The sequence below is a fragment of the Corynebacterium sp. genome, assembly GCF_030538285.1.
GTDB lineage: Bacteria > Actinomycetota > Actinomycetes > Mycobacteriales > Mycobacteriaceae > Corynebacterium.
Genome location: NZ_JAUNUG010000024.1, coordinates 1 through 41071, shown reverse-complemented (window position 1 = coordinate 41071; position 41071 = coordinate 1). Strand labels below are relative to the sequence as shown.

General features: G+C 63.3%; 36 protein-coding genes and 1 pseudogene. 17 read left to right on the top strand and 20 right to left on the bottom strand.

Annotation, left to right across the window (positions count from 1 at the left end):
• Positions 1–314: pseudogene (locus tag Q4G50_RS09190) on the top strand (hypothetical protein); the annotation flags it as partial.
• A gap of 54 nt (positions 315–368) precedes the next feature.
• On the opposite strand, the gene Q4G50_RS09185 reads toward Q4G50_RS09190, so the two are convergent.
• From Q4G50_RS09185 to Q4G50_RS09170, 4 genes are read right to left on the bottom strand one after another with little or no spacing between them, the layout of a single operon-like run.
• Positions 369–2573, bottom strand: coding sequence for a 3-hydroxyacyl-CoA dehydrogenase/enoyl-CoA hydratase family protein (locus tag Q4G50_RS09185; RefSeq protein ID WP_303377361.1), 2205 nt, complete (start codon positions 2571–2573; stop codon positions 369–371).
• A 9-nt stretch (positions 2574–2582) separates the two neighbouring features.
• Positions 2583–3785 carry an acyl-CoA dehydrogenase family protein gene (locus tag Q4G50_RS09180; RefSeq protein WP_303377360.1) on the bottom strand — a complete coding sequence of 401 codons (1203 nt, stop codon included), beginning with the start codon at positions 3783–3785 and terminating at the stop codon, positions 2583–2585.
• A gap of 37 nt (positions 3786–3822) precedes the next feature.
• Positions 3823–4245, bottom strand: coding sequence for a thioesterase family protein (locus Q4G50_RS09175; protein WP_303377359.1), 423 nt, complete (start codon positions 4243–4245; stop codon positions 3823–3825).
• 6 nt (positions 4246–4251) lie between these two features.
• Entirely contained in the window at positions 4252–5466 is a 1215-nt protein-coding gene (locus tag Q4G50_RS09170; RefSeq protein WP_303377358.1) for a CaiB/BaiF CoA-transferase family protein, read from the bottom strand.
• A gap of 143 nt (positions 5467–5609) precedes the next feature.
• On the opposite strand from Q4G50_RS09170, the gene Q4G50_RS09165 reads away from it, so the two are divergent.
• Complete coding sequence (locus tag Q4G50_RS09165; RefSeq protein ID WP_303377357.1) at positions 5610–6500, top strand: LysR substrate-binding domain-containing protein; 891 nt, start codon at positions 5610–5612, stop codon at positions 6498–6500.
• A 2-nt stretch (positions 6501–6502) separates the two neighbouring features.
• Here Q4G50_RS09165 and Q4G50_RS09160 read toward each other — a convergent pair whose 3' ends face one another.
• Genes Q4G50_RS09160 through Q4G50_RS09130 form a run of 7 tightly spaced genes read right to left on the bottom strand, consistent with a single transcriptional unit; the run spans position 6503 to position 15421 of the window.
• Positions 6503–7969 (bottom strand): 3-oxoacid CoA-transferase subunit B, encoded by a 1467-nt coding sequence (locus tag Q4G50_RS09160; protein ID WP_303377356.1) that lies wholly within the window; start codon positions 7967–7969, stop codon positions 6503–6505.
• A 15-nt stretch (positions 7970–7984) separates the two neighbouring features.
• Positions 7985–9178 (bottom strand): acetyl-CoA C-acyltransferase, encoded by a 1194-nt coding sequence (locus tag Q4G50_RS09155; protein WP_303377355.1) that lies wholly within the window; start codon positions 9176–9178, stop codon positions 7985–7987.
• 31 nt (positions 9179–9209) lie between these two features.
• Entirely contained in the window at positions 9210–10430 is a 1221-nt protein-coding gene (locus Q4G50_RS09150) for an acyl-CoA dehydrogenase family protein (RefSeq protein ID WP_303377354.1), read from the bottom strand.
• A 57-nt stretch (positions 10431–10487) separates the two neighbouring features.
• Positions 10488–11360 carry a 3-hydroxyacyl-CoA dehydrogenase family protein gene (locus Q4G50_RS09145; RefSeq protein ID WP_303377353.1) on the bottom strand — a complete coding sequence of 291 codons (873 nt, stop codon included), beginning with the start codon at positions 11358–11360 and terminating at the stop codon, positions 10488–10490.
• Positions 11361–11396: 36 nt separating this feature from the next.
• On the bottom strand, positions 11397–12185 hold the full coding sequence (locus Q4G50_RS09140) for an enoyl-CoA hydratase/isomerase family protein (protein ID WP_303377352.1): 789 nt from the start codon (positions 12183–12185) through the stop codon (positions 11397–11399).
• A 24-nt stretch (positions 12186–12209) separates the two neighbouring features.
• Positions 12210–14243 (bottom strand): TRAP transporter permease, encoded by a 2034-nt coding sequence (locus Q4G50_RS09135; protein ID WP_303377351.1) that lies wholly within the window; start codon positions 14241–14243, stop codon positions 12210–12212.
• Positions 14244–14257: 14 nt separating this feature from the next.
• Positions 14258–15421 (bottom strand): TAXI family TRAP transporter solute-binding subunit, encoded by a 1164-nt coding sequence (locus tag Q4G50_RS09130; RefSeq protein ID WP_303377350.1) that lies wholly within the window; start codon positions 15419–15421, stop codon positions 14258–14260.
• Positions 15422–15851: 430 nt separating this feature from the next.
• Between Q4G50_RS09130 and Q4G50_RS09125 the strand changes: the two genes are divergently transcribed.
• The 3 genes from Q4G50_RS09125 to Q4G50_RS09115 all read left to right on the top strand — a co-directional run bounded on the left by Q4G50_RS09125 (position 15852) and on the right by Q4G50_RS09115 (position 18901).
• On the top strand, positions 15852–17066 hold the full coding sequence (locus tag Q4G50_RS09125) for an acyl-CoA dehydrogenase family protein (RefSeq protein ID WP_303377349.1): 1215 nt from the start codon (positions 15852–15854) through the stop codon (positions 17064–17066).
• A gap of 126 nt (positions 17067–17192) precedes the next feature.
• The gene (locus tag Q4G50_RS09120; protein ID WP_303377348.1) at positions 17193–18314 is read left to right on the top strand and encodes an MFS transporter; all 1122 of its coding nucleotides are present in this window, start codon (positions 17193–17195) and stop codon (positions 18312–18314) included.
• Positions 18315–18451: 137 nt separating this feature from the next.
• Positions 18452–18901, top strand: a complete 450-nt coding sequence (locus tag Q4G50_RS09115) for a DUF4282 domain-containing protein (protein ID WP_303377347.1) — start codon at positions 18452–18454, stop codon at positions 18899–18901.
• On the opposite strand, the gene Q4G50_RS09110 is transcribed toward Q4G50_RS09115, so the two are convergent.
• A complete protein-coding gene (locus Q4G50_RS09110) occupies positions 18902–19321 on the bottom strand; it encodes a DUF3151 domain-containing protein (RefSeq protein WP_303377346.1) in 420 nt (139 codons plus the stop codon).
• A gap of 83 nt (positions 19322–19404) precedes the next feature.
• Between Q4G50_RS09110 and Q4G50_RS09105 the strand changes: the two genes are divergently transcribed.
• Entirely contained in the window at positions 19405–21480 is a 2076-nt protein-coding gene (locus tag Q4G50_RS09105; protein ID WP_303377345.1) for an acyltransferase family protein, read from the top strand.
• A gap of 14 nt (positions 21481–21494) precedes the next feature.
• Here the strand turns inward: Q4G50_RS09105 and Q4G50_RS09100 are convergent, their stop codons facing one another.
• The 4 genes from Q4G50_RS09100 to Q4G50_RS09085 form a co-directional block, all read right to left on the bottom strand.
• Entirely contained in the window at positions 21495–22079 is a 585-nt protein-coding gene (locus Q4G50_RS09100; protein WP_303377344.1) for a nucleoside triphosphate pyrophosphatase, read from the bottom strand.
• Positions 22079–22297 (bottom strand): acyl-CoA carboxylase subunit epsilon, encoded by a 219-nt coding sequence (locus tag Q4G50_RS09095; RefSeq protein ID WP_303377343.1) that lies wholly within the window; start codon positions 22295–22297, stop codon positions 22079–22081. Before Q4G50_RS09095 ends, Q4G50_RS09100 begins: the two co-directional genes overlap by 1 nt.
• A gap of 13 nt (positions 22298–22310) precedes the next feature.
• Entirely contained in the window at positions 22311–23849 is a 1539-nt protein-coding gene (locus Q4G50_RS09090) for an acyl-CoA carboxylase subunit beta (protein ID WP_303377342.1), read from the bottom strand.
• A 70-nt stretch (positions 23850–23919) separates the two neighbouring features.
• Positions 23920–25551, bottom strand: coding sequence for an acyl-CoA carboxylase subunit beta (locus Q4G50_RS09085; protein WP_303377341.1), 1632 nt, complete (start codon positions 25549–25551; stop codon positions 23920–23922).
• 155 nt (positions 25552–25706) lie between these two features.
• On the opposite strand from Q4G50_RS09085, the gene Q4G50_RS09080 reads away from it, so the two are divergent.
• The 7 genes from Q4G50_RS09080 to Q4G50_RS09050 all read left to right on the top strand — a co-directional run bounded on the left by Q4G50_RS09080 (position 25707) and on the right by Q4G50_RS09050 (position 32364).
• Positions 25707–26477, top strand: a complete 771-nt coding sequence (locus Q4G50_RS09080; protein WP_303377340.1) for a biotin--[acetyl-CoA-carboxylase] ligase — start codon at positions 25707–25709, stop codon at positions 26475–26477.
• Positions 26478–26502: 25 nt separating this feature from the next.
• Positions 26503–26970 (top strand): PH domain-containing protein, encoded by a 468-nt coding sequence (locus Q4G50_RS09075; RefSeq protein WP_303377339.1) that lies wholly within the window; start codon positions 26503–26505, stop codon positions 26968–26970.
• 43 nt (positions 26971–27013) lie between these two features.
• On the top strand, positions 27014–28231 hold the full coding sequence (locus Q4G50_RS09070) for a 5-(carboxyamino)imidazole ribonucleotide synthase (RefSeq protein WP_303377338.1): 1218 nt from the start codon (positions 27014–27016) through the stop codon (positions 28229–28231).
• A 9-nt stretch (positions 28232–28240) separates the two neighbouring features.
• Complete coding sequence (gene purE, locus Q4G50_RS09065) at positions 28241–28741, top strand: 5-(carboxyamino)imidazole ribonucleotide mutase (protein WP_303377337.1); 501 nt, start codon at positions 28241–28243, stop codon at positions 28739–28741.
• Between the two features lie 41 nt (positions 28742–28782).
• Complete coding sequence (locus tag Q4G50_RS09060; RefSeq protein WP_303377336.1) at positions 28783–30165, top strand: NAD-dependent succinate-semialdehyde dehydrogenase; 1383 nt, start codon at positions 28783–28785, stop codon at positions 30163–30165.
• The gene (locus tag Q4G50_RS09055; RefSeq protein ID WP_303377362.1) at positions 30165–30626 is read left to right on the top strand and encodes a YdcF family protein; all 462 of its coding nucleotides are present in this window, start codon (positions 30165–30167) and stop codon (positions 30624–30626) included. The genes Q4G50_RS09060 and Q4G50_RS09055 overlap by 1 nt, the downstream gene beginning before the upstream one ends.
• 94 nt (positions 30627–30720) lie before the next feature.
• Positions 30721–32364, top strand: coding sequence for a Rib/alpha-like domain-containing protein (locus Q4G50_RS09050; RefSeq protein WP_303377335.1), 1644 nt, complete (start codon positions 30721–30723; stop codon positions 32362–32364).
• Between the two features lie 4 nt (positions 32365–32368).
• Here the strand turns inward: Q4G50_RS09050 and Q4G50_RS09045 are convergent, their stop codons facing one another.
• Together Q4G50_RS09045 and Q4G50_RS09040 are read right to left on the bottom strand one after the other, a co-directional pair.
• Positions 32369–32794, bottom strand: coding sequence for a hypothetical protein (locus tag Q4G50_RS09045; protein ID WP_303377334.1), 426 nt, complete (start codon positions 32792–32794; stop codon positions 32369–32371).
• A gap of 367 nt (positions 32795–33161) precedes the next feature.
• A complete protein-coding gene (locus Q4G50_RS09040) occupies positions 33162–36143 on the bottom strand; it encodes a hypothetical protein (RefSeq protein WP_303377333.1) in 2982 nt (993 codons plus the stop codon).
• Between the two features lie 240 nt (positions 36144–36383).
• On the opposite strand from Q4G50_RS09040, the gene Q4G50_RS09035 reads away from it, so the two are divergent.
• Genes Q4G50_RS09035 through Q4G50_RS09020 form a run of 4 tightly spaced genes read left to right on the top strand, consistent with a single transcriptional unit; the run spans position 36384 to position 40541 of the window.
• Positions 36384–37313: a PIG-L deacetylase family protein gene (locus Q4G50_RS09035; protein WP_303377332.1), complete on the top strand. Its 930-nt coding sequence runs from the start codon at positions 36384–36386 to the stop codon at positions 37311–37313.
• Complete coding sequence (locus Q4G50_RS09030) at positions 37310–38170, top strand: ATP-grasp domain-containing protein (protein ID WP_303377331.1); 861 nt, start codon at positions 37310–37312, stop codon at positions 38168–38170. Before Q4G50_RS09035 ends, Q4G50_RS09030 begins: the two co-directional genes overlap by 4 nt.
• Positions 38167–39387 (top strand): glycosyltransferase family 2 protein, encoded by a 1221-nt coding sequence (locus tag Q4G50_RS09025; RefSeq protein WP_303377330.1) that lies wholly within the window; start codon positions 38167–38169, stop codon positions 39385–39387. Before Q4G50_RS09030 ends, Q4G50_RS09025 begins: the two co-directional genes overlap by 4 nt.
• On the top strand, positions 39384–40541 hold the full coding sequence (locus tag Q4G50_RS09020; protein ID WP_303377329.1) for a hypothetical protein: 1158 nt from the start codon (positions 39384–39386) through the stop codon (positions 40539–40541). The genes Q4G50_RS09025 and Q4G50_RS09020 overlap by 4 nt, the downstream gene beginning before the upstream one ends.
• Here the strand turns inward: Q4G50_RS09020 and Q4G50_RS09015 are convergent.
• Together Q4G50_RS09015 and Q4G50_RS09010 are read right to left on the bottom strand one after the other, a co-directional pair.
• A complete protein-coding gene (locus tag Q4G50_RS09015; protein ID WP_303377328.1) occupies positions 40495–40740 on the bottom strand; it encodes a hypothetical protein in 246 nt (81 codons plus the stop codon). The two genes, Q4G50_RS09020 and Q4G50_RS09015, sit on opposite strands and share 47 nt — an antisense overlap.
• Position 40741: 1 nt before the next feature.
• On the bottom strand, positions 40742–41071 hold a 330-nt coding region (locus tag Q4G50_RS09010; RefSeq protein ID WP_303377327.1), incomplete at its 5' end, for a carbohydrate ABC transporter permease.

Genomic DNA, 41071 nt, shown 5'->3' with positions numbered 1-41071 from the left:
GCGGCGACAACTTCTCCGCCACCCTGTTCTCCGGCGCGAAGTACACCTACGACTCTCCGGAAAAGTGGCAGGACCTCGTCGACATGTTCGCCGCGGCCCGCCCCGTCATCGCCGAGAACCTCGGCGGCGACAACATTCCGCTGATCTGGACCGCAGACTTCATGCTGGATAACGACGAGGACGGCAACGACACCTACGTCCTCGGCGAGATCAATTGCTCCTGCGTCGGCTTCACCTCCGAGCTGGACATGGGCATCCAGGAGCTGGTGGCCAAGGAGGCCATCGGCCGCGTCGAGGCCAAGCACAACGCCTAAACGCTCATCCGCTTCCGACGGCGCCGACCCCTGTTGTAGGGGTCGGCGCTGTTGCTAGTTGTGCAGTGGGCGGCGCGTGCGAGCCATGTGCTCAGCCCGCGCGGCCATCTCCGGCTGGACGATGAGCCCGGCGGCGGCCCGGCTTTCCTTCTCGCCGGTTTCGCTTATCGACGTCGCGTTCGACAACACCCCAGCCAAGGCCCGGGCGATCCGTGCGTCGACCGCGGTGCCCGCGGACTCATCCCACAGTGCGAGTAACTCCTCCGGGGCGGTGGCCTGGGGGCGGGGATCCGGCGCCGGAGTGTAGGAGTCCTGCAACTGGCGGGCCAGTTCCACGGCCTGGGCGAGGACGTGGTCAGGGCTGAGGATGATCTGGTCGGTGTCCCGCAGGAGCCCACAGGCCTGGGCCTCGAGCACCGGGATGGGGGAGGCGTCCATGATGAGGCGGAAGGCGGCGCCCGGGTCCGGCAGGCGAGACAGGGCACGCACGCAACCGCCCCAGGCGGGGATGAGACCGACGTGGCGTTCCGGGAAACCGACCTTCGCTTCCGCATGGGCGAGCGCCGCGTCACAATGCAGCAGCAATTCCGCCCCACCACCCAGCGCCACACCCCGCAGGGCTGCGACCACCGGGAACGGGGCCTGCGCCAGTGCCTCCAATGTGGTGCGCCCCTCGGAGAACTCCATATAGGCACGCTGCTCATCCCCGCTGGCGGCCAGTTGCGCCATGGTGGGTAGGTCCGCGCCAGCGGAGAATGCGCGGTGTTCGTCGTTGCCGATGACTAACGAGCCGATCCCTAACTCCGGGCCCTGCTCCGCGACCGCCTGGAGAAGCTCGAGGGCATCGGCGGTGATCGAGTTCATCGGGGTGGACAGGGAAAGAAGAGCCACGCGGTCGTCGAGAAGCGAGACCACACCAGCATCATTGCCGAGGATGCCCGTGCCCGCCCCGTGCAGCTGGGCGGCCGTGACCACGCCCGCGCGGGCCGGGGTATCGATGACCTCCCCGGTGGTGGTCAGAGTGCGACCCGGCGCCGGATAAAACCCGCCGGCTTGCAGGGCGGCGTGAAGGAGCGGTGGGGTGGCGTCGATAAGCGAAACCAGCAGCTCCAATCCGATGGAGTCCGCCAGGGCGAAGGGGCCGCGTTTCCAGCCGTAACCCAGCTCCATGGCGGTATCGATATCCGCCACGGTATCAGCGATTTCCGGGGCGATATCCAGGCAATATCGCAGGGTCTCCAGGAACGTGTCACGGGCGAAACGCCCCGCCGGGCTGTCAGTGGTGATCACCTCACGGGCCGTTTCGGCAGCGAGTGCCGCATCGTCCGGCAACCGCTTCGGGTGGTAGCTGAACTCTTCGGCGAGTACCTCCTCCCGGCCCCGGTAGAAACCGGATTCCGCGGTACGACCCGTCCATCCACGCTCAAGCAGGCCGGTGAAGACGGGATGATCGTCGATACGAAAGCGGTGGTAGGCATCGGATGTGGGCAGCTCGGCCGTCAACGAGCCCCAGATCCCGGGGACCAGCTGCAGGCCGATGTAGTCGAAGAGCCCGAAGATCCCGGTGCGCGGCACCCCGAAAGGTCGACCAAACACCGCGTCCGCCAACTCCGGGACAATGCCCCGATCCAGGGCCAGGCGTGCGCCGGCAGCCATCCACAGATTGCCCACCCGGTTGGCAATGAAACCCGGCGTATCCCGGCACCGCAGTGCCACCTTGCCCAGCTGCTGCTCCACGGCCTGGGTGAGGGCATCGATAGTGGTGGCCGACGTGTGCGGGCCTGCCACCACCTCCACCAGACGCATCACGCGCGGCGGATTGAAGAAATGGATGATCGCGAAATGCCGCTGGAAATCGGTATCAAAGGGCGCGACCAGATCCGCGAGCGGAATGGTGGAGGTGTTGGAGGAGACGAGGGTGGTGGGGGAGCGGTGGGCGTTGATCAGCGCGAATGTGTCGTGCTTGACCTGCAGATCCTCAAACACTGCCTCAACAATCCAGTCGACCTCACCCAGCCGGGCAGCATCATCGTCGATGTTTCCGGGGGTGACCCGCGCGGAGAACTCCGGCCGCAGGAACCCCTTGCGTTCCACCTGTAGATCGATACCACGACGCGCCAGGGCGCTGTTATCCTCACCCTCCGGGGACGGGCGGTCCAGCAGAAGGACCTCAATGCCCGCGTTGGCCAGGAGCGCGGCAATTCCAGAACCCATCGAGCCGGCCCCGATGACCGCAGCCCGGGAGATGTGGGTAATCATGCGTCCTGCCTACTTCCTCTTCCGGGTGAATGCGGAAATGCCGGTGATCTCGCGGCCGATGATAAGCGCCTGCATCGAGTCGGTGCCCTCGTACGTTGACACAACCTCCATGTCCGTCATGTGGCGGGCAACGTGATACTCCAGCAGCAGACCATTGCCACCCATCATGTCGCGGGCCTCCCGGCACGCCGCCAGCGCCTTGCGGGAGGTGACCATTTTCACCATGCCCGCCATCGGGCCGGTGAACTCATCACGTTCCTGCAGCTGCGCCATCCGCGTGCACAGCAGCTGCATCTGGGTGACATCGGAGAGCATCGTCGCCAACTTCTCCTGCACCAGCTGGTAACTGGCGATCGGGGCGCCGAACTGCTCGCGCTCCAGGGCGTACTGCGCAGCCAGCTCGAACGCGGCCATACCGTGGCCCACCGCCTCCCAGGAAGCACCGCCACGCGTCGCCTTGAGAACGCGGTTAACCCCCTCGAAAGACTCGCAATTCTCCAGACGATTTTCCGCCGGTACCTGCAAGTTCTCGATGACAATGTCACCCTGCAGGATCGCGCGCTTACCCGTCTTACCGGTGATCACCTCCGGACGGTAACCCTCCGGGTACTCACCGTCTTCCTGCTTCTCGACGACAAACGCCTTCACCTGGCCGTCTTCCTCATCGCGGGCGTAGACCACGATGACATCACCGGCGTGCCCATTACCGATCCAGCGCTTATGGCCATTAAGAACCCAATGATCACCATCGCGGCGGGCCGAGGTCTCCAACGACACAGAATCCGACCCGTGATTCGGCTCAGTGAGAGCGAAAGCTCCCGTCTTCTTCAGCTGTGCCATATCCGGCAACCACCGCTGCCGCTGCTCCTCCGAACCGAGCATGTAGATCGAGCCCATGCACAGGTTTGAGTGGACACCCAGGAAAGTATTGATCGAACCATCGATACGACTCATCTCACGAGCCACCAGGCCCGCCTGATGACGCGAAAGCCCCGGGCAGCCATACCCCTCGATGAAGGTGCCGATAATACCCAGCTCCGCCAGCGGCTGAAGGATCTCAGCAGGGAACTCGGCGCGCTCCCAGTATTCGTTGATGATCGGCAGGACATGCTTCTTGCCGAACTCGCGCACCTTGTCACGCAGCGCGCGGTCCTCATCGGTGAGGTCGGAGTCCAGGAGCAGGAAGTCGGGGAGGTCAATGAGAGTGGACATGATGGGGGATTCCTTATCTATGGGGTGGGGTTGGAGATCAGACGGAGGCTGGCGCGTAGTAGTCGGAAAGCTGGGTGCGCAGCAGGTCTGGAATGGCCGCGGGTTTTCGAGTGTCGCGGTCCAGGACGACGATCACTGCTTCTGCAGTGACACACACCGTGTCGTTCTGGATGAGCTCGTGCTGAATAGTGAAGGACGTGCCGCCGATCCGGGAGACCCAGATATTTGCGGACAATGGTTGAGCGTGAGCTAGCTCGGCATCGAAAACGACGTTGATAGCGCGCACCACACGCGGATTGTTCTTGCCTGGAGCGCTACCAGACCAGTGCATGCTGGCCCGGACACGCGCTTCCTCCAGCAAAGTGACGGCGTTGGCGTTATTGACGTGCCCGTTGACGTCCTGATCGGACCACCGGACATCCAGATTCGTGGTGAAGCAGTTGAGGGGAGCTGTAGACACGCGGATCTATCCTTTCGAGTGGGCTAGAGGGCGGGCGAGGTCATGCAGGGCAGGCGTGGACTGCAGCCATGCGATGATCGAGTTACGGTCAGCGCCGAGTGCGGGTGGTGCTTTTGGGTACTCAATTTCGCTGCGGCTGAACGCCATGGGGTTCTTAATTAAAGGCACCGCTGACTCGCCTTCCCCGGCCTCAACGACCGGGGTGAGCCCAAGCCTTTCTGCATAGCGGATGCCTTCCCCCACACTGAGGATGGGAGCGCAGGGGACAGCAGCTTCCTGCAGGCGCTGAAACCAACCATCAGCGGTGTCCGCCTGTAGAGCCTTTTCTAGAATTGGTCGGAGAACGCCGCGGTGTGCATTCCGTACCTCCATCGTCGTGAAACGAGGGTCATTGGCCGCGGCTGGCACTCCGAGGCACTCAACCAGACGTGAAAACTGTGCGTCGTTGCCGCAGCAGATGACGATGTCACCGTCTGCAGCGGCGAAAGGGCCGTAGGGGTAGAGGCTGGGGTGGTCATTACCCAACCTCATAGGTTCGTTCCCGCAGGCGGCGTAGCCAGTCGTTTGGTTGACTAGGCCAGAGAGCGCCGACGAGAAAAGATCGAGAGCAACATGCTGGCCGAGTCCAGAACAGTTTCGTTCTTGGAGGGCTGCCAGGATCGCGATTGTGGTGTGGAGACCAGTCACAACGTCGAAAATGGCGACACCGGAACGCTGCGGAGGCCCATCAGGGTGTCCGGTCGTATGCATCATGCCGGACATGGCCTGAACTAGCAGATCATAACCGGGCATGCTCGCGCCGGGACCGGTGCCGAAGCCTGTGATAGAGGCGTGGATCAGCTGCGGCCAGCGTAGTGCTACTGATTCCGCGTCCAGGCCAAAACGGGCGAGTCCACCCGGTTTGAAGTTTTCAACGAAAACGTCGGCGCGATCGATGATGGCGTAAGCGAGCTCGAGATCTGAGGGGTCTGTCAGATCGAGTGTGATCGAATCCTTATTGCGATTGACTGAGAGGAAGTAGGTCCCCACCCCATTCCGCGCCGGAGGAACCCACGAGCGGGTGTCATCGCCTTGTGGTGACTCCACCTTGATCACTGTCGCACCCAGATCGGCGAGGAGCATCGTGCAGTACGGGCCGGCCAGAACCCGAGAAAAATCTGCGACCACGAGCCCATCGAGTGGTCCGCAGGCGCGGTCCGAGCGGGGGTGCTCAAGCGTCATGGAAGCAACCTCTCTTCTGGTGAAAATAGTGACTTCCCTCATAGAAGCATGTAGATTTCTAACCGTCCAATACTTAATGAGGGGTCGATTAATGACTCTGGAGTAATAGTGTTTCCGCAGCTCAGGACAGGAAAGGAGAGCACATGGAGGTTGGTCAGGCACGCGCTTTTCTCATTCTTGCGGAAGAGCTGCATTTCGGTAGGGCGGCGGAGAGGCTCCGCATCGCACAGCCGCCGTTGAGCCGCATGATTAAACAGCTTGAAAGGCAAATGGGCGCTGAGCTTTTCGAACGCAGTACGCGACACGTCGACCTGACCGCGGCAGGCAGGGCGTTACTGGAACCTGCGCGCCAATTGGTGAGCGCCTCAGAGGAAGCTCAACGCATCGTGGAGGAAACTGTCAGTGGGGAAAGGGGACAGATCCGCCTTGGATTCGCTGGTGCGTCGGTACACCGCTCAGTAGGCGAAATTGCACGGCAAATTCGGCGGAGAAGCCCGGGGATCCGCCTGGAACTGTTGTCATCGCAGTTCTCTCACGTCGGTTTGGAAAAGGTCCTCGACGGGTCTTTGGATTTGGCGATCGGGAGATGGGACTTTCTCCCGGCAGAGGTCAATTCGCTAGTCGTCGGGCACGAGAAGGCCATGATCGCCGTGTCACAGTCTCATCCATTGGCCAACCGAACTTCGGTGTCGATGAAGGAGTTGGCTGAAGAGCGGTGGGTGACCCTCCCCGGTGGTTTTGGCGCGGCTCTGCAGAATCGCCTTAATTCGCTGGCCATGTTCGCTGGCTTTGTGCCCCGTGTCGCACAGCAGGCACCCGATTCGTGGACCTTGGTTGTGTTGGTTGGTGCGGAGATGGGTGTTGCTCTGACTCTTGATTCCATCCGGGATAATGTGCGGCCCGATAACGTGGTCTTCCTTGAGCTGGCGGATTCAGAGGACCACCTCGATGTTCAAATGATCTGGCACCGAACAAACACAAATCCGGCACTGCAGCTAGCAATAGATGCAGCCCGGAATGTGTTCTCGGAGTAGTTTCACTTCAGCGCAGTGCGGAACTGAGCCTCGGTCCCTTCCCTGATCTCGTCCTCGGTGACACCGGGGGCGATCTCGATAAGCACCAGCCCGTCATCAGTGACGTCAAAAACGCCAAGGTTGGTGATAATCCGGCTGACCACCTGCCGGCCCGTCAGAGGGTACGTGCAGGAACTGAGAATACGGGGCTTGCCCTCCGGGTCGAGGTGTTCCATGAGAACGATGACCTTTTTGGCTCCCTCCACGAGATCCATGGCGCCGCCCATTCCGCGCATTTTACGACCGGGAATACCCCAGTTGGCGATGTCGCCGTCAGCGCTGACTTGCAGGGACCCCAGGATGGCTTTGTCGATATGGCCACCCCGGATCATGGCGAAGCTATCGGAAGATCCAAACGTGGACCCGCCCCGGAGAATAGTGACTGACTCTTTTCCTGCGTTAATGACATCAGGATCGAGTTCGTAATAAGTGGGTGCCGGGCCCATCTTCAGGATGCCGTTTTCACTCTGCAATGTCACGGTTGTCCCCTCCGGCACGAGGTCAGCCACTCGGGTCGGCAGCCCGATTCCGAGGTTGACATATTCACCGTCGTTAAGCTCCAGGGCCGCTCTTGCGGCCATTTCATCACGGCTCCAACCAGCAATGTTGTGCGAGTGAACGGGCTCGGGTTCTTCCTTCTTCTCCTCTGGGGACGGAGGAAGGGTACCGAAGGGTTTGAAGATCCGCTGCTCATGGGTTAGCGGGAAAACTTTGTCGACGTAGATCCCGGGTACATGAATCTCATCGGGGTCCAGGGTTCCAACTGGGACGATGTGCTCAGCTTCCACAACTGTGATCGCCCCGCACATCGCGGCGTCAGGATTGAAGTTTCGTGCTGACGTCCGGAACACCAGGTTGCCTTCCGCATCAGCCTTGTAGGCGTGGATGAGAGAGAAATCCGTGACGATTGACTCTTCTAGGACGTATTCCCTGCTCTCGCCATTGCGGGTGAAGGTGCGGGTTTCTTTGGGCTCCGATACCGAGATGACGTTCTTGTTTTCGTCGTACTTGATCGGCATGCCACCGTGTGCCACCAAAGAACCTGCGCCGGTGGGGGTATAAAAGGCGGGAATTCCTGCTCCTCCCGCACGCATTCTCTCAGAGAGGCTGCCCTGGGGGATGAGTTCCAATTCGATCTCACCGGACAGATATTGTGCCTCGAAGCTCTTGTTATAGCCGATGTGGGAACCGGCGAAACGTCGAATGCGATGGCTGTCGACCAGTTTGGCCAGGCCAAAGTGTTGCCCGTCATTGGTGGTTCCACCCGGGTTGTTCGAGTACACACTGAGATCAGTGACTCCGATGTCCACGACGGCGTCGATCAATGCATAGGGGACACCCGCAGGTCCGAAACCACCGACGGCGATGACCATTCCATCTTTGAGACCAGCGATCGCTTCCATAGCTGAGCCGACAATTTTGTTGACCATCTTCTCCGGGCCTTTCTAGACGGTTTCGATTGCCAGGGCCATTCCCTGACCGTATCCGACGCACATGGTCGCAATGCCACGCTTTCCACCCGACTTCTCAAGACGGTTGAGCAGAGTGATGGTGATTCGTGCGCCACTGGAACCTAGGGGGTGTCCGAGGGCGATCGCACCGCCCCAAGCGTTGACCTTCTCTGGATCGAGGTCGAGTTCGCGCATGCAAGCCAGGGATTGCGTAGCGAAAGCCTCGTTCAACTCGATCGCATCGACCTCATCGAGGGTCCAACCGGTTCGCTCGAGGAGCTTGCGGGTCGCAGGGACAGGGCCCATGCCCATGATTTCGGGGGCGAGTCCGACCACAGCTGCGCCGGCGACACGGGCCCGCGCTTGCAGACCGTACTTTTCGACGGCCTTTTCACTGGCGACGACAACGGCCGAAGCGCCGTCATTGAGTGAGGAAGAATTTCCTGCAGTGACCACCGATCCGCCCTGGACTACTGGGCGCAGCTTGGCCAGTTGCTCGGTCGTGACGCCGGCACGCGGCCCTTCGTCCGAATCGACAACCGTCACCGCCCCCTTCCTTCCCTTCACCTCGACTGGGGTGATTTCAGAGGTGAAATGACCGGCCTCGATGGCAGCGTGGGCGCGTGCCTGGGATTCCACTGCGAAGGCATCCGCGTCCTCCCTGGACACGTCTTTGACCTCGGCTACTTCCTCAGCTGTTTCCAACATCGAGTAGTTGACTGTCTCGGGGAAAGCAGGATTGACGAATCGAGGACCAATGGCGGTGTCGTGAATGGCCGCCGGCTTGGCGAAAGCAGTTTCGGGCTTGGGGATGACCCACGGGGCACGGGACATAGATTCAACTCCACCGGCGACGATGATGTCGGCCTGGCCGGAAGTGACGAGCGCGGTAGCCATTGCGATAGAGGTCATTCCGGAGGCGCACAGGCGGTTGACGGTCACACCAGGGATCGTGTCCGGGTAGCCCGCGCGCAGCCAAGCTAGACGAGCGACGTTGCGGCTGTCCTCTCCTGCCCCAATAGCGTTGCCGATAATGACATCGTCGACGACTGACGGGTCAATACCGGAATCTTCGACAACAGCCTGAATTGTGTGGGCGATAAGATCATCGGCACGAACCGAGGAGAGTGATCCGCCGTAGCGTCCGACCGGGGTGCGGAGTGCGGAGACGATGAATGCTTCAGACATCGATAAGCCTTTCTGCGATTGTAGGTTGTGTCTATTTGCGGGAACGAGTGAAAGCGGAAATGCCGGTGATGTCCCGGCCGACGATCAAGGCCTGCATGGAGTCGGTGCCTTCGTAGGTGTAGGACACCTCCATGTCGGTCATGTGGCGAGCAACGTGATTATCGAGGAGTAGTCCGTTCCCACCCATCATGTCGCGGGCCTCCCTGCACACGGACAAACCGTTGCGTGCCGTGACCATCTTCGTGAGTGAGGCCATGGGAGTGCTGAATTCGCCTCTTTCCTGGAGCTCAGCCATTCGCACACACAGCAACTGATTCTCAACGACATCTGCGAGCATGTTCGCCAGCTTTGACTGGACAAGCTGGTAGCTAGCGATGGAAGCACCGAACTGTTCGCGTCCGAGCGCGTATCGGGCGGCCAGTTCGAACCCCGCCATGGCGTGACCGGTGGACTCCCACGACACGCCGCCACGGGTAGCTGCCAGCACCCGATTCACATCCTTGAAGGAGTCACAGTTGGCAAGACGGTTCTCCTCCGGAATGCGCAGGTTCTCGATGACGATGTCTGCCTGGAGGATCGCGCGCTTACCGACCTTTCCGGTAATGGGCTGGGGACGGTACCCATCCGGGTAGTCTCCGTCTTCCTGCTTTTCGACGACGAAAGCCTTGACGTGGCCGTCAGCTTCGTCACGCGCGTACACGACAATGACGTCACCGGCATGACCATTTCCGATCCACCGCTTATGCCCGTTGAGGATCCAGGATTCTCCTTCGCGTCGGGCGGAGGTCTCCAGTGATACTGAGTCGGACCCATGCGTGGGTTCGCTGAGCGCGAAAGCGCCCGTCTTTTTCATTTTGGCCATATCCGGTAGCCAGCGCTGTTTCTGCTCCTCCGATCCTAGGATATTGATGGAGCCCATCCCGAGCCCGGAATGGACACCGAAGAAGGTAGCCACAGAACCGTCAATTCGACCCAGTTCACGGGTCAGGAGCCCGTTTTCCAGACGCCCGAGACCAGGACAGCCATAACCCTGGATCATTCCGCCGGCCAAGCCGAGATCAGCCAGTGCATCGAGGATTTCGTAGGGGAACTCGGCGCGCTCCCAATAGTTGTTGATGATCGGCAGGACATGCTCTTGGCCGAATGCACGCACTTTGTCCCGGAGGGCGCGCTGCTCGTCGCTGAAATCAGCGTCGAGAAGCAGGTAGTCGGGATGCTCGGTGACGTCGGAAAGCTGCGGGGAAGTGCTCATGGTTGTCTCCGTGGAATCGGGAATGAAAGTTGTGTGACGGTGGGGTGTGGGGAGGGCTTAATCGCTGTAGTCGTACCAACCACGACCGGTCTTGCGTCCGTACCGGCCCTCGTCGTAGAGCTTCTTCAGCTCAGGGTTTGGCAGAGATTCCGGATCTCCGGTCTGTTCGTATTCGGCCATGCGGATGAGGTAGGCAACATCGATACCGACCAGGTCCATGAGTTCGAAGGGGCCCATGGGGTGGCCGAGAGCGGTCTTGGCGGCGACATCGATGTCCTCGAAGGATGCGACACCGTCGCTGTAGAGCTGGAGTGCTTCCTTTCGAATGGCAGCCAGCAGGCGGTTGGCGACGAATCCCGGGATTTCCTTGTGCAGTCGAACCACGTTTTTACCCATTGCCTCGGCGAGTGCAGCTGTGGTCTCGATCGTTTCTTCCGAGGTTCCGGGGTGGCTGACCACCTCGACGGCCTTCATGACCAACACCGGGTTGAAGAAATGCATATTGCAAACTTTCTCCGGACGGGAGGTAGCGTCGGCGATCTTGGAGGAGACGATGTTGGAGGAATTGGTGGCCAGGATGGCATGGGCGGGGGCCTTTTCATCAAGGGCTGCGAAGAGTTCCCGCTTGATAGTCAGATCCTCGATTGCGGCTTCGATGATAAAATCCGTGCCGGCCACCACTGCATCACGGTCGGTAGAGAAGCTAAGACGCTCGAATGCGGCTTCAACATCGGCTTGGGAACGCCGGCCCTTCTGCACATCCCGATCCATGCGAGATTTCAGCTGGCCTTCCGCCCGGTCGAGGGCGTCGTCGGCGATGTCAACGATCGTGGTGGAAAAACCGGCCAGAGCTGCGACCATCCCGATCTGGGATCCCATGGTGCCGGAACCGATGACGGTGATGTGGTTGATGGAGGAGAGGGAGGACATGAGTACCTTTCGAAACTAAAGGGGATGGGTGCTTAATTAGCGGTCGTGTCGGGCGGAGTGAAAATCCGGATGACGTTTTTCAATGAACGCAGCAGTGCCTTCCCGTTTTTCCTCGGAGGCAAACAACACGGACTGGGCCAGACGTTCCAACAGGATTCCGGTTTCGTGATCGACTCGGCTGCCACGCACCAGAAGCTGACGGATCAGGGAAACTGCCAAAGGACCTTTGCGACGGATTCGTTGAGCTACTTTGTGGGCTTCCGTCAAAAGCTCTTCAGGGTCAACCAGGTAAGTGATCAGACCGCAGTTGCGAGCTTCTGCAGCGTCAATTCTTCGCCCAGTGATAATCATGTCTGCGGCCAATCCGCGGCCGACGATTCCGGGAAGGCGCTGAGTGGCACCGGCGGACGGAAGGATGCCCAGGCCCGACTCGGGAAGTGCGAACTGAGCGTTGGTCGAACCGACGCGAATGTCGCAAGCCAACGCCAGTTCGTTGCCCCCGCCGAAAGCGTATCCGTTGACGGCCGCGATGAGTGGCCGGGAAAAAGACTGGAGACGGTCGTAAGTCCGCTGCATGTAGGCTTCGAGCCCATCCAGGGGGCCACGCTGAGACAGTTCCTTGATATCAGCCCCGGCCACGAAGGCTTTGTCGCCTGCACCGGTGATGATGACAACGTCAACGGAAGAGTCAGCGTCAATATCGTCCAGGTGCTCATTGAGACGGTCGATGACGGGCCGGCTCATGGCATTCATGGCTTCGGGGCGGTTGATGGTCAGTTCAGCGACGCCATCGGTGTCATTTCGGAGGATCAGATCGTTCGACATGGGTGTGTCCTTTCTTTGAAGTGCTTAGACGTGCTGTGCGGCTGTGTCAGGAGCATCAGTGGTGGACTCTTCCCGAGAGGGGTGATGAGTTTTACGCGAGTTGCGGAGCCTCTCAAAGGCCATGACCGCGACGACGATGCCGATACCGGTGAATGTGATGGAGTACTGCGGCAGGAAAACCATGAACCCGCCCACGGCCAGGAGCACTCGTGAGATAATTCCTGCCTTCACCTCGACAAACTGAATCCAGCCGGAGAAGGAGGCCGCTAGTGCAAAGACTGCGATGACCGAGAGGCCACCAGCCAGCAGAACCTCAGGGAGTGATGATTGAGCAACTAGTGCCGGGTTGAGGGCGAAACCGAAGGGAACGATGTATTTGACCGCTCCCAATCGCATGGCTTCGACCGAGGTGCCCATGGGTGAGTCTTTGGAAATTCCAGCCGCAGCGAAAGCAGCTAGCCCGACGGGAGGAGTGATATAGGAAACGGAGGCCCAGTAGATGATGAACAGGTGCGCCGCGAAAACATTGACGTCCAGGGCAATGAGCGCGGGGACCATGACGATGGCCAGGAAGACGTAGGCTGCGGAGATTGTCAGGCCCATACCCAGGACGAAACAGGCAATCGCACCGGTGATGAGGATGAGAATGACATTCTCGCCGACTGCAGCGATGAGGTCTCGGGAGATTGAAAGGGCGACACCAGTGGCGGTCAGGCCGCCCAGGATCAGGCCAACTCCAGCAATGGTGGCGAAGAGTTTGCCGAGGGAGATTCCCAGGTCGACCAGAACGTCGTAAATCTCGCGGATACCGAACTTGTGCTTCGGGGTGATGATTCCGATGATCAGTAGGGCAAGGACAACCCAGAAAGGAACCTGGGCTTCCGATGGCGTCGTGAGGAGAAGAACCGTGAGGAGTGCGAAGGCGAAAATGTATGGCCAACCGCTGATCAGGGTTCTGAGAAAACGGGGCAGTTCGGAGCGCGGGGTTCCGGCAAGTCCCTTCAGAGCGGCATAACCATCGATCTGCATGAAAATGCCGAAGAAGTAGAGGAATGCAGGGATGGTCGCCGCGATGATGATCTGCGTGTACGGAACGCCGGCGAAGGACACCATCAGGAAAGCTGCGGCGCCCATGATCGGAGGGGTAATGGAACCACCGGAGGAAGCAGTTGCTTCGACGGCACCGGCGGTTCGCGCCGAGAATCCATTCTTGATCATGGCCGGAATGGTCATGGGGCCCGTAGTCAGTACATTGGAGACAGCGGAACCGGACATCATGCCCATGGATGCGGAGCTGGCGACCGAGACCTTGGCTGTGCCACCGCGGTAGCGGCCGAAAATCGACATGGCGAGATCGTTGAAGAAGGCGGCGCCACCGGTGTGCTGGAGCACGACACCGAATGCCAGGAATCCAACGAGAATGGTGCCGGCTGTCTGCAGGGGCAAGCCGAGAATCGACTCAGAACCCATCGCGTGCTGCTGGGCCAGAGTGTTCATGTCGTAGCTGATTCCCTGCAGGACCCCGATGGGGATCTCACCGGCAAACAGGGGATAGATAGAAACGAGGAATGCGAGACCGGCGACGATAATGCCGGCGGCGCGGCGCAGCGCCTCCAGGACAAGCGCCCAGTAGACGTAGCTCATCACCGTGGCGTAGGTCGGAGCAACCATTGACCAACCGAACAGTGTGATGTCCTCGGCGCGGGAGGCAAACCAGACGGAGACACCGATAAAGAGCAGCGCGAGTGCCACGTCGTAGAGAGGGACACCGCCACGATTGGAGATCGCCTTTTTAGAAATTGGTGTGGTGATGAAAACGATCGGCACGAAACACGCCGCCATCAAGTACAGGAATGCGTTCGTCTGGATCGCCAGTCCAAAGGCGTTGAGGTAGAAGACCTGGTTGATGGTGCCGCCGATGCCGACGGCAGCCAGGATGGCGATGAAAGCTTTCCAGAACGGGCTGAGCCGCGGGTTGTGTTCAAGGATGGTGGGAGGTGCTGCGGCTGGCATTTCCGGGGCCGTGTGATTGCCATTGGCGGTGATGGTGGTGGACATGTTCAGCTCCTTTCTCAGACGGTGTCGTTAATTGGGGGAAGTGCGGGAAGGTTCTCTTGTTTCCAGGTACGCCACTCGGTGGAAGGATCCTCCGAACTCTTATGGCGGTCCCAGAAGTTGGGCCATTCCTCCTGCATGAGGATTTCGCGCTCAAGAAGTGCTTTTTGACGGCGATCAAGATCGGGAGTCCAGAGGTTGCTCTCCTCGAGGAGTCGAACAACTCCTGGGTGGAAAGGGACAACCAAGGGATCGAGAATGATCTGGTCGATAGCGAAAAACTTGGCATCCGGGGTGGAGTTCTTGAAGTCGCCGTGGTGATCGTGCATGAGTTTGACGACCGAGTAGACTTCCTCTTCCGGGACATCCGCGCGGGTGAGCATGGCGAGAGAGAATTGCATGAGCTCGGCGGAATCATCTGGCCCCATTCCGACGGCCTCAGAGGTCGAGCCGACTCTGCCGAGCGGGATGAGATCTGCCCAGACTTCTTTCTGTGCCTCAGTCTGACCTCCGAAATCAAGCCAGTGGATCGGATAGCGGGTGTTGAGCTCCTCGACACCGGCGCCGACAGAGTTGGTGTAGATACCATCAAGGTGGCCAGTCTTCAGAGCTTCTGTCTGCTCAGAGAAGGCGATGGGCACGAGGGTCACATCATCTAGGGTCATGTCACCGAGCTGGACGATGGCGTCGATCTTGCGGTTGGTCGGCTCCATACCCAACAGATACGGAAGGCGTTTGCCGCGCAGATCGTGAACGGTGTCGATCCCGGAGTTCTTGAGTACCGCCATTCCGTAGCTTCCCGGCGGAGTCCACAGCTGGCGTACGGGCTGAGGGCCCCAGACCTCAGATGTGTATTCGTAGTCTCCCTCGAACGAGTACAGGGATTCGTCGCCGACGCGTGCGTAATCAGCGACGCCGGAGATCAGTGGAGCGATGCGGCCAATGCCGGTGTCTCCTGTCATCAGGCGAACCTGTGCGCCGGAGCGAGTTGTGATCATCGAGGCGACTGCCGCGATGTCGTTGTAGGTGCCTGTACCAACCGGGTACGTGGTCCACACCATGCGACCAGGCATGCCCGCGACCGTGGTTTCGACCGGCTTGGCGCATGCGCCAAGCGTTGCAGCCGCACCCGCGAAGGCCAGACCCTTGAGGAACTGGCGCCGGTTCAGATTGAGGGCCATGTCGTCTCCTTGCGTTCTGTGATGGATTTTGTGCGTTGAGGTGATGCGGGCAATTCTGGGACATAAAAGTGGCGTAGGCCATAGTCTGCGTCAATTATTTCCTATTGCGCAATAATCCCTGTCGTTACGCGGATGAAAGCGGTCGTATATACAGCTAGTTCGGGACTGGAGGGGGTAGAGGGGTGGTGGGTCGGGGGTGGGGTCGCAATGATTTACGTGGACCACGAACTTTCCTGCATGGGTTCCTGGCGTCTTATGGGGGGTTGGCGGGATGAAGTATTGATGTGTGCGGGGTCTCGGATTTGTTATCAAACGCGCATAAAAAGCTTTCGAGGCGGGGAATCGTTGAAGACGAAGCCGATACACGGTTATGTGAGGGGCATCACCCAGCGAGGGGGCCCTCGCTCACAACAACCCCAAAGGAGATGGCATGCCCAAGCACGTCACCGATCTGATGAACATCGAAGGCCGGCTCAGTGAGACTGAAATTGCCGTCCGCGATAGGGTCGCGGACTTCGTCGACCGTCGCGTCCGTCCAAACATTGGGAAGTGGTACGACGAGGCCGTCCTTCCTCTGGAGTTGCTGCCGGAGATGGCGGAGCTCGGACTGTTCGGCATGCACCTCGATGGCTACGGCTGTGGCGGCCACAGCTCCGTCGAGTATGGAATCGCCATGCAGGAGCTCGAGGCAGGTGACTCAGGTCTGCGTACGGTTGTCTCTGTCCAGGGCTCTTTGGCGATGTCCGCCATCCACAAGCACGGATCCGAGGAACAGAAGGGACACTGGCTGCCCAAGATGGCGTCCGGTGAGATCATCGGCTGTTTCGGACTGACCGAGCCCACCGCCGGCTCGGACCCGAGCACGATGATTACCGAGGCCACCTGGAAGGACGGCAGCTGGATTCTCAACGGCGAGAAGCGCTGGATCGGTCTGGCTACGGTCGCGGGTGTGGCCATTATCTGGGCCAAAGTCTCTGCGGAGTCTGCGCGTGCCGCTGGCATCGATGACAGTGGGAAAGGCCAGGGCCACACCGTCCGCGGCTTTATCGTCCCGACCGACACCCCCGGGTTTGAGGCGGAGGCGATCACCGGCAAGCTGTCGATGCGTGCCTCCCTCCAGTGCGACATCCGTATCCGCGACCTGCAGCTCGACGAGGATGCGCTGCTGCCCAAGAATCCCGGCCTCAAGGGGCCGTTCATGTGCCTGAATGAGGCTCGCTACGGCATCGCCTGGGGTGCGATGGGGGCAGCCCGTGACTCGATCGAGGCAGCCATTGACTACTCCGCGCAGCGTATGCAGTTCGGTAAGCCACTCAGCGCCTATCAGCTGACGCAGAAGAAGCTGGCCGACATGACCGTGGAACTCAATAAGGGGCAGCTGCTTTCCCTGGAGCTGGGACGCGCGAAGGACGAAGGCCGACTGGAGCTGCACCAGATCTCACTGGGCAAGCTCGCGAATTGTCGCGCCGCGATTGAGATTTGCCGCGAAGCCCGCACCATTCTCGGTGGTAACGGTATTACCGTCGACTACTCGCCGTTGCGCCATGCCAACAACCTCGAATCTGTCCGTACCTATGAGGGCACTGACGAGGTGCACACTCTCATCCTCGGCCAGAAGCTGACCGGTGAAGCGGCTTTCCGTTAAACCGCAGCGGGAGTTACGGGGACAAGTGTCAATGGACCGATGTGTGAGGACCAGGTCGGCGGGTGCAGAGCCCGCGGCCTGGTTCTCGCAGTTGAGGTCCCTGGGGAGGGAGGAACCAAGACCATTATGAGAAAGCTTCAGTTGTCGACGGTCTTTCTCGGCGGCTTCGTCGGGCCGTTCGCGGGACAGTCCATCGCAGTCATTCTCCCTAATGTGGCATCCACCTTCGATATCTCGCTCGAACAGGCTGCATTCACCATGTCTGTCTACTTGTTCCCGTTCGCGACCGTGATGCTGGTTTCCACCCGGTTCGTCCGTAAGTTTCGGCCCCGGAGGGTAATTCTCACCGCGTACGCGGTGACACTCCTCGGGGCGGCGGGTTGTTTGCTCGCGGATACCTGGCCGCAGTTCCTCATGGGATTCCTCCTCTTGGGGCTGGCTAACGCGTTCACGCTCCCTGTTTTCCAGGTCATGCTGCATCATCTCAGTCCTCCGGAGCGGCTCGGATCCTCGCTCGGTACTTACGCGGCGATGCAGGCGTTAGGACTATTCACAGCCCCGCTGATCTCAGGATTGGCTGCCCGGGTCGACTGGCAACTGGTGTACCTGATCGTCATCGCAGCCGGTCTGTGGATTCTCCTCATCGGAGTTCCAGATATTGCACCGCCTGCCAGCAACGAGAATAGGCAGCAAAAGATCATGTGGTGGCCCGCTGCCATTCACATGGTCACCTGCCTGATGATCGGCTTTTCCATCATCGGTATCGGCATCCTCACCGCGCTCAGCATCGGAGACCGTTTCGGCATCGATGAAGCAGGCACCGGATTGGTTGTGATGTGCGGCGGGCTCGCAGCGTTTATCTTTGCACGCACGGTTGGTGGGCTCGCTGACCGATATGGGGGCAAACGAGTCCTGACGATCAGTTGCCTGACAGGCGCTTTCGCCGTGGCGTTGCTGCCGGTGGTACCCGCCCCCTGGCTGGTTGCTTCGTGCTGGGCGCTCGCGGTCGTGTCTGCCCAGGGAATCCAGACAAGCATCAATATCGCGGTGTTGCGCGCGCCGGGTGGAAACTCGTTGATCTCCACTGTCCAGGCCTTCCGCTTCTATGGTTCTTCGTTCACACCTGTCGTGATGTTGCCGGTCTACCTTGGCGCGATGACGTGGTCATTCTGGTTGCCAGCGGCAGGGCTCATCGGTGTTCTGGCACTGCAACTTTTCAGTCCCGCTTGGAGATACTCTCGCGAATAAGCATCGAAAAGCAGGTGTCCAACCACCCACCCCCGAATTCCCAGTTCCCCTGCTCCTGGCAATTAGCTGTGCTCTAATAATTCGGGTGCGCAACATAGCTGCACATTTTCTGCTCTAGTTCCGAATGGAGTTCCTCGATGACCAACGATCCCTTCGCCCAGTATTCCCAGTCCGGCCAGCCCGGCCAGCCGGAAGCCGGTAACCAGGCTAACCAGCAGCAGTTCCAGCAGTACCCGCCCTTTCAGCAGGCACCGCAGCATGCCCCGCAGCAGCCGGGCGTCGGTGCCAGCTCGGAGAGCTTTTTCAAGGCGCTAATGGATCTGAGCTTCTCGCAGTTCATCACGGTGAAGTTCGCCAAGTACATCTACATCCTGGCGATTGCGCTGCACGTTCTGTGGGTGCTGATCATGGCGGTGACGATCTCGGTGAATCTAGAGAGCTTCTTCGCGTTCCTGGGCGCCCTCATCCTGGGCTCGATCATGGCGCTGTTTTCTCTCATCGGTGTGCGCCTGGGGCTGGAGCTGGCGGTGTCGATTATTCGCACCGCGCAGAACTCCACCCACATCGTGGAAAACACCGCGCGTTAATTACACAGAGTCGATCAACCGCGAGACGGACTCCGGGTCGGCGTCGGAAAGCATCTGTCGGCAGCGGTCGTATTCGCCGTCCTCACCGATGAGCCGGGCGGCGCGGGCCAGTGCCGCGATGGCGCGGAGCACCGCCTGATTCGGTTCGTGGGAGAACGGGACCGGGCCCCATCCCTTCCAGCCGTTGGCGCGCAGTCGGTCCAGTGAGCGGTGGTAGGCCGTGCGGGCGTGGGCGTAGGCGGTGAGCTTGGCGACATCATCAAGCGAGCCCGCAGCGAGCAGCATCTCTGCACGGGTAGCCCACACGAGGGGGCTGTCGGGGTGGGCGAAGGCGGTGTCGGCGGCAGCGGGATCCGCGTCGGCGGCCGGGTCGGCGGGGAGGTGGACGGGTGGCGGGGCCATCATGTCGTTGATCTTCATGCCCTCCGAGCCTAGTGACGTTTTCAGCACTACGGCGCGGCCTTGTTACCCTGGCTGGGTACTTTCAGCAGGGAAGAGGTGACATGCAGACGAAAACTACGGCCGCTCCGGTCCGTTCCGTGTCGTACCGCTATGACCTCGATGGGCTCCGCGGCATCGCCATTGCCTTCGTGGTGGTCTTCCACGTGTTCGTGGGCAAGGTCTCCGGCGGCGTCGATGTTTTCCTGCTGCTCAGCGGCTACTTTTTCCTCGGTTCCCAGTTGCGCTACGCGCGGCGTGACAATGCTTCCCGCAACCCCTGGTGGCCTTTCTGGCGCACTCTGCGACGCCTGTACCCGGCGCTGTTGCTCGTGCTGGGCACAACGGCTGTGGTGGCGTTTGTGTGGGTCCGCCAGCTGCGCAGGGCCGAGCTGGTCGAACAGTTCACAGCCAGCCTGCTTTACTACCAGAACTGGGAATTGGCCAGCCAGGCGGCGGATTACAACGTCGCATCCGGAACCGTCAGTCCTCTGCAGCACCTGTGGTCGATGGCGGTGCAGGGGCAGTTCTACGTGCTGGCGATTGCGGTGGCGATGCTGGTCATCTGGACCGGCCGCTCGCGCTGGGTCACGCCTTTCCTCATTGCGGTGACGCTGGCGTCCTTCGCTTATGCCTGTTGGATGTGGTGGGAGAACCAGCCGCTGAATTACTACTCCACGTGGTCGCGCATGTGGCAGCTGACTTTGGGGTCGCTGTTGGCGTTGCACGGACACCGCTTATCGACGCCCCCGCGGCTCCGCCAGGCATTCACCGTCATCGGCCTGGCCATGGTGTTGTCCACCGGTTTCCTTTTCGACGGCGCCTGGTATTTCCCCGGTGCCGCCGCGCTGTACCCGATCGGCGGCGCGGTCCTGGTCATCCTCGGTGGGGGAGTGGGGCCGGTGGCAGGCATGCTCGCACACCGCACCATGCGCTGGCTCGGCGACATCGCCTACCCCCTCTACCTGTGGCACTGGCCACTGCTGATCTTCGCCTTGGTCGTCCTGGAGGTCGGGGAGGTGTCCCTGGGCTTGGGTGTGGCCGTCATCGCGGTCTCGCTGGTGTTGGCGGATATGACGCACCGCTTCGTCGAGAAGCCGCTGCGACAGCACGCGAAACGCCCGCTGCGTGGGGAACGCCGCGTCGCCGCTGCCCTCGCCGAACTGCGCACCTCCCTGCCCGCCCGGGCACGTGCGGTCGGCGGCGGTGTGCTCGCCGCCATCCTGGTCGCCCTCCTGACCTACCAGGGCGTATGGCAGGTGCGTCTGCACAATGCCGGTGGACTGCTTCTCGACGCCCAGTACTACCCCGGGGCCCGCGCCCTGCAGGGCGCTGATGTCCCTGATCGCGCACCGCAGCCGGATGCCGGGCTCGTCCAGTCGATGCTCTCCCCGATCTGGACGGAGGAATGCATCTCGCGCTTCGGCGATGACCCGGATGTGCTGCCCGTCGATGAACGCGGCGAGAAGTGCCTTTTCGGTGACCTGACGGCGGAGCGTGACGTCTACCTGGTCGGCGGCTCGCACGCTGAACAGTGGGTCATTCCCCTCGATGCGCTGGGCAAGGAGCACGGCTTTCGGATCGTGCCGCTGGTGCGGCAGTCCTGCCCGACATTCGTCTCCGACCGGGACGGCATCTTCGAGGAAGACTGCGCCCGTTTCAACCAGGGTGTCTTGCAGCGTTTAGAGGAGGTGGATCCGCTACTCGTGGTGTCCACCACCACCCGCCCGGCTGTGGAGATCGGCGGCCGCTTCGAGGACGTGCCGGCCTCCTACCCGCCGTTCTGGCGTTTCCTCGACGACCGCGGCATCCCCTTCGCGGGCCTGCGCGACAACCCTTGGTCTACCTTCGAGGACGGTGCCGAGCTGTCAGTGCCCGTGTGCATGGTCGACCTGGATGACCCGGTGATCTGCGGTATCGACGCCGAAGAATACTACCAGGCGCAGGACCCGGCCGCCGGCTACCTGGCGGGCCTGCCGCAGGCGAAGGCTATCGACACCCGAGACTGGTTCTGCGTGGATGACCTGTGCCCGCCGGTCATCGGCAACATCTGGGTCTACCGCGACGGCAACCACCTCTCGGTTCCCTACGCGCTGTCGCTGGCGCCGCACCTGTGGGCCGAGATCGAGGAGTTCTTCTAACGAGAATCGCCCGATCACCAGAAGTCGCTGGCGTTGAGCCCGAAGGAATACAGGGCACGGCGTACCACTGGCAGGCTCAGCCCGATCACCGACGAAGGATCCCCCTCGATCCGGTCGATGAACCAGCCGCCCAAGGCCTCCAGCGTGAAAGCCCCCGCGCACTGCCACGGCTCACCAGAGGCGGCGTAGGCCGCAATATCAGCCTCGGAGGCGGCGGCGAAATGCACGGTGGTGGACGAGGTCTCCACGAACTCCTGCCCCCGGTAGCAGATCGCGTGGCCGGTCAACAGCTCGGCCACTTTCCCAGCCTGTGCATGCCAGCGGCGCACGGTTTCTTCGGGGGTGTGGGGTTTGCCCTGGAGGTGGCCGTCGAGAAGCAGCATGGAATCGCCGCCGATAACCACATCGTCGTGGAACTGATTGGCGACAGCGTGCGCTTTAGCGCGCGCCAACGTGGCCACCGCCTGCTGCGGTGAGCCGTCGGTGGCGGCCAGCAGGGCGTCCTCATCGACGTCCGCCGGCTGGATGACGGGGTCGACGCCCGCGTTGCGCAGGATCATCCGCCGCGACGGCGAGGCCGACGCTAAAACGATCCGCATCAGTAGTAGGTGACGTTGCGGAATGCGTTCGGGTTGTACAGGGTGGTGCGCTGCAGGCGATCCTCGGGGCGGCCCCACATGTTGCGCTCGCCGGATTCCTCCTCCGGGCGCTTCTTGGCCAGGGCGGTGAGAACAGCGGTGAGGGCGGCGAGCTCAGTGGCATCCGGATTGCCCTTGATCACACGGAACAGCGGCTTGTCTTTGAGGGTGGTAGTCACTTGTCGGCTCCTTCTACAGGGGAATGTTGCCGTGCTTTTTCGGCGGGGTCTGGATCACCTTGCGGTCCAGCAGGCGCAGACCCTCGATGAGCTGCGGACGGGTGGTCGAGGGCTCAATGACCGCGTCCACCAGGCTGCGCTCGGCGGCGAGGTAGGGGTTGATGTAATTATTGGTATAAGCCTGCTCGTCGATCTTCCCGTCGAGTGCAGCTACCGCGGCGGGGGCCTCGGTGACGGCGATCTCGGCGGTGGGCCACGCGAACACGAGGTCAGCGCCCAGGTCCTTCGAACCCATGAGGACATAGGACGGGCCGATGGCTTTGCGCACGATCACCGTGATCTTGCCGACACCCGCCTCCGCATAAGCGTAAGCCAACTTGGCACCCCGGCGCAGCACACCAGCGTGCTCCTCATCCTGGGAGGGGAGGAAACCGGGGGAGTCGACGAACTCGATGATCGGCAGGTTGAAGGCGTCGCAAGTGCGGATGAAACGCGCGGCCTTCTCCGCGGCGGCGGCATCGAGGCAACCCGCCAGCTCGGAAGGTTGGTTGGCCACGATGCCCACGGCCCGGCCCTCGACGCGGGCGAATGCGGTGACGATGTTGGCCGCGTAGTGCGCCTGCAGCTCCAGGAATTCGCCATTATCGACGACCCGTCGCACCACGTCGCGGACATCGTAGACGTGGGCGTCAGCATCCGGGATGAAAGAATCCAGCTCACGGTCTGAGTCGCTGAGCTCGAGGGAGGTCTCCGTCTCCAGGCGCGGGGCCTCAGCGCGGTTGTTCGCCGGCAGATGCCCGACGACATCCTTGACCAGCGTGAGAGCCTCCAGGTCGGTGGAGGCTGCCAGGTGGGCAGTACCCGAGGTAGTGGCGTGGATCGACGCCGACCCCAGGGACTCCGGGCTGGCGGCCTGGCCGGTGACCTTCTCCACGACGTCTGCCGCGGCCAGGTGCAGGGCGGCATCCTCCACCATGATGATCACGTCGGCGAACACCGGCGCCAGGCCGTGCAGGCCCGCGGTGTGGCCGGCGACGACGGAGATCTGCGGGATGAGCCCGGAGGCAGTAGTGGTGCGCGCCAGGATCTTCGAGTACATCGACAGGGTGACGATACCCTCTGCGACGCGCGCCCCGGCGCCCTCGTGGATGCCGATGATCGGCACACCGGTCTTGATCGCCAGGTCGTAGATCTTGACGATCTTCTCGCCATAGACCTCGCCCAGGGCGCCGTCGAAAACGGTGGAGTCCTGCGAGAACACGCACACCTTGCGGCCATTGATAGTGCCGTAACCGGTGACCACACCATCAGTGAGCGGGCGCTGCGCCTCCATGCCGAACTGCGTGGAGCGATGACGGGCGAGGGCATCGGTCTCGACGAAAGACGCGGCGTCGAGAAGCGCCAGAACACGCTCGCGGGCGGTGGCGCGGCCGGAGGCGTGGGTGGCCTCGACGGCGTCGGTCCCCACCGGGGCCTCGGCCTCCGCCAGGCGGGCGCGCAGGTCGGCGAGCCTTCCGGCGGTGGTCGTGAGATCAGGGGAGGTGGAAGTCATGGTCCTTTAGTCTAGACGGCGAAGCCCCGCCCGCGAAGACGAGCCGCGGGCGGGGCACACTGGGCCTGGCTTAGAGCGGGATGTTGCCGTGCTTGCGGGCCGGGCGGGAGACGTTCTTGTCCTTGTACAGGCGCAGGTTACGGGCGATCATGCCGCGGGTCTCCGAGGGGAGGATGACGGCGTCGATAAGCCCGCGCTCGGCGGCCTTGTACGGGTTGAGCATGTGGTCCTCATACTCGCGCTCGAAGGACTTGAACAGCTCGACCACGTCGAGGCCCTTGGCCTCGGCTTCCTTGAGCTCCTTGCGGTAGATGAAGCCCACGGCACCGGCGGCACCCATGACGGCGATCTGGGCGGTCGGCCACGCCAAGTTGACGTCGGCGCCCAGGCCCTTGGAACCCATGACGCAGTACGCGCCGCCGTAGGCCTTACGCATGGTGACGGTGATCTTCGGGACGGTGGCCTCGCCGTAGGCATACAGCAGCTTCGCACCGCGGCGCAGGATGCCGCCGTACTCCTGGCCGGCGCCGGGCAGGAAGCCCGGGACGTCGACAAGCAAGACGATGGGAATGTTGAAGGCATCGCAGGTGCGGATGAAGCGGGCGGCCTTCTCGGAGGAGTCGATGTCGAGGCAGCCGGCGTAGACGGACGGCTGGTTGGCGACGAAGCCGACGGACTGGCCCTCAATGCGGCCGAAGGCGATGACGACGTTCTCGGCGCGCTCGGCCTGGATCTCCAGGTACTCACCGTCGTCGGTGAGGCACTCGATGACCTCGCGGACGTCGTAGGGCTGGGTGGGGGAGTCCGGGATCATGCCGTCGAGCTTGAGGTCGTCGGCGGTGATGTTGTCGCCCACGGCGCCCTCGTCGGCGGTGAACTCCTCGTACGGCGCGACGGTGCGATTGTTCGACGGGAGGAAACCGACGAGGTCGTGGACCCAGTCGAGGGCCTCTTCGTCGGTCTTCGCGGTGAAGTGCGAGTTGCCGGCGGTGGACATGTGGGTGGAGGCGCCGCCCAGCTCCTCCTGGGTGATCTCCTCACCGGTGACGGTCTTGATCACGTCGGGGCCGGTGACGAACATCTTGGAGGTCTTGTCCACCATGACGACGAAGTCGGTGAGGGCGGGGGAGTAGGCGTTGCCGCCGGCGGAGGCGCCCATGATCACGGAGATCTGCGGGACGACGCCGGAGGCGTGGATGTTCTGGTAGAAGGTGCGGGCGATCTGGTCGAGGGAGACCGCGCCGTCCTGGATACGCGCGCCGGCGCCCTCATAGAGGCCGATGAGCGGGCGGCCGGTAGTGACGGCCAGATCCATGATCTTGATCATCTTCTCGCCGTAGACCTCGCCGAGGGCGCCACCGAAGACGGTGCCGTCCTGGGAGAAGATGCAGACCTCGCGGCCGTCGATGGTGCCCCAACCGGTGACAATGCCGTCGGTGGTCGGGCGCTTCTTGCCCATGCCGAAGTCCGTGGTGCGGTGCTTGGCCAGCATGTCGGTCTCGACGAAGGACCCCTCGTCGAGGAGGTAATCGAGGCGCTCACGCGCGGTGAGGCGCTCCTGGGAGTGCACGCGCTCGACGGCCTTCTCACCCATGGGGTAGGTGGCCTCGGCACGGCGACGCTTCAGGTCGGCGATCTTGCCGGCGGTGGTGGTGACGTCGGTCAGCTCGGACAGGTCCGTCAAAGGTGAGGAAATGGTCATGTTTTGGGAGTGTAGACCCCTTTGCTGCTAGTTTCCACAACGAAAGTGGTGTGATGCCGGTCACTTTGGGGGTTTGTGCAGGTTGTGGTTGGTTTTTTAGGCAAAACTTCGGCGTGTCGGATGTGGCGGGTGAGACTCCGGATAGGGTGGGCGACGTGAAAACCCTCGCCTCCCGCCTCCCGCAGTACACGGACGTCCGCTGGACCGATACCACCGGTTCCACCAACGCCGACCTGCTTTCCGACGCCACCGCCCCCGCCTTCACCGCCCTTGTCGCCGGAGAGCAATCCGCCGGGCGTGGCCGCCTGGGCCGGCCCTGGGCCTCCCCGGCGGGGACCCAATCCATCATGTCGGTGCTGCTCCGGCCTACTGCCGCTGAGCTCGATCGCCTGGGTGCCATTCCGCTCGCCGCTGGCCTGGCAGTACTCGACGCCGCGCGCCAGGTGGCAGGCGGCGCACCCGGTCCGGAACTGAAATGGCCCAACGACGTCCTGTGGAATGGGCAGAAGCTGTGCGGGATCCTCGCCGAGGCCACCGGCTTCCCGGAAGACCCCCGGGTGGTTGTCGGCTTGGGCGTCAACGTGTCACTGAGCCGGGAACAACTGCCGGTTCAGCACGCCACCTCGCTGGCCCTGGAAGGTGTGGAGGTCGCGGCCGAGGACATGACGGTGGCTGTTCTCAGCGCCCTGCATAAGCGCCTGCAGCAGTGGGCCCGCGGCGATCGCAGCCTCATGGACGACTACCGGGCCGAATGCATCACCATCGGCAAGTCCGTGCGGGTGGTCACCGCCAGCGGAGACGTCTTCGGCACCGTCACCGACATCGCCCCTGACGGCCGCCTCGACCTGCTCACCACCGAAGGGGAGCGGCGACTCATCGCCGCCGGAGACGTCACGCACCTGCGGCGCACGGATACCTCTTATTAAGGGGCCGGGGGTAGGATCCCCACCCATGGGACTGTTCCGACCGGTTAAAGGAGAAGTGGTGCGCGCCGACCTCACGTCGCCGCTGCGCACGCTGACCTTCCCTGTCCTGGAACTCATCCTGGTCACCGGGCTGTCGTGGATGCTCATCGGCTGGCTCGACCAGCCCGGGTCAGTGGTCGATCCGCAGGTGCGCAACGGCGTCGTCCTGGTGTGGGCGCTGCTGGCGCTGTGGCGTTTCGTGTGGCCGCTGCTGAAGTCCCGCCGCCGGCGCTTCGTGGTCACTGATCAGCGGCTGGTGGTGCGTGCCGGGGCCTTTGGGGCGCGCACTGACTCCATTCCCTTCCGGGACATCCGTTCCGTGCAGCGGCGCCGGGGAGGCATCTACCTGTCGCTCATCGGTTACCAGCGGCCCCTGTACTTCCCTGACGTGCCGCGCGCCAAGAAGGTCACCGCCATGATCGAGGAGTCCCTGGAGCCGGTGCCGCACTGGTAGTGGTGCTTCAGAGATTCCGGGCCCGCTGACTATAGTGAAGGCCGTGACTGATCCCGCAGGTAACCCGAACGCCCACGTCCCCGGCATGCCGGTCGTCGCTGTCATCGGTGACGGCCAGCTGGCCCGCATGATGCAGACGGAGGCCATCGAGCTTGGCCAGTCGATCCGCCTGCTGGCTGGCGCCCCCGATTCTTCCGCGGCGCAGGTCGCGGCTGACGTCGTCCTCGGTGACTACACCAAGCTTGATGATCTCCGCCTTGCCGTGCAGGGCGCCAGCGCGGTGACCTTCGACCACGAGCACGTGCCCACCGATCACCTGCACCAGCTGATCAGCGAGGGCGTCAACGTCCAGCCCGGCCCCGACGCCCTGGTCAACGCCCAGGACAAGCTGGTCATGCGTAAGAAGCTGCGCGAAATCGGCGCCCCGGTCCCGCCGTTTGCCGCCATCGAGTCGGTCGAGGACGCCCGCGAGTTCTCCGACGCCGTCGACGGCGCGGTGTGCCTCAAGGCCCGGCGCGGCGGTTATGACGGGCACGGTGTGTGGTTTCCTGCGTCGTCCGAATTAGAAGGACTTGTACAAGAGCTTCTCGACGCCGGCACCCCGCTCATGGCCGAGAAGAAGGTGGCGCTCGTCCGCGAACTCTCAGCCATGGTCGCCCGCCGCCCCTCCGGCGAAGTGGTGCCGTGGCCGGTCGTCGAATCCGTCCAGACCAACGGCATCTGTACCGAGGCCGTCGCCCCCGCCCCGGACCTGTCCCCGGAGCTGGCGGAGCGCGCCCAGCAGCTGGCGGTGACCATCGCCGAGGAACTCGACGTCACCGGTGCCCTGGCCGTGGAACTCTTCGAGTACCACGACGAGAACGGCCAGCCCACCATCGCAGTCAATGAGCTGGCGATGCGCCCGCACAACACCGGCCACTGGACCCAGGACGGCTGCGTGACCAGTCAGTTCGAGCAACACCTGCGCGCCGTCCTCGACTGGCCGCTCGGTTCCGTGCGCCAGACCGCCCCCGTCACCGTCATGGCGAACGTTCTCGGTGGCGATACTGACCCGGACAAGCCCATGGCCGAGCGCATGCGCGACGTTCACGCCCGCTTCCCCGAGGCCAAGATCCACATGTACGGCAAGACGTACCGGGCGGGCCGGAAGATCGGGCACGTGAACCTGGCGGGTGAGGAGCTGGAGCGCGTTCGTCGAGAAGCTCGCCTCGCCGCTGATTACCTCGTCCATGCCCGCTGGGCAGACGGCTACCTCGCTTAAGGAGAAAACATGAACCCACTCGTCGGCATCATCATGGGCTCGGATTCGGACTGGCCCACCATCGCCCCCGCCGCTGAGGCGCTCGCCGAGTTCGGCGTGCCCTTCGAGGTGGGCGTCATGTCCGCGCATCGCACCCCGGAGCGGATGCTCAGCTACGCCAAGTCCGCCCACGAGCGCGGGTTGAAGGCGATCATCGCCTGCGCCGGCGGTGCCGCCCACCTGCCGGGCATGGTTGCCGCGGCCACCCCGCTGCCGGTCATCGGCGTACCGCGCGCGCTGGCTGATCTCGATGGCCTCGACTCCCTGCTGTCGATCGTGCAGATGCCCGCCGGCGTGCCGGTGGCGACCGTGTCCATCGGTGGCGCGAAGAACGCCGGCCTGCTCGCCGTACGCATCCTCGGCGCCGGTGACCCGCAGCTGACCGAGAAGATGGCTGCCTACCAGCAGAAGATGGCCGCCGAGGTGGAGGCCAAGGACGAGCGCCTGCGTAAGAGCCTGCTCGAGGGTTAGGTCGTTGCCATGCCCCCTGCACTACAGGTATGCAGGGGGGTATGACTACTTTTGCCCTGGAGAACCCCAGCACCGGCCGGTCCGAGGAATCTTTCGAGCGTATCGACGACTCGGACCGCGACCCCATCCTCGACCGTGCCACCGCCGCGCAGCGCGAGTGGCGTGCGACAGACATCGAGGAACGTGCCGCCATCCTGCGCCGTACGGCCGACATCTACGCCGAGCGGAAAGAGGACCTGGCCGAGATCATCGGCCGGGAGATGGGCAAGTTGCGCCGCCAGGCTATCGGCGAGCTGGGCTCCGTGGAGGCGATCTACCGGTGGTATGCCGATCACGCGCACGAGCTGCTCGCCGATAAGGAGCTGCCCGCTGAGGGCAACCTGCGCACCTTCGTGCGGAAGGATCCGCTGGGTGTGGTGCTGGGCATCATGCCGTGGAACTACCCTTACTACCAGGTAGCCCGCTGGGCGGCACCGAACTTGCTGGTAGGTAACTCCCTGGTGCTCAAGCACGCCTCGCTGTGCCCGCTGTCCTCGCAGGCCTGTCAGGACATCCTGGAGGAAGCCGGATTGCCGGAGGGTGTGTTCCAGAACATTTACGCTTCCGGCTCGCAGATGGACGCGTTCGTCGCGGATAAGCGCGTGGCGGCGGTGTCGCTGACGGGCTCGGAGGATGCCGGCGGGGCTGTCGCCAAGACCGCTGGTGAGTACCTGAAGAAGTCGCTACTTGAACTCGGCGGAAATGATCCTTATGTGGTCCTCGACGATCACAACCTAGACCAGGTCCTGCGTCTCTATGTGGGGGCCCGCATGTCGAATGCCGGACAGTCGTGCACCGCGCCGAAGCGTCTCATCGTCCTCGATGATTTCTACGACCGGGCACTTGAGTACCTCACGGGCAAGATCGGTGGCCTTAAGGTCGGCGAATGGAATGAGGAGGACGTGAAGGTCGGGCCGCTGTCGTCGATAAGCGCGCGCGACGAGATCGTGGAACGCATCAAGGAAGCGGAAGCCAATGGCGACGCGAAGATCGTCGTCGGCGGCCGTGCCCTCGACCGCGACGGTGCGTACATGGAACCGACGCTGCTCACCGACATCAACCCGCGCGCCGATATCGGCCGCAACGAGGTCTTCGGCCCCGTCGCCCTGCTCTACCGCGCTTCTGATGTCGATGATGCCGTGGCCATCGCCAACGACACCGACTACGGCCTCGGCTCTTATGTCTTCGGCTCTGATTTGGAGCAGGCCCGCGCCGTCGCCTCCCGCATGGAGGCCGGCATGACCTGGATCAATGAGCCCGGGGGCGGCGCGCCGGGCGAACCCTTCGGCGGTATCGGACGCTCCGGATACGGCCGTGAGCTCGGCGAGTGGGGCGTCAACGAATTCGCCAACGAACACCTCTTCAGGGTCAGCGGGCCGATGTGATCCTCATCCTCGGCGCGCGGACGCTGCACGGCTACCCCAGCCGGATTCTCGTTGACCGGCTGCGTGCCGCCCGCCCGCTTATCGACGCCGCCCCCGGACCCGTCGTCGTTTCCGGCGACGGGGAGGCTGCCTCCATGGCGCGCTGGCTGGTCGAACACGGGGTGTCCGAAGCGCGGATCGTGAAAGAACCCCGGGCACGGTCCACCAACGAAAACCTGGAAAACGCAGCCGCGCTGTTTCCCGATGTTGCTCGCTGGACAGTCGTGACCTCTGACTTCCATGTGTGGCGCACCCGGCTGTGGGCCTGGCACTTGGGGATCCCCGTGCGCGTGGTGGGTGCCCCGACGCAGCGCCGGGACCTGCTGGTGGCGGGGCTGCGGGAGGCACTGGCGTTACCGCATTCCGCGCTGCGGATCCTGTGGCGGCGGGTGGTTGGTTCTCGGCCTCGGGTTACCCCCTAAAAAGGTTGCGCTTCATCACCTTTAAGGTTGCCGTGTTGATTTCGGCGTATGATTATCCCTATCCTTCCCACCCGGTCCGGCAATGAGGTCTCCGATGCGATTGCCCCGCCTCCTGGCACTTCCCGTATCACTGGCGGTAGCGGCCGCCACGCTCACCGTCCCGCAGCTGGCCTCCGCCGACCCCGAGATCGGCCCCGGCTGCACCATCACGTCGCGTAACAACCCCAACGTCGGCGGCTACTACTATCCGCCGCGGCTGTACACCGTGGTCAAGCCGGCCTGGGCTGCCCAGGAGACTGGTTCCTACTTCCCATGGGTGTGGCACACGAACCGCGAGTACTGGCTCGAGGACGCGGTGACGGTCATCGATCCCGGCTCCACGGACGCAACCGTGGAGACACTCCCCGTGGGGACAGTCATCCCCCACCAGGACGATGACCTCGTACCCGGGGTGCATCCGAAGAAAGTCGAGGTCACCCACACCAGCCCACTGGTGGGCAACGGTGACGGTACGTACTCGGTCGACGCCTCGGCACTGAACAATCAGGATCGGGAAGCGACGACAGTGCTGGGCTGGAAGATCTCCCAGCCCTCCAACCCCACCCTGACGACCACGGCCAACATCCGCCCACGGCCGGAGATGGACGACGACTGCCAGCTCCTTCAAGCGGCCTCGACCGGCATCCCTGTCGTGGTTCCCGCGGATTCGCAGGGCCACCCGCTGACTTTGCAGTTCCTCAACGGTGCCCCCACCGACTATGAGCGCATCGAACTGCGCGTAACTATCCCGGGACTCGGAGAGTTGGTCACGGATGCCCAATGGGAGCAGCTGTGGGAACAGCACCGCCGACCGGGTGAAACCGGTCCGGTGGAGAAGGTCGAGGCCTACCTCGACGATCAGGGGCAGGCCCACGTCAGTGTGCCCGGATGGTTGTTACGGGCGACCAGCGCCCTGTGGCTGAATTCGTGGGCGAATCCGCGCCCGGGAGAGACCGTGGAGTGGGATCTCTACCGGAATCCGGTGAACTTGCGGTCGCCGGCGTACGTCCTGCTGCAGGACACACAGGGGGCGGGGTATCTCGACGCCACGACGACGGCCGGCACGAAGGTCGATGTCGCACAGACGGGTAACCCGAACCTGTCGCCCGAAACCACGTTCACGCTGGGAGAGATCACTGATCCCACCGCCGACGGTTGGGTCTACACCGTCGACCCGGCTACGGGAACCGTGTCGGTGACTCCCCCGGAGACCGCCGCGGTCGGGGATTCACTCACCGTGCCCGTCACGGTCACCTACTTCAGCCCTGCACAGGAAGACCAGACTGCCGAGGATCTCACGGTCACGGTCACCGTGATCGGCGAACAGATACCTGAGGTGCCTCCTGTGGTTCCCGGTGAAGGTTCCACTGGTTCCTCCAGTGATCGTTGTGTATCGACGATCGCCGCAGTCGGCCTCCCCTTCGCCATCCTGTTTCCACTGGGCCTGGCCACACAGGTCAACGTCCCGGGCCTGACCCCCATGGTGGACACCCTGCGTGATTCCCTGCAGGATGCGAACAGTCAGCTGCAGCGCCAGGCCGGCGTGTTCGATCCACAGCTGGCCGCCCAGATTGAGCGCTTTACCGCCGACGGTGCCCTCGAGCGCATCGGCCTGCTCGCCGCTGGCGCGTTGGCTCTGGGCATCATCGGCGAGGCCTGCCTCAGCGAGGACGGTTCCAGCCTGTCCTCCGCTGACTGATGTCCTAGAACGAGGACATCGACGACAGGCCGAGGAGCACGGCCGCGGGATCACCACCTGACTGGTAACCGCGGCCCTCGATGCAGGCCCGCGACGCAGGCTGCACGTGGTTCTTCGAGTAGCTCAGATGGCGCAGGATTTTCCCCCGACGCTGCGTGTTGCTGGGGCTCAGGCGACCTAGTTCGGCCTCCAGCGCCCGGTCCACGCTCTGAATGTTGTTGAGCCGCTGCTGCGCCTTGGCGCGGGAGACAGTCTCATTGACCCACCGGAGGCTGATGGAGGCGCTGGTGTTCAGATCGGCGGGATCGTGAACGAAGGTGCAGTTCTGGCTATCGGTGGTCATCGTGATGGCGTTGGCAGCGGGGACCGCGGAGCCTGTGGCAATGAGGGTGGCGGTGGCGGCAATGAGAACGGACTTGCGGAGCTTCATGAGATGGATCCTTTGTAGGAGAAGTGGCTGACAAGTCTCGCGATAAAGGGACTGCATGGAGCGAAACCACTGCTTGGGGAGCGTTCCCCACGTAGTAGCGGGGCCCCTTTTCTGCCCAACGTCAGACGGCCGGGGAGCTTAGGTGCGGGGAGCTGGGGCTAACGGCGGTGGGGTGTCTGACGTTGCGCAGACGGTCGCGGGGGCGGGCTGGGACCGGGGCTGCTTTCTGCCAAACGCCAGACGGCCGGGGAACTTAGGCGCGGGGGACTGGGCCTAACGGCGGTGGGGTGTCTGACGTTGCGCAGAACCGTAGCCAAGACAATGACCCCCGCCTCACGGATGGGGCGGGGGTCGGGATGGCAGCCAGCTAGTTCCTGCGGCGGAGGCCGGCAGTCAGAGCAGCTCCGGCGGCCAGGAAGAGCAGTGCCGTGAACACCACGGGAGCGAGGTCGTTCGGTCCGGTGCGGGCCAGGCCGCGCTCCTCGGTCGGAGAATCCGGGGTTGGCCGGCCGGGAGCTCCCGGTTCAGCGGGCTGGCCCGGGACGCCCGGCGTGCCCGGTTCACCCGGCGTGCCCGGTGTCCCCGGTTCACCCGGCGTCCCCGGCACAACCGGTGTGCCCGGATCGTCCGGGTCCCCGGGCGGGGGAGTGTCGGTGGGGTTAAGTACGACGTGGTCGGAGGTGCGCATGCGCATCTCTGTGCTGTCGGCGCGGGCGACGGCGGTGTTGACGTAGCGGTCGTTGTCGCGGGCGTCGATAAGCTCGACGGTGACTACTGTCTCCAGGGACTCGCCGTATGCAATGGGGCCTGTGATGACGCGGAAGGCGGTGGCTTCCGGGGTGAAGGCGGTGGACCAGATGTCGGACGGGGTTGAGTAGCCGCCGTTGGATTCGTGGCCGGGGTCTTCGTTGAGAGTCGCGGGATCGGCGGTGGTGTAGTACACGGTGGCGTCTTCGGGGGCGATGACCTCGGTAAGTTGGAGGTCACCGTGGAAGGAGGTGCCGCGCTCATCGCCGTTGAAGGGGAGGATGTCGATGAGGTCGGTGGTGGGGGAGATGTTCGGGTCGCGGGATGAGAGGACGATGGACCAGGAGGCGGTCGTGCCGTCGATGACGCGCTCCTCGGCGTCCTTGAGCAGGGTGGTGAACCCGGAGTTGGGCACCAGGAACTGTGCGGAGTCTTCGTGGACGATGGTCTGGCTTTCGGCGGTCACGTCGTTGACCTGCACGCTGCCCGGGGTGGCGTCGCGTGGAAGCTGCGCGCGGAAGGTGAAGGAGTCTTGCTCGGCATTGGGGACTACACCTTCGAAGGTCCAGGTGAGCACCTGCCCCTCGGGGGAGTCGCCGATGGTGGGTTCCGAAGGGGCGGAGCCTGGGATGTAGGTCATCCCCTGGGGCAGGGTGTCGGTGATGATCACCTGGTCGGGGCTCGGGTTTGCCAGGTTGGATTCGAGGCCGAAAGTGACGGTGTAGGTCACCTCCTGACCGGGGCCGTACTCTTTGAGTTCAACCTCCTTGTCCACTAGTGGGGAGGAACCAACAACACGGAGGACGTCGCGGCCGGGCCCTGCGAAGGGGTACTGCAACCCCTCGGTGACGCTGCCGAAGGGCTTGACGTGCGCGGGATCGAGGGAACGGTCGTAAGTGCGGACAGCGTTCGGCCTCTCCCAGGACCAGTCGCTTCGGCCTTCTTCCAACGTGTGGGTCCACGTCCAGATGTCGGTGCCCACGGGGGTGTCGGGATGGATGGTCTGGTCGATGACCAGGTAGGCGCGGCCATCGGAGGCGGTGGACTGCTCTGCCAGTGACTTCGGGATGTGCAGCTTCACGGCCTTGACCTGCGAAAGGTCTGCTGGTGGGGTGGTGCTCCAGCCTTCCGGATTTCCGGCGGCGGGATCGTTCGGGTCGGTGATGTCACCGCAGGCGAACTCGTTCGGGTCGACGGGCACGCCGTCAAGGTTGACGAATTCTCCGGTGTAGTACCAGAGCTCACCGTCGTAGGACTCGTCGTAGTAGAGGCTGGGCTGGGCGTCGAAGTCGAGCACGACGCGAGCGGCTGCGAAGGAAGCGTGGTCGGTGTCGATGATCTTGCACACCCAGTTATCGTTTCGCTGGTTCCACAGGTAGGGAATGCGTGTGCCGCCGACGGACATGACGGTGGCCCCAGCCGGGGCACGCGAGGTGTCCGTCCAGGGGGATCCGGGGTAGGCGTCGGGATGTTGACTGGCCACAACCCAGCCGCCGGTCCAGCCGCCGCGGGTCACGGGCACACGGTTGGAGTTGTTGTCGGGGTTGTCCTGCGATTCCTGGCCTTCAACGGAAACGTAGGTGGGGGCAGATGCCTCCAGGATGACGCGCCCACCCGGCGAGCGGAAGGGGACTTCGAGTTGGATGACACCTGCGGCGATGGCATTCATGTCCACCGGTAGGGGCTGCTCGTTGGAGTCCAGGGGAGGGCCGGCGGTGTAGTCGAGGTTGGACAGTGTGAGTTGGAAAGTGGCCGGCCCGGTCTTGGTGATCTGGCAGTCCGGGAAACGGGTGGTCTGCTCTTCTGCGAAACCGGGGGCGGAGTAGGGGAAGCCGGATTGCATGCGCTCGTTGGGTACGCACGCCGGTTCGCGTAGTTCCACTTCGGGGTTGATGGCCTGTCCGAGGTGTCGGATGGTGAGTTCGTAGGTGACTGCGTCCGGGCCAGCGGAGGTGTGTTTGGCGTGGTTGATGGAGAACGGGAAATTCATGTACTGGTTGTGCGTGGTGGAGTCCGGATCCGGGCCGCCCGTGTAGGACTGTGGTCCGCCACCGTCGAACTTGGCGTCCATGGCGAAAGTGTTGAGGATCGGGATCGGCGGCAGTTCGACGGTGTGATCGCGGAAGGTGCCGGTGGCGGCGACTTGGGACCCGGCGGGGCCGTCGGCGAGGACACCGGCGAACAGACGCTCGGCGGTGCCCTCGTTGCGGGTGCCGAGGTTGCACTCGAGGGTTCGGCCATCATCCGAGACGCTAGAGAGCTTATCGACGTCGTTTCCCCACGCATCAGGCGATTCTGTCAGGCAGGTGGTGGGCAGGGCCGTGAACAGACCGTTTTCCAGGGTGATGGTGACGATGTTGTTGCTCACCGGGTTGTTGGTGGGAGCGGGGGTGTCGTCGTTGATGTCGAACTTCCACTCGGTGCCCACGACATCGAGGCCGGAGACCGCGGACTCCGGCGGGTCGATCCAGTAGCCGATGAATTCATAGGCGCGGGTGGCCGCCAGCGCGGGCGCTGCAGGCAGTACGGTGGCGGCGGTGACGCCGAGGGCGGCGACGATGCTGGCGACGGCGCGGCGTCGCGAAGCAATTCTGTGAATCATGGAACCTACCTGTGTCTTTAATTGATTTCTGCTGTCGACCTTAAGCGGTGGTGGGTGGTTGTCCACCTAGACACGCAGATAACACTCTCCCCATTAAGCACAGGGGTCTCACCTGTCTAGACATAACGGAAAGCATGGGTATCCAATCATGAAGAACCTCTCATCTGGGTTTCATGAAGCCTTCATAAGAGATTCTTAATCTCCATTGCTGTACATAATCGCAGAAATGGAGCAGGTTACATGGTCGTACACATCGTCGTGGTGCAGGTACTTACCGCCCTCGTCGCCCTCGGCGCCGTCATCTTCGCGTTCACCCCACCAGGCCGACAGCTGTTCAGTAGACGTTTCCGGGGTGGTAACCGGCTCAGACTCCTCATGATCGGGCTGGGGATCGCCGTCATCATCATGGAGATCCTGGAGATCATCTACCACCACCATCACCTCCTCGTTTTCGCAGCTGAGGTAGGCAAGCTGGCGGTGGTGCTTTTCGTGGGGCTGCTCCTGCTGCGGCAGCGCATCCTGCCCCCGGGCTCGCTGGGCCGCCCGCAGACCGTGCTCGCCATCGGTGCGCACCCCGATGACCTGGAGTTGGCCTGCTCAGGCACGCTGGTCAAGCTCGCCGATGAGGGCGCGGCTGTGCACGTCCTCGTTCTCACCGACGGTTGTCGGGGCGGTGACAGCGAATTGCGCCCCGAGGAAGCCCGCCGCGGGGCGTTGTTCATGAACGTCGCCTCCCTCACCCAGCACACGTTCACCGACACCCGTCTCGCCGAGGAAAGCGTCGAGCTGGTCGCTGCGATCGAGGAACGCATTGAAGCCCTGCGCCCCGACCTCATCCTCACCCACTCACCGAATGACCAGCACCAGGATCACCAGGCCGTACACGAGGCCACCCTTCGTGCGGCCCGTCGGCATCCCTCGATCCTGTGCTACGAATCCCCCTCGGCGACCCGAGCCTTCAACCCCTCCTTCTTCGTTGACATCAGTGACTACCTGGATGCCAAGGTGTTCGCCGTGGCCACCCATCGTGATCAGACGGGAAAGCCCTATATGCAGGGCCACAAGCTCAAGGGGATGGCTGTGTTTCGGGGGTCCCAGGCCAAAGTCGATCACGCGGAGGGTTTTGAGGTCGTCCGCCTCCTGGACCGCTCGCTGGGCGGTGCAGCATGAATATCCTGCTCACCGGTGCCGGCGGGCCCGCTGGCCAAGCCCTGCTCTCCCAACTCCTGGAACTGGACAGACATCAGGTCATCGGGGTGGATATCTCTCCGGTCAACCACCCCGCGCTCAGCCACAGTGAGATCGTCGCCCGGGCGGATGATCCGTTGATGATCGAGCAGCTCAGCGATCTCATCCGCCGCCACGACATTGACCTGCTCATCCCCACCGTGCAGGAGGAATTGCCGCTCATCGCCGCCGCCCGTTCCCGACTCTTTCCGGCCCGCGTGCTGGTGGGGAAGGAATCGGCGGTCCGCGACGCGGCCGACAAGTACCTCACCATGCTCGTCCTCGACCAGGCGGGTGTGTCCGTGCCCCGTTTCAGCCGCCCCGAAAACCACGCCTCCGTGGACACGCTGCGGGCTGCCGTCGGGGACCACGTCATCATCAAACCCCGCAATGGCAGGGGAAGCCGCGGGGTCCGCGAGCTGCACCTTGACGCGGTGGGGGAGCAGTGGGACGTCGATAAGCACATGATCGTGCAGGAATTCGCGCCCGGAAAGGAATACGCCCCGATGGTCTTCATGGGCGCGGAGCCATGGGCAGTCGTGGCCGCCAAGCGCAGCGACAGCGACTACCGGGCCGTGCAGGTCGAGCGAGTCGACGCCCCCGACGTCGCCCACCTGGCCATCGACGCCGCCCGTGCACTGCGCCTGCGCGGTCCCGTCGACGTTGATGTGCGCCGGCTTGCCGACGGCCGGCCCGTGGTCTTGGAGGTCAACGCCCGTTTCGGGGCGAACAGCTACTTGGCGCCCGAGCTGCTGAGCAGCGTGCTCACCCACGTGGAAGAACACTGGGAGGTACCGTGAGTACCCTGGCCCTTCTGCTGCTCCTGGTCCTCGGGCTGGGGGCGGTGAAACTGCTGTTTGTGCCGGCCTCCCTCATTTTCGAACTGCGCGAACGCTTCCGCCGGCCTGCGGATGTGCTGGCCCGCACACCGCTGCTCAGCGTCATCGTCCCCGGCTACAACGAGGAGACCGTGCTGGAGAACTGCGTGGCCTCGATTCTGGCTTCCGATTACCCCAACTTTGAGGTCATCCTGGTTAACGACGGGTCCACCGATAACACTGGCCCCCTCATGGCCCGCCTGGCCGCCAGCGATCCCCGGATCCTGCACATCGACAAACCCAACGGTGGCAAGGGCTCGGCACTGAACCTGGGGTTGGCAGCCGCGCGCGGCGAGTTCATCCTCTGCGTTGACTCCGACGGGATTTTCGGCCCCCGCACCATGCGGGATCTGCTCGGTGGTTTCCACCATGAGAAGGTCGGTGCGGTGGGCGGTGATGATCGTCCCGTCAACCTTGATAACCCGTTGACCTGTTTGTTGGCGCTGATCAGTCACGTGGGGACCGGGTTCATCCGCCGGGCCCTGGCCCTGTTGCACTGCATGCCCGTGGTGTCCGGCAACGTCGGTGCTTTTCGACGCTCCGCCCTCGACGTCACCGGCCCCTTCCGTACCGATTCCCTCGGCGAGGATCTGGAGCTGACCTGGAGAATGCACCGCGCCGGCTTCGATGTCGGCTTCGTCCCCCGCGCCATCGTCTACGCGGAATCCCCCTCCACTCTCAAGGGTCTGTGGCGCCAACGGGTGCGGTGGGCGCGCGGGCTCATCCAGACCACCTGGCTGCACCGTGACATGATCGCCAACCCCCGCTTCGGCATGTTCGGGCTGTTTCTCCTGTTCAACACCCTCACCATGATCGCCGTGCCTTTCATCCAGACCGGCGTGCTCATCGCCTTGCCTTTCCTGCCTGCCTGGCGTCCCGCGGACGGTGTGGCCTGGCTGGGTTATCTCGGCGTGGGCGTGGCCGTGGGTGTGCTGCTCTACTCCATTGCCCTCAACGGTGCCTGGGCGGACCTGCGGCACTTGTGGACCCTGCCAGCCTGGCCGCTGTATGCGGTGTTCGTCGGATTTACCGTCGTCCGCGCGATGTATCTGGAAATCAGTGGCGCCGAGAGGGCCTGGGGCAAACTCACCCGCACCGGCGTCATCAGTATCTCTGCACCTGGGAAGGAAGCCTCATGACCACCACCGAACCGTCCCGCCGCACCCTGCTCCGCCTCGCCGGGGCCGGGGTAGTCATCCTGGGTGGCGGGGCAATGGCCATCAACGGATTGAGGGAGGAACTCATCCCCACAACAGATAACACCCCCCGCGTGCCGCCCACGTCGGTGCCCACCCCGTCGGATGGCAGCCAACGCGCGGTCAACTACGGCATGGAATCGATAGTCCCCGTCTGGGAGCCGGGAGCATTGGACAGTTCGGGAGCCAACGCCGTGTCCCTCGCGGTGGGCCGGCCCGACTGGGTGGCAGCACCCTGGCCGGCGCACCCCGACGCCGAGGCTGCGGACGTACGTGAAAACGGCATCGATTACCTGGCAGTAGCCCTGGCAACCATCCCCACTGCCTGGGAGATCACCCTCACCATCGACGCCCTCGCACCCCGCATGCTGGCCGACACGCCGGAGCTGGCCGGGGTCAGCCCGACAGGGGATCGTTCCACGACTTTTGCCTCCGTGGCCGCACTCGACGGTGGAGCGGTCGGAGACCGTCTCGTGGAGCTCGCCCAATTCATCGCCGCCACCTACGGGCCCGACCGCATCGCGCTGACAGAGCTGATGTTCGACGACGCCACCTTCGGGGACACCGACCTCCGCCACTTCCTGGCCCACACCGGGGAGGTGGATTGGCCGCGGGACAAAGACGGCGAGATCGATGCTCAAGCGCCAGTGATAGCCACGTGGCGTTCGGAGGCTCTCGCCCGCGTCGCCGAGCGCATCGTCGCCGCGGTGGACCCTTATGCGGTGAAGGTGGACATGGATGTGCGGGCCCCGCAGGGTGATCCCGCCTCCGACCGGGCTTTGTCCGGGCATGACTATGACCTGCTGCTCACGGTAGTCGACCGCATTGTGGTGTGGAATTACCCCGGTCTGGGTGGCGCCGACGGGGCGGTGGCTTTCGGCGGGGAGGTGGCGGCACACTTGCAGGAGCGCCATCCCGGTCGCTTCGTCATGTCCACGGGACTGTGGGCCGATGATGATGCCGTGCTGCGCAGCAGCGAACTGGTCGACAGTCTGGTGGCAGCCCAACAGGGGGGCGCACCAGCGGTGTCGGTGACTCCGGCCAGCCTGCTCAGTGATTCCCACTGGGCGGCGCTGCGCCAGTTGTGGGTTCCTTAAACCGCCGGGCCCGGCGCCACAGCCACCAGGTCAGTCCCACGAGTAGGGCCGCCAAGGGGCCCGGCCATATGGCCGGTTCCGGGGCGAAGAGATTGAGCACCGCCTGCACCAGGGCCAGAAAGGCGAAGAAGCCGAGGAACCCGAGCAGTGTGTCGTACTGGAGTGTCCTGCGCCGTCCCCGCCCGGGATCCTCGACCACCTTAGGCCTTCACACCACCAGCGGTGAGGCCGGAGACGATCCGCCGCTGGAAGATGAGCACCATGATGATGAGCGGGATGGTCACCAGCGCGCCGGCCGCCATGATCGAGGCGTAGGGGTATTCGAAGGCGCTCGGCCCGGAGAAACGCGCGATGGCCACGGTGACGGGTTCGGTGGAGGTCGTCGACAGCTGGCGGGCGAGCATGAACTCATTCCATGTGGCGATGAACGCCAGGATCGCTGTGGTGAACAGCGCCGGGGCCGCCAGCGGTAGCAGGACGAGGCGGAAGGCCTGGCCGCGGGAGGCGCCGTCGACACGCGCGGCCTCCTC

Coding starts and splice junctions, on each gene's coding strand:
- Q4G50_RS09185 (WP_303377361.1), bottom strand. CDS start 2,573: ATGATTACCCACATCTCCCGGGCTGCGGTCATCGGGGCCGGCTCGATG.
- Q4G50_RS09180 (WP_303377360.1), bottom strand. CDS start 3,785: ATGTCCACTCTCATTGACCTCCCCGACTTCCTGCTCCTGGACTCCGAC.
- Q4G50_RS09170 (WP_303377358.1), bottom strand. CDS start 5,466: ATGACGCTTGAGCACCCCCGCTCGGACCGCGCCTGCGGACCACTCGAT.
- Q4G50_RS09165 (WP_303377357.1), top strand. CDS start 5,610: ATGGAGGTTGGTCAGGCACGCGCTTTTCTCATTCTTGCGGAAGAGCTG.
- Q4G50_RS09160 (WP_303377356.1), bottom strand. CDS start 7,969: ATGGTCAACAAAATTGTCGGCTCAGCTATGGAAGCGATCGCTGGTCTC.
- Q4G50_RS09155 (WP_303377355.1), bottom strand. CDS start 9,178: ATGTCTGAAGCATTCATCGTCTCCGCACTCCGCACCCCGGTCGGACGC.
- Q4G50_RS09150 (WP_303377354.1), bottom strand. CDS start 10,430: ATGAGCACTTCCCCGCAGCTTTCCGACGTCACCGAGCATCCCGACTAC.
- Q4G50_RS09145 (WP_303377353.1), bottom strand. CDS start 11,360: ATGTCCTCCCTCTCCTCCATCAACCACATCACCGTCATCGGTTCCGGC.
- Q4G50_RS09140 (WP_303377352.1), bottom strand. CDS start 12,185: ATGTCGAACGATCTGATCCTCCGAAATGACACCGATGGCGTCGCTGAA.
- Q4G50_RS09135 (WP_303377351.1), bottom strand. CDS start 14,243: ATGTCCACCACCATCACCGCCAATGGCAATCACACGGCCCCGGAAATG.
- Q4G50_RS09130 (WP_303377350.1), bottom strand. CDS start 15,421: ATGGCCCTCAATCTGAACCGGCGCCAGTTCCTCAAGGGTCTGGCCTTC.
- Q4G50_RS09125 (WP_303377349.1), top strand. CDS start 15,852: ATGCCCAAGCACGTCACCGATCTGATGAACATCGAAGGCCGGCTCAGT.
- Q4G50_RS09120 (WP_303377348.1), top strand. CDS start 17,193: ATGAGAAAGCTTCAGTTGTCGACGGTCTTTCTCGGCGGCTTCGTCGGG.
- Q4G50_RS09115 (WP_303377347.1), top strand. CDS start 18,452: ATGACCAACGATCCCTTCGCCCAGTATTCCCAGTCCGGCCAGCCCGGC.
- Q4G50_RS09110 (WP_303377346.1), bottom strand. CDS start 19,321: ATGAAGATCAACGACATGATGGCCCCGCCACCCGTCCACCTCCCCGCC.
- Q4G50_RS09105 (WP_303377345.1), top strand. CDS start 19,405: ATGCAGACGAAAACTACGGCCGCTCCGGTCCGTTCCGTGTCGTACCGC.
- Q4G50_RS09100 (WP_303377344.1), bottom strand. CDS start 22,079: ATGCGGATCGTTTTAGCGTCGGCCTCGCCGTCGCGGCGGATGATCCTG.
- Q4G50_RS09090 (WP_303377342.1), bottom strand. CDS start 23,849: ATGACTTCCACCTCCCCTGATCTCACGACCACCGCCGGAAGGCTCGCC.
- Q4G50_RS09085 (WP_303377341.1), bottom strand. CDS start 25,551: ATGACCATTTCCTCACCTTTGACGGACCTGTCCGAGCTGACCGACGTC.
- Q4G50_RS09075 (WP_303377339.1), top strand. CDS start 26,503: ATGGGACTGTTCCGACCGGTTAAAGGAGAAGTGGTGCGCGCCGACCTC.
- purE (WP_303377337.1), top strand. CDS start 28,241: ATGAACCCACTCGTCGGCATCATCATGGGCTCGGATTCGGACTGGCCC.
- Q4G50_RS09060 (WP_303377336.1), top strand. CDS start 28,783: ATGACTACTTTTGCCCTGGAGAACCCCAGCACCGGCCGGTCCGAGGAA.
- Q4G50_RS09050 (WP_303377335.1), top strand. CDS start 30,721: ATGCGATTGCCCCGCCTCCTGGCACTTCCCGTATCACTGGCGGTAGCG.
- Q4G50_RS09045 (WP_303377334.1), bottom strand. CDS start 32,794: ATGAAGCTCCGCAAGTCCGTTCTCATTGCCGCCACCGCCACCCTCATT.
- Q4G50_RS09040 (WP_303377333.1), bottom strand. CDS start 36,143: ATGATTCACAGAATTGCTTCGCGACGCCGCGCCGTCGCCAGCATCGTC.
- Q4G50_RS09035 (WP_303377332.1), top strand. CDS start 36,384: ATGGTCGTACACATCGTCGTGGTGCAGGTACTTACCGCCCTCGTCGCC.
- Q4G50_RS09030 (WP_303377331.1), top strand. CDS start 37,310: ATGAATATCCTGCTCACCGGTGCCGGCGGGCCCGCTGGCCAAGCCCTG.
- Q4G50_RS09020 (WP_303377329.1), top strand. CDS start 39,384: ATGACCACCACCGAACCGTCCCGCCGCACCCTGCTCCGCCTCGCCGGG.